Here is a 55,558-nt window from a genome sequence, read left to right on the forward strand (position 1 = left end):
TAACTAAATAAATAAATAAATAAATAAATAAATAAATAAATAAATAAATACATAATTAAATAATGAATAATTCAAGGGCTTGTATGAGGCCGGAAAATAAGCTTTTCAGACCCCTTTTTAGGCATGGGTGTGAGGGCAGGCATCGAGCACTGAAGCTTTTGTTCTTGCGTAACAATTATCTACAAGCTGCAGAGTCCCTTCGAGGTCTGTGACCTCAAACTCAAAGAGTGTAGAGAATTCCTTTACACAGGCATCAAAGTCTTTTTCATAGTCAAGGCCTGTATTTAACCTTGCAACCCTTTTATAGCCCGCATAGTCAAAGACAAACTTTGACATCTTAATATCATCCGGGTTCTGGCTCAGGCCTGCAGTCCGGATCATTTCCCTCCAGTTCACAGCCCACATGGGGGTCATGAAAAAGGTCCCTACTCCTCTGCAGTTTTTCAGGGCTTTGAGGTACTGTCCCCTGCCTCCGAGTACAGCCCCGATGCAGTCATCCACGATTTCTCCGTTTTCTTCTTTGAGGATGCAGACCTTGCAGTCCAGGGCTTTGAAGTCTTCTTCAATGTTTCCGAGCACGTTTCCGCAAAGCCCGTAAAAGAGCAGGACTCCATCCGAGCGGGGAGCCATAAGTTCTACTTTCGAATAAACGGTTTTTTTAAGGTTTTCAGGGATTGCGTGCAGGGCAAGCTCAAGCATGTATACAATCAGGGTTAAACCTCTATCTTCCCCTGCCGATTTTTCGGAAATTTCTTCAAGGGGGAGAGCAGTGTGTGCAATTCCTGCTTCGGCCATCTTTCTCGTGATACCGCTGCAGTCTTCGTTTTCCACTACGAGCACTTTTCCAATCTCAGGGTCGTTTTCAAGAAGGTGCATTATCTCGTCTTCGAACATCCTGCACCCTATTATGGTCATTACTGGCATGTTTAATTCCTCTGGCATGTGCAACTCATTGTATTCTCATTTTGAAAGCTGACAGGGCGGCCCCTGAGGGATTTCATGTAATATCCAGAATAATGTTCTTAAAATTTATATTCTTAAAAAAAATCATATAATCAGGTTTTCTACAAATCAGGTTTTCTACAAATCAGGTTTTCTACAAATCAGGTTTTCTACAAAGCTATATTTTTACTTTTAAAAATATCCAGTTATTATTTTCAGTGCATCCTTATATGCCTGAGCGTTATTAAAATGCACTAATTAATCATCTGGTATATTTCAATAACTTGACGTAATGCCTTCCAGATAATTTCAAATTTCAAAAAAGTTAATCGTTTTTGAGTCAATCCTCAGGTACTAAAACTCTTTAAGCTCTTTTTGAACAAAATATTTTCAGGCTTTAAGTGGGGCCTGAGCAGCATATTTTGCATTAGACTGTACGATTGTTGCGCTATTTCAGTGCTGCCTTCAAATTCTATGACTTCGAAACCGAAGTTAAGCGCAAATTCTTCAATTTTTTTCTCAAAATCAGGTTCATAGGAAAGCCCTGTGTCGACCCTTGCAACTTTTCGATACCCTAGTTCTTTCAGGTTTTCAGGGGTGAATTCAAAACCCGGAAGCAATTCATCATCCACCCCGAAAGCGTTTTTCCAGTTTAAGGCCCACATGGGAGTTAAGAACAATGTATCACTGTGGCTTTTCAGAATTTCCCGGTAGCGAGAACTGCCTCCAAGGGCTGCTGCAATGCAGTCTTCAAGGGGTCGGGCCGGTTCGCCTGTGCTTCTGTCCTGCAGTAGCTGTAGAGAGCATCCGGTATGCGCAAAATCTGTCTGCATCCGGGAAAACGCATGCCCGCAGAGCCCGTAAAAAAGGAGGATTCCATCTGCAAACCCGGACATCAGGCTCAGGTTTGTATATGTTTTACTTCTGAGCCTTGAAGGGTTCATATGGAGCCCGATCTCCTGAAGCTGAACAATGACGCTGAATTCCTCACTTTGCTCCAGGCAAGCCCTGATCTCGTAAACAGGCAGGACCACTGGCTCAAGCCCTTGAGCTTCAAGTTTGTTCAGGAGGCCTATGTTTTCTTCGTTTTTTACGAGGTAAATTCTTTCCACTTCAAGGTCATTTGAAAGCACATGAACAATTTCATCCTCGAAGATCCTGCAGCCTATTATGCCCATCACTGTCATGATATAGACTTTATCCGGGACTATTAAAGAATATCCTTATCGGGAGAGCTAATAACTCTTAGTGGAAAGCGTGGGTTTTTAAATTTTGAATCCTTTTCCTCTGTCCCGGTAAGCTCTGGAAAGGGTGGATTTTCAGGGCTGGAACCGGAATCTGCTTTTCTTCAGCTCCAGGTCTGGTAGTAACCTTCTTTTTCCAGGACTTTTACGGAGAGGGAAAAAAGTTCAGAGAGGTTTGCATCTGTCAGGACTTCCTCCTTTTTCCCATCCCTGAAGACTTTCCCTTCCTTTATGAGGACCACACGGCTGATTTCGGGAATGACATCCTGCAGGTTGTGGGTGACAAGAATCACACTTTTGCCTGAATGCGCAATTTTCCGGACACTTTCGCGGAAACTGTGAAGGGCTTTTAAGTCAAGGCTGTTTGCAGGTTCGTCCAGGAAGAGAGCCTGCGGGTCGTGCACAAGAGCCCTCCCTATCAGAACCTTTCTTGCTTCTCCTGTGGAAAGTTCGCACATCGACCTGTCTGCGAGGTGGGAAATCTCAAGGAACTCCAGAACTTCCTCTGCGCTGGCTTCCATTTCAGGGGTCACTTCGTGGTTGTAATATATGCCTATGCTGCTGAAAAACCCGGAGAGTACCACATCAAGGACCCGGATCTGGCGGCAGCAAGTCTGCTGGAGTTCCCCGGAGACTATCCCGAGTAGATTCCTTAGCTCAAAAACATTCCAGGTCTCCTTACCCATGATTTTCAGTACGAGCCCGTCGGCTCCTGCCAGTGGGTGGTACTCTTTTGTTAATGTCTTTATAAGGGAGGACTTGCCAGAGCCATTGGGCCCGATAATTGCAACATGTTCTCCGGGCTTGATGGAAAGGGATACAGAGTCAAGGATCTTTTTCCCGCCTCTGACCACCGTAACATTTTTCATTTCCAGCAGGGAGGGAAAGTTCTCCATCCCCGGGGTTTGTAATTGTTCAGCCAATTGTTCAGCCATTAGTATCATCTTTTAGTTTGAAATCAGATTTTCAGCTCGTACTTTAGCCACTTTCAGCCCGTACTTTAGCCACTTTCTGCCCGTACTTTAACCGTTATTTCCAGCAGGGCTCACTTCTGGATTTTGCGGGATCACTTTTTACTGGAATTATCTTTTCGTCGGAGTTTTCCTTTTAGTCGAAATTCTCCTTTTTATACCTTTTCCATACTTGCAACATAGTCCTTAACTTACCGACAACCCAGGCTAGAAAAATCCCTTCATGTCATATATTAGAAACACGGGGCATCTGTTCGAAACAACATCTAAACTTTATTTACAAACAATATCAGGAGCCTTTATTTTTTCTTTTTTCGTTTCAGTTCTAATAAATCCTGTTAAATAAATATTTGCCTGTTTATTTGCTTATTTAAGTTTGTTTAGACTTTCTTTCCATATTCGGTAGCCTGTAAACTCATCAAATATTCTTAAAACCAGTTACGTCCCCCTTCCTAAAATTTGTAAACCTCTATCTTAGTTTCTTACGTTTATATAATCTTATAATCTAAAGTCGCTTTAACCGAAAAACAGAGAAGTACTTGAGGGGGGTTTTTGTTGAAAGTTAACTATATTCGGAGTTCGTTCAGGTCTTTTCTGTACGATATCCGGTTTATCATCCTTTTCTATGTGATAGGAGACTGGGCTTCTACCTTTTACGCGCTGCCGTTCGGCGCAGAATATAACCCTGTTCCTGCAATGATCCTGGAAAAGTACGGAATTTATCATCTCCTGCTTATCAAAATTGCATTTGTCGTTTTGCTCTTTTACGTAGCACCGATAATAAAAACGTCAAAGGGACGCTGGGCTCTCACAAAACACATAATAGAATCCGTAGGTATCCTGGTAACGATAAACAACCTTATGGTAGTCTGGTACGGAGTCAGCCTTATAGAAACTGTGGGGCTGGTCTGAGTTTTTACAGACCCTCCGAATTCAGGCCTTGTTTCCTCCTTTTTTATTTTTTTCCCACTGGTCGATCCGAACTCTATTTTTACTGCTCACCTGTTGCTGCCCTGTTACTTGCCCGCTGCTTACCTGCTGCTTACCTGCTGCTCACCTGCTGCTCACCTGGTTTTGGCATATACGAAGCAGTCATAATACTCTTTCCTTATCCTGTGGATCTTTTTTGCGACCCCTTCTTTTTCGTATCCGCACTTCCGGGCAACCTGTTCACTTGCGAGGTTTCGAATATCCATCAGGATAACAATCCTCTGTAATTTCAGTTCGCCAAAACCAATTTTCTCAAGCTGCTTTACAGCTTCGGTTGCAACCCCTTTCCCCTGGTAAGCGTTATCCACAAGATAACCGATTTCCCCCGCCCACGGCCTGTGCTGGTCTATCCTGATCCCGCAGATTCCTGCCAGTTTTCCGTCAAAAAGAATTGAATAGTTGTGTTCAAAATTGGTTTTCCGTTTTACCTCGTTCAGATTCAGGAATCGCTTTTCATCCTCAAGGGTTTCGATCGGGATTTCTATAAACTCAAAGTCCGTGTGTGTGAGAATTTCAAAAAAACGCTCGGCATCGGAAAGTTCCTGAGGGCGAATCTTCACTTGAGGCATGATGGAAAATTGAGCTTTCCTCATGAAAAATGTTTTTAACGCCTTCCATTTTTCTTTCCGGATTTTTTTTCCAGATCTTATTTCAACATATCTCTTTTCAACATATCTCTTTTCAACATATCTCTTTTCAACATATCTCTTTTCAACATATCTCTTTTCAACATATCTCTTTTCAACATATCTCTTTTCAACATATCTCTTTTCAACATATCTCATCCGGATCAGTGTACCTTTCTCATCCGAGTCAGCGTGCCTTTCTCATCCGGATCAGCGTACCTTTCTCATATCTGACCATTTCTCGTGCCTGAAAAACAAGATATAAGTAAACCTTTGATTAAATACAAAACTGTGCAAACCGATGTCGTATCCAGGATCAGGAAGGACTTGGCCGGAAGCGTTGACGAAAAGACAAAAAATAGTTGTTCCCGTTTTTTTAAAGAGGAAGTGAAGTGCTATGGAGTTAAGTCTTCCGTTGTCGGAAAAATCGCAAAGGACTATTTTAAGGAACTGAAAAATGCAGGGCAGGCGGACAAAAAAAATATATTTTTCCTGTGTGAAGAACTCCTGCAGTCGGACTACTGCGAGGAAGCCTATATCGCCTTTGAATGGGCATACCAGGTAAGAGCCGAATACACCGAAGCCGACTTCTCTGTTTTTGAGCACTGGGTCGAAAACTACGTTAACAACTGGGCAAAGTGCGACACCCTCTGCAACCACGCGGTTGGCTCTTTTATCGAAAAATTCCCACCTTATATTGAAAACCTCAAGCTCTGGACCCAATCGGACAACCGCTGGATCAGGCGTGCGTCCGCAGTAACGCTTGTCCTGCCTGCAAGAAAAGGCCTTTTCCTGCCGGAGATCTTCGAAATCTCAGACCTGCTCCTCACAGATAAAGACGACCTCGTCCGGAAAGGCTACGGCTGGATGCTGAAAGAAGCCAGCAAACCCCACCTGCAGGAAGTCTTCGATTATGTCATGAAAAACAAAAAAGAAATGCCCAGGACCTCCCTCAGATACGCAATCGAAAAATTCCCTGAAGACCTCCGGGCCAAGGCTATGGAAAAATAAGCTGCGGAAAAATAAGCTGCGGAAAAATGAGTTGTGGAAAAATGAGTTGCGGAAAGTTAGGTTGTGGAAAGTTAGGCTGTGGAAAAATCAAAAACGAACACCGGAAAATTGCGATTGAATATTTTGTTAATGAACAGGCGATACAGGACAGAGTAGAAAGAGCAGACTGAGAGAAGGGCAGACTGAGAGAAGGGCAGACTGAGAGAAGGGCAGACTGAGAGAAGAGCAGATTGAAGGCTAAGAAAATTTAAGGGAGCAGGGAGTTTTTCTGATACAGTACCCCCATACTGCATCTTTGAACTCCTTTCTCCCCCATATTTCTTAGTTTTCTTGTTCCCATATATTTTGCCGGCAGTCTGGTCTGCAGGCGGATCCATTTGTGCAATCTTTGTCTGTCTGCCAATTAATTGAATGTCTTCACAAGTATTTTTTTCTATTTGCTCAGTAATAAGAACAGTTTAACACTACCTAAGTTTTAATGAGAAAGTTTACCCTCTCTCTTCTCTTTCTATGCTTCCCCCGAGAATGTAATGTGTCAGAGATTCTTTATTTTTATTTTTGGAGATAAAATGTGAATATTTGAGAATTGAGGGGAAGGAGTAGATGGAAAATGCTTTGTTTTCCTAAACTTCCAGGCTTTTTGATTTAATTCTTGTATTTTATCCAGGCGGTTAAATCGAGGCAATTTTTCCTGCATCGGTTATTATGTACCCATTATCCCCGTCTGCAATATACCCCATAGATTTGAGTTCCCTGAGGTGGTTGTAAGTCATTCCTTTAGAAATTCCGGCAGTTACCGCAATCTGAGAGACTGCAGAAACCCCTTTCTGGATCTCTTCAAGTATCAGTTTCTTTGTTTCCGAGAGGTTGAAGCTCAGCACCGGAAAGTCAATCATTAAACTGTCTTCCTCGGTCACATAAACGATTCTCTGTACCATATCATTTCTTGCATATGCCCCGAAAAGAGCCCCAAACGCCTGCGGCTTCCGGCCTCCAGAAACATTGACAATGACCTGGTTGCCTCTATCGTGTTCTTTTTCAATCAGTTCGGCAACATCTTTTGCGACCCGCACAGTATCGTAAACTGCAGTATATTTCTTCTCAACTTCGAGCGCATTTTTAAAGGTCTTCTCAATCATTTCCTCGGATTGCAACTTCTTATCACCGGCTCCTTCCTCTGATAACAGTATAATCTTCGAAGGGGAAAGCCGGGTCACACAGATAATTACAGGTTCAAGAGCGTAGATTGTGGAGATGAGTGTGAGTTTTGGCATTAAATGATTGTATTGTTTGGTTCGGTTATATGTTTTACTATGTGAGATATAGGTTAGTTAGTACTATTCATTCATTAATATAATTAAAATTAAAAACGTATATATATTATGTTAATAATGAATGTTTAGGGTTTACTAGTTTAATTTTAATTTGAAATAATTCTGATGATAATATGGACAACTCATGCAATAATTCAATATTTTATAATTGGGGAAAATCAGGCTCTATTGAAGAAGATGAGCATAATTATCACTTACTTGTATATCACTGTCTGGATGTTGCAGCGGCTGGAAAAGTACTCTTAGAAAAAGATACTTTACTCACTGAAAAGTTTATTCGGATAACGGGGCTCAACAAAAAAAGTGTTCTTTCCTTGGTTTCTTTTTTCCTGGCGATACACGATCTTGGTAAATTTTCGGAGAGATTCCAGAATCTCAAGCCCGAGTTATTGAGAACCCTTCGTGGTCACGATAGTGACAAAAATTATACCCTTCGTCACGACAGTATGGGATTTCATCTATGGGACAGAATATGGAATAAAGTATGGGACAAAAATAATCTTCGTTTAGATAAGATCGAATATGATGTTTCTGATTGGGCACTTGTAATTTACCCATGGATTAAAGCAGTCACAGGCCACCACGGTAAACCTCCTGAATATAGTATTCATGGTGTTCCCGTAAATCCCAGGGAACTTTTTACAGAAGAAGATACTGAAGTTGGATATTTTTTTGTGGAGACCGTTTCTGAATTATTTTTAAGTTCAGATTTCGATTTTACTGTATATTCTGACGAAGAAGGAGATCCCTTTGATAATTTGATCTCCGGGTTTAAGAAATCTTCATGGTTGCTAGCGGGCTTAACAGTATTAAGTGACTGGATTGGATCAAACAGCTATCACTTTAATTATATTTCAGAGCCGATGTCTCTCCATAAATACTGGGAACACGCCTTAATAAAAGCAGAGCAGGCACTTTACGATTTCTGGCTACTTCCTTCATGTGTTTCATTAGAAACTGGAATTGAATCTTTATTCACAAATATTCAAACTCCGAGTCCGCTTCAATCATATGTTTCAACGTGCGATATTGAGCAAAACCCTCAACTTTTCATTATTGAAGAAACAACTGGAAGCGGAAAGACAGAAGCAGCTTTAACTCTGGCTCATCGGATGATGTCAAGGGGGCTTGGAAATGGTGTATTTATAGCATTACCTACAATGGCGACATCCAATGCTATGTATGAAAGGCTTACAGGAGTATACAGGAAATTCTTTCTCCCAAATTCTTCGCCTTCCCTGGTTCTGGCTCACAGTAGCAGTTATCTTTCGGATAAATTCCGCAATTCCATTGGATTTTCTAACACGGGAGAGGATAGCGAATCATACTGCAATAATAAATCAATAAAAGATGAAACAATCTCTGCTCAATGCAGTCAGTGGATAGCTGACAATAGGAAAAAAGCCTTGTTAGCAGACGTAGGTGCCGGGACTGTAGACCAGGCAATAATGGCAGTTCTTCCTGCATATCACCAGTCATTGCGTATTTTGGGTTTGACCCGAAATGTTCTGGTAGTGGATGAAGTCCATGCTTACGACCCTTACATGCATGCTCTTTTATGTAATTTGTTGGAAATGCATTCTTCTCTTGGTGGAAGTGCCATTCTTCTTTCAGCAACCCTTCCCATGAGACAGCGGCAGGAGCTAGCCAATAGTTTTTGCAGAGGATTGGGGGTAGGATGTAAAGAACTCAAGAATACAGATTATCCTCTTCTAACTTTTGCAAGCAAAACCGATGCTATGGAAACTCCTGTAAACATACGTGAAGGAACAGATAGAACAATCGGAATTGAATTTTTCAATGAGCTAGAGGCAGTAGAAAATAAAATTGTTGATCTCTCTAGAAAAGGAAGCTGTGTTTGCTGGGTACGAAACACTGTTGATGATGCCATTGAAACTTATCAAAGGCTTGTGGCGATCCTGGGTGAAGAACAGGTTGATCTTTTTCATGCCCGTTTTGTTATGGGAAATCGTTTAAAAATCGAAAATCGTGTTATGAGTTACTTTGGGAAAAACTCCACTGAAGAAATACGCAGTGGTAGAGTTCTGATCTCAACGCAGGTAGTTGAGCAGTCATTAGATCTTGATTTTGATTATCTAATAAGTGACCTTGCTCCTATTGATCTGATTATCCAAAGGGCAGGTAGGCTTCAAAGGCATCCGGAACACGGTATAAATAGAGTGCCGATACTCGGAATTCTTGCTCCCGAATTGACTGAAAATCCTTCGAAAAACTGGTACTCAGATGTGTTTTCAAGAGCTGCTTTTGTGTATCCAAATCATGGGGAACTGTGGCTTACAGCTAGCTTACTAGCAGAAAAAGGAACAATTACTGTCCCAGATGATTTAAGATTATTAATTGAAGGAGTTTTCAGTGAAAAAGCCTCTGAGAATATTCCAGAGAACTTGAAATCTTCAGCTGAAGAATCAAAAGGGAATTCAATGGCCAGCAAATCACTGGCTAATTTAAATTCTCTTAACTTTGAAGCCGGATACCAAAAATCCCCTACGCAATGGGTTGACGAGGTCATAACCCCAACACGCCTTGGGAGAGAAACAGTAACTCTTCGACTCGCAAAATGGGATGGAAAATCTCTAACTCCTTTTTTTGAAAACGGGCGATATTCGTGGGAGTTGAGTCAAGTCAGAATAAGCAAGAATAAATTCAAGACAGTCAATTATTGCAATATACCAGAACTGAATGTCGAGAAAGTAATTGACTCTATGCCTGACAAAGGAAAGTGGTCTATTTTTGTTCCGTTATCAGAGGTAAATGGTGAATGGATGGGTTATGCCACAGATGAAAAGGGGAATCACATTACACTGATCTATAATCAAAAAACAGGTTTAAGCATTCAGAAAGAATGACGGAGGGATTCACGGCGTTTAATCTTATTTATGAAAAATGGATACCTGTTCAAAGAAAGGACGAAACTAAAGTAACGATTGCCCCCTGGCAAATTACAGAAGGTATCGGATCAGGAAATCCGATAAGCGAACTTGATGCACCCCGACCAGACTTCAATGGTGCATTGATACAGTTTCTCATAGGGCTGGTACAAACAACTATGTCACCAGCGAATGATAGGGCCTGGAAAAATGTGCTTAAAAATCCTCCATCTCCGGAAGATATGAAAAACACCTTTGAAAAAGTGGCTCATGCTTTTGAATTTGATGGAGATAATGCGCGGTTCATGCAGGATTATGACCTTTCTGAAGGCGCAGATAACCAGGTAGATAATTTGCTGGTAGAAATGCCAGGTGAAAACACGATTAAAAAGAACGCAGATCATTTCCTTAAAAGAGATTCTGTTAAAAAAATGTGTTTTCCTTGCTGCGCTACTGCTCTTTTCACACTTCAGACAAATGCTCCTGCCGGAGGTCAGGGAAACAGAACCTCTCTTCGGGGAGGCGGCCCTCTGACAACTATCGTAAAGGGAAATAATCTGTGGGAAACTATCTGGTTGAACATTTTGGAAGAAGAATCTTTCAAAAATTTGGGGGATACAGAGAAGGGTAATTTAGTGGACATATTCCCATGGCTTGGACCTGCACGTACTAGTGAGAAAAACCAAAAAGTAACTTCCTCAGATGTCAATCCTAAACAGATGTTCTGGGGAATGCCTCGCAGGATAAGAATAAATTTCGATACACTTGAAAGTGGAATCTGCGAGATCTGTGGAGGAGAATCTCATTATCTGGTAGCGGACTACATTTCTAAAAATTATGGAATTAACTATGAGGGAGGATGGCGACATGTCTTAACCCCACATACAGAGGATAAGAGGGGTATTCTACCAGTCCACCTAAATCCAGGGGGAATCAGTTATCGCCACTGGCTCGGCCTTATTCAAAATGATGGAGACGGAAATAAACAGCCGGCATTTATTGTTGACAAGTTTCGTGATAGACAGTATAATTTCAATTTATTAAGCGAAGTCTTCAATCACAGTCCCTCAATCTGGGCTTTTGGTTACGATTTTGATAACATGAAAGCTCGCTGCTGGTATGAAAGCCAGATGCCGCTGATAATAGTGAATGAAGATATCAGAGCAGAATACGAAAATGTAATTTCTCAGTTAATTAAGTCGGCAGAAATTATTGCAGGAAACACCAGAAGCTGCATAAAAGAGGCTCTTTTTAGATATTCCGGTAATGTGAAAGGTGATCTTTCATTCATAGATAGCAGATTCTGGAAAGATACTGAACCCGAATTTTATAAAACTCTGCATGAATTGCATGGTCTTCTGGATAAAGGAGAAAACACTGCCGAGTTAAAGCTCAACTGGTTGAAATCTCTGACAAAAACATCTTTCAAATTATTTGATGAGTATTCTCAGTTAGAGTTTATAGGCACCGCAGATCCCAAACGTATTTCACTTGCTCGTCGAGATCTCGGGAAGTACAACTCTCCAAAAGGACAAAAACTGAAAACGATTCTGGGTTTGCCTATAGAAAAATCTACTAAAACGATGAAGTGAGGTTGGAGTGATAATAATATGGAAGGTAAGAGAAATTTACTATTTTCTTCAGATCCAAAAGCTCGCCAGGTATTGTATGAATGGTGGAGTGGGCTGGATATGAGCAGAGGGGATCGAGCAGCATTGAGGCACTGTCATGACGTAAATGAAGTTGTTTTTACTCCTTCTTTCCACCGGCTCAGAAAAGATCTGCTGGGTGAGTTTTATGTAAATCCGGAGTCTCTGGCAGCAGTAGCCGGTGTACTTTCGCATGTGAAAAATAATGATGCCGGTTCAGATTTTGCAGTGCAAATGGCTACCCCTTCCTCGGGAAGTTCAAATGCGCGGGTAAGTGGTTTGAGATTCAGGAGATTGCTTATTATTGAAGACAGAAGAGAACTTTTTACATCAATGATACGTACTGTTCGGCTTCTTGATGGCACTGCAAATATCTTCGATCTTGCATACAGCATCTACTGGTGGAATGAATTTACAAAGAAACGATGGGCTTCTGATTATTACACCAAGTCACCTACTGAAAATTAATGATGGGTTCTTAAACAATAAATGGAGGAATAAATGATGACAAACTTTGTACAGCTACATATTCTCACCTCGTATCCCCCTTCGAATCTTAACAGGGACGACCTTGGAAGACCAAAAACAGCCGTAATGGGCGGAACCCAGAGATTGAGAATTTCATCTCAGAGCTTAAAGAGAGCCTGGAGAACTTCGGAACTCTTCCGGGAAGCTCTATCAGATCACATGGGAGTTAGAACAAAAGAAATGGGGAATTTTATTTATAAAGCTCTGATTACAGGATCAAAATTGACTGACATCCTTAACAATGGCTCTCAAGCTCCTGCAATATATCCAAAAATGGATGAAAAGAAAGCTGGAGAGGTCACAAAACAGATTGCAGGAGTTTTTGGTAAATTGAAAAAAGAAGGATTTGAGATCGAGCAGCTTGCTCATTTCAGTCCTGAAGAGACAAAAATTATTGAAAATCTGATCGCGGACATATCCCAAAATGGCAGAGAATTGACCAAGGAAGACCTTAACATTTTAAGGAAAGATCACGCGGCAGTTGACATCGCGATGTTTGGAAGAATGCTTGCAGCAAATACCCAGTATAATATGGAGGCTGCAGTTCAGGTTGCTCACGCAATAACTGTCCACAAAGTCTCAGTAGAAGATGATTTCTTTACGGCGGTTGATGACCTTAACAATGGAGAAGAGGATATGGGTTCCGGTCACCTTGGAGAAACGGAATTTGCAGCCGGGCTTTTTTACATCTATGTGTGTATAAACCGTGATCTGCTGGAGAAGAACCTGAATGGGGATATAGCCCTCACCCAAAAAGCGTTAAAAGCACTTACAGAATCAGCCTTGAAAGTTTCACCTACAGGCAAGCAGAACAGCTTTGCTTCAAGAGCCTATGCTTCGTACGTACTAGCAGAAAAAGGAAGTCAACAGCCCCGTTCACTATCAGTTGCATTCTTGAAATCCATGGAAGATAAGGATCTTTTAAGAAAATCCATTGAAGAACTCGGGACTACAAGGGAGAAGATCGAAAACGTCTATGGAGAATGCTGTGAAGATAAGGTTGAGATGAACACATACACTGGTGAAGGGTCCATTAAAGATATCCTCAGCTTTGTAGAAAATTGAAGCTGTGTGGAAGGGGAACAATATGAGAAACTACCTTCTTTTCCAGCTTTATGGGCCTATGGCTTCCTGGGGTGATATTGCAGTGGGAGTCAATAGACCTTCATATGATCATCCTTCGAAGTCGGCAATAATGGGCTTGCTTGCAGCAGCACTTGGAATACGGAGAGATGAAGAAGAGAAACATCGAGAGCTTTCAGAGTCATATAATTTTGCTGTAGCTGTGCATTCCTCAGGGACTTTTTTGAGGGACTACCATACAGTTCAGGTCCCTTCTGCAAGTTCACTAAAAAACCAGAAGTATATACTTACCAGAAAAGAAGAACTCGGAGTAGAAAAAGACGAATTGAATACGATTCTCTCTTCAAGGGATTACTACTGCGATTCGTGTTATACGGTGGTGGTATGGGCCAGAAACGCTGAAAACCCTTATTCTCTTGAGGTTCTCGTAAATAAATTAAAAGAACCTGAGTTTGTTCTTTACCTTGGAAGGAAATCCTGTCCTCCCTCTTTGCCTTTTGAAGCAAAGGTTGTGAGTGGAGATAATCTGGAAGAAGTAATCAAAAAAGCTGAGTTCAAATGTCAGGAATTTCTTTCGTTTTTAAAAACTCCGAGTCAGGTGAGGCTTTATTGGGAAGGTGACGAAAGCGGTATGGAACCCTCGCATACGATTTCCCGCAAAGATTCTGTTCTCAGCCGCAAAAGATGGCAATTTGCCGATAGAAAAGAACACTACATGATGATGGAACTGGGGGAATGAAAATTGTACATGAGCAGAGCAAGCTTGAAGCCTGAAGCTGCAGCAAATAAGGATTTCTGGAAGCTTGCTATGGATTTAGGGGACAATTACAGGATTCACCGTGCCATATGGTCGCTGTTTGAAAAAGATCCGGACAAAAAGAGGGATTTTTTGTACAGGCAGGATGAAAAAGACGGCTTTCCTTCGTTTTATATTGTCTCGGAGCATGCACCTGAAAATCATTCGGATTTATGGAGCATCGAATCAAAAAAATACACTCCTTCTCTTTTTCCAGGGCAGAAACTCGTTTTCTCATTGCGTGCCAATCCTATTGTTACAAGATGGGATGATAATGGAAAACACCAGCGGCATGATGTTGTGATGGACGCTAAGACCAGAATGGAAAAAGAAGGTATTCCAGAAAACAAGAGACCTCAAGTTCCTGATATTGTCCAGAAAGAGGGTGTTGAATGGCTCAGGAAAAAAGGAGACATCAATGGTTTTGAGGTTTCAGAAGGGCAGGTTATAGCCACAGGGTACTGTTGCAACAGGTTCTATAAGCCTAAAGGAAAGCACAGTGTAAATATAAGTACCATTGATTTTTCCGGAATATTAACTGTAACAGATCCTGAATCTTTAACCGATGCACTCTACAAGGGGATAGGTCCGGCAAAGAGCTTCGGATGCGGGTTGATGCTCGTCCGTTCTGCAAGATAAAAGTGGGTTGAAGGGGGATCACTGCCATGCTTCCGAAATTAAAACCGATTACGATAAAAGAGAGGTTTTCCTTACTGTTTCTGGAAAGGGGAGAACTTGATGTTATAGACGGAGCCTTTGTCCTGGTAGATAAAAACGGAGTACGAACCCAGATACCAGTTGGGGGAATTGCATGCCTGATGCTTGAACCGGGAAGCAGGGTCTCGCATGCAGCAGCAGTTCTTGCAGCTCAGGTCGGGTGCCTTCTGATCTGGGTTGGGGAAGCTGGGGTCAGACTTTATTCTGCCGGTCAGCCGGGTGGAGCAAGAGCAGATCGTTTGCTTTATCAGGCACAGCTTGCCCTGAATGATGAGGCACGAAGAAAAGTAGTCCGAAAAATGTATGAGATTCGCTTCAATGAAATACTGTCGGAGGACTACAGCGTAGAACAAATGAGGGGAATTGAGGGATCAAGGGTAAGAAAACTTTATGAGATTCTGGCGGAGAGAGCAGGATTAAAATGGAACGGCCGCTACTATGATTATACGGATTGGGATGTCGGTGACCTGCAAAACAAATGTTTGAGTTCTGCTACTTCCTGTCTTTACGGAGTTACCGAAGCGGCAGTCCTTGCAGCGGGCTATTCGCCTGCAATCGGATTCATCCATACCGGAAAGCCAAGGTCTTTTGTTTATGATGTTGCTGATCTTTTTAAGTTTGAGACCGTTGTGCCTTTAGCTTTTCAGGTGGCAGCTGGAAACCCTCCAAACCCTGAGAGAGCCGTAAGGATTGCTTGCAGGGATGTATTCAGGGAAACAAGGCTGCTGAAAAAAATAATCCCGGCTATAGAAGAGGTTTTAGCTGCTGGAGACATCCCTATTCCTGAAGAACCACCCGAATCACTCCCTCCTGCAATTCCAAATGAAAGGGGGCTTAATGATGCTGGTCATCGTCCTTGAAAACACAACTCCCAGACTGAGGGGGAGATTGACTCTCTGGCTTCTGGAAATCAGGGCTGGAGTATATGTAGGAGATTATTCTGTCAAGGTAAGGGATATGATCTGGGAAAATGTAGAAGCCGAGTTCAATGACGGGAATATTGAAGGAAGCGCGATTATGATCTGGTCCGCAAGAAACGAAATTGGATTTGATTTCAAAGTCCTCGGCGAAAGCCGCAGAATCCCAAGAGAAATGGATGGAATAAAGTTAATATCCTTCATTCCCGAAATTAAAACCGAAGAGTAGATAACTGGAGACATCATGTTTTTAAAATATCGTACATTTTATACAGGCATTAATATAAATCTATTTATATATGTCCCCGGAAAAACTATCCCTACTGATAATATAAAAGGTAAAGAGAGTTCCCCACAAGCGTGGGGATGAACCGTATGCATGTCCGGGATTCAATCCTTAACGACGGAGTTCCCCACAAGCGTGGGGATGAACCGTCGTATCCGATCAGTTTCATGAACTCATCGATGAGTTCCCCACAAGCGTGGGGATGAACCGCTTGTCATGTTTGTTATCCCCCCCGTATTGAAGAGTTCCCCACAAGCGTGGGGATGAACCGAAACGGTACAGAACCTTTCTCTTTTGTTCTTTGAGTTCCCCACAAGCGTGGGGATGAACCGGCCAATTCCTTTTATGTTTGCATCGATTGTTTGAGTTCCCCACAAGCGTGGGGATGAACCGGGTACCATCCCTAAAAAAGGCTTTTTCGTTTCGAGTTCCCCACAAGCGTGGGGATGAACCGGCATGTTCTAGATTATTCAATGATGAGAAAAAGAGTTCCCCACAAGCGTGGGGATGAACCGCACATCAGTTGACCATGTGGTTACGTGGTTTAGAGTTCCCCACAAGCGTGGGGATGAACCGTCGTATCCGATCAGTTTCATGAACTCGTCGATGAGTTCCCCACAAGCGTGGGGATGAACCGAACCCCTTCATTGTCGGGATACGTGGATCAGGGAGTTCCCCACAAGCGTGGGGATGAACCGCCACCTTCACCTTTGTAACCTTCTCCTCATCAGAGTTCCCCACAAGCGTGGGGATGAACCGGTTATGTAGACTGTTATCTGTCTTTATTCCGTGAGTTCCCCACAAGCGTGGGGATGAACCGCCACCATCGAGAACATCATTTCAGGAAATCACGAGTTCCCCACAAGCGTGGGGATGAACCGTTGTATATCAATGTGCTTAATTCATCGGTTATGAGTTCCCCACAAGCGTGGGGATGAACCGAACGCTATGGATGCAACCGCAGAGGAAATTGAGAGTTCCCCACAAGCGTGGGGATGAACCGGTTGTATTCGGTTAGTCCGGGTTCGATGTATTGAGTTCCCCACAAGCGTGGGGATGAACCGTAATTCCGGTACAGGCCCTTACTCACCCCGCAGAGTTCCCCACAAGCGTGGGGATGAACCGGACAGGAAGGTAACGTAACATTCCATTTATTGGAGTTCCCCACAAGCGTGGGGATGAACCGCCGCTAAAAAAGGAGGTGGTCCACCTTATGGAGAGTTCCCCACAAGCGTGGGGATGAACCGAAGATTTTTACCAAAGGTTAACCCCTCTTCTAGAGTTCCCCACAAGCGTGGGGATGAACCGTTCAGGACAGTAGAGCAGATCAAAAAAGAAAAGAGTTCCCCACAAGCGTGGGGATGAACCGGTATACAGAACCCCCACCGGAGACAGTCCCCCGAGTTCCCCACAAGCGTGGGGATGAACCGGCTGCGACGGAGAGCGCGAGAAATAGAGCGGAGAGTTCCCCACAAGCGTGGGGATGAACCGGCATCCCCGCCGAAGCTGCAGCTTTTGCAGCGGAGTTCCCCACAAGCGTGGGGATGAACCGTATCCTTGATTTCATTGTTTTCAATGATGATGGAGTTCCCCACAAGCGTGGGGATGAACCGACAACTACGTTGCTATACAGTACGATATGGATGAGTTCCCCACAAGCGTGGGGATGAACCGTTATTCTACCAAATTCATTGTCTTAAATTTTCGAGTTCCCCACAAGCGTGGGGATGAACCATATGTTAATAGAAGCACCTTGTGAAGTGTTTGGAGTTCCCCACAAGCGTGGGGATGAACCGGCAATGATTGATATGCTTGTTGCTGAAGAGTTGAGTTCCCCACAAGCGTGGGGATGAACCGGTCTGAAGGCCAGATGAACGTGTGTTTCATTCGAGTTCCCCACAAGCGTGGGGATGAACCGTTAAATCATCTTTCAGGAATTTTGTGCCTGTAGAGTTCCCCACAAGCGTGGGGATGAACCGGCAGAGGATCTTATACTTAAGCTTAATATCAAGAGTTCCCCACAAGCGTGGGGATGAACCGACATGAACCATGTACCAATGGGCGAAACAACCGAGTTCCCCACAAGCGTGGGGATGAACCGGTTTTGTAGTCTCAGGAAACACTTATCCACTAGAGTTCCCCACAAGCGTGGGGATGAACCGGTACCCACGAAACTCACTTCGAGGCTGATGGCGAGTTCCCCACAAGCGTGGGGATGAACCGCTACCATTTACCTTGTCTTCATTTCTCCAAATGAGTTCCCCACAAGCGTGGGGATGAACCGACACATGGGATTCTGCCTTGTATTCCTTACAAGAGTTCCCCACAAGCGTGGGGATGAACCGCTTTACAACATCTTCCTGGCTTACTTTTTTATGAGTTCCCCACAAGCGTGGGGATGAACCGGTGCAGCACTATGGCAACTAAAACACATGTTTGAGTTCCCCACAAGCGTGGGGATGAACCGGATTAAATACCTTTGCAGATACAGCACCTACTGAGTTCCCCACAAGCGTGGGGATGAACCGCCCTTATAACCCCTGATTATATAGGGGATTCCGAGTTCCCCACAAGCGTGGGGATGAACCGGTTTAAGTTTGCGTCTAAACCCTGTTTCCTGTGAGTTCCCCACAAGCGTGGGGATGAACCGCACCGAAAGCACGCTTACAAACTGTTTACGGTGAGTTCCCCACAAGCGTGGGGATGAACCGCCTCCTTCTATCATGTATTTTGTAGCCAATTAGAGTTCCCCACAAGCGTGGGGATGAACCGATTCGATACGAGGAAAGGACTACTGTGTAATTGAGTTCCCCACAAGCGTGGGGATGAACCGTCTCATCTCATCCGGTAATGTGGCCAAAAGTAGAGTTCCCCACAAGCGTGGGGATGAACCGGTTGAGAGAATAGTTAAAGTTAAGGTGTTTGTGAGTTCCCCACAAGCGTGGGGATGAACCGTTAATTTACTTTTTGCTACTGTAGTTTTTGAAGAGTTCCCCACAAGCGTGGGGATGAACCGTTACAATTGATAATTATTGGAGGCACTAAACGGAGTTCCCCACAAGCGTGGGGATGAACCGGTCAAAAAGCAAAGAATGACCGAGCATTTCAGGAGTTCCCCACAAGCGTGGGGATGAACCGGGTACATTCTGCAAAAATCAGAAAAACGCCGCGAGTTCCCCACAAGCGTGGGGATGAACCGATATGTTCGCATAGGGGTGTAAAAAATGTCTAGAGTTCCCCACAAGCGTGGGGATGAACCGCCCATAGGCTGCCGGAGCTGTGGGGGAAAATGGAGTTCCCCACACACGTGGGGATGAACCGCAACCCTCAATAGTGAATATAACAGGCTCAATGAGTTCCCCACACACGTGGGGATGAACCGTCACCAATCTAACACGGTATGATAAACATGCTGAGTTCCCCACACACGTGGGGATGAACCGTCAACCCCCTTCTAAAAATTATATGATGCTTGGAGTTCCCCACACACGTGGGGATGAACCGCGGGTGGGGGCCTGCTGCTCGGCAGTGTGGGCGAGTTCCCCACACACGTGGGGATGAACCGATAGCTGGAACATCCTATATTTCCCCCACCCTGAGTTCCCCACACACGTGGGGATGAACCGGATCTGTATAAAAAACTCTGAAAATACACAGGGAGTTCCCCACACACGTGGGGATGAACCGTTTGTTTAATGCGTTCCCGTTCTGCCTATGAGGAGTTCCCCACAAGCGTGGGGATGAACCGGTATATAATCACTGACGAAATTAATAAAATACGAGTTCCCCACAAGCGTGGGGATGAACCGACCTAGTCCCAAATACAAAACCCTCCACACTTGAGTTCCCCACAAGCGTGGGGATGAACCGGGGTTGCCGTTTGTGTATCGTCCATAGAATTCGAGTTCCCCACAAGCGTGGGGATGAACCGCCCAGGCTGATATACAAACTTCCGTATTTCCCGAGTTCCCCACAAGCGTGGGGATGAACCGGACCAGAGGATCAGACCCTGAGAGGACCAGACGAGTTCCCCACAAGCGTGGGGATGAACCGGCAGATCCTTGATTGTAAACTATTATTCGCGAGCAAGATCCACTAAAACAAGGATTGAAACTCTTTTTCTCCTGTGGTTGATTTGTGGTTTATGTGATTCGCGAGCAAGATCCACTAAAACAAGGATTGAAACAGTGCAGCAATCTCCTTTCCCCGAGTGCAGACAAGGTCAGGTTTGTTGTCTGACCCTGTCTTCATTTTTCTCAGGTTTGAACACCTTTTCTATTAGCTTTCCTATGATTTTTCCTATAACGATCAACATTATTTTCTCAGTTATTTCTTCGTAACTCATTGTTTATCATAAATCTGTCATGTTCATTGTATTAAAATCAAATGAATTGACCGTCTATGACACACCCACCAATCGTTCGATTTGTTATTACGTTTTCTTTTGGTCTGTAGCAATTTTCTAAAGTGCTATGCGTGAAGGTAATAATCTTCATTCGCGAGCAAGATCCCCTAAAACAAGGCTTGAAACAAAAAGAAAGGTTAATTGAAACCAAAATAAAGGTTAATTGAAACCAAAATAAAGGTTAATTGAAACAAAAAGAAAGGTTATTATGGATTCTTGCCTTTTGATTCGCGATCAAGATACATTAAAACAAGGTATATAAAAACAGTTCAATAATACACTTTAAGCGATATATATGGCCGGGAAGATCACCTACCTCGATGGGTTGCGAGGTATAGCTGCGGTTAATGTCATGATAATGCATTTCTTTGTCGCATTAGCCCCGGCGATGGTCTATGGTAATGAATTGCCTTCGCATTTCGGAAACCTTGACCAGCTTTTTTCGAGCACACCCTTAGGATTAATTGGCGCCGGTAACTTTTCAGTGTGCATCTTTTTCGTCCTGAGCGGCTACGTATTAACCCATAAATATTTTAAAACGAAGGAAAACGGTGTAATTATAAGCAGCGCAGTGCGCCGATATCTCAGATTGTTTATTCCGGTATTTGCAGTAGTAATGCTCTCGTACTTACTGGCATCAGCCGGATTATACCGTTATTATCTCGAAACGATGGTAATTTCCGCAGGCAGCAATTACCGCGACTACTGGAACTTTACGCCAGGCATCGTCGATGCGGTTAAACAGGCTGTGTGGGGGTCGTTTTTTGTAGGCGGCAAGACCTCCTACAACCCGGTTTTATGGACCATGAAAATTGAATTTTTTGGGTCGATGCTCGTTTTCGCAATGGCATTACTGTTCGGGTCGATACGCAACCGCTGGACATTCTATCTTGCCGCAGCCGTGCTTTACTTAAACTCTTATTATCTGGCTTTTATAATAGGAATGGTGTTCGCCGACACGTTCAACAATGAGACCCCGGTATTTAAAACAGGTAATACTATAATACTATCTATTATACTGGTTTCGGGGTTGTTTCTCGGGTCGTACCCTATAAGCCCTGTGACAACCGGTTCTTTATACGGTTTTCTCAATACCGGTTTCTTCCAAACCCCAAAGGTGACCTATCATATTCTAGGCGCCGGCATGATAATGTATGTCTTATTGAACAGCCGACGGTTGCAAAACTTTTTTTCGTCTCCCGTGCCGGTTTTCCTCGGAAAAATCTCCTACTCTCTGTACCTGGTACATTTCCTGGTGATAAGCAGTTTCACCTGTGCACTGTTCCTCATCCTGTACCCGGTATTGCCATATAGCGCAGCTGTTTTAATTTCATGCATCCTGTCGTTATTTTTAATAATTCCGTTGAGCTATCTATTTTATAAGTACGTCGACACGGCGGGTGTGGAATTATCGAAGCTCTTTTACAATTGGCTGGTTAATTCTTGCGGACGCGGCGGGGCCGGACACATAAAGCAGAAACATCTTTCAAGCGCTATTTTTACAATATATAATAAATTATTCAAATAATTCAAATTATTTTTTCTATTCGCGAGCAAGATCCACTAAATCCGGGATTGAAACGAAAATACCTATAAGTATTGATACTAATAACTAAATTTATTGACTAATAAACAAATCCATTATTCAAAAGCAAGATCCGCTAAAATAAGGATCTGAACTTCTTGTTATGGTATAAACGGTCTTTTTTATATTTCTGTAGGGAGGGGCAAAATTTGGATCAACTACTAATTACAAAGACAGTTCGAAGATTTAGTGATTTGATCGAGAGGAATAAAGATAGTCGGGCTTATTCAGATTTTAAAGAAGGAATAAATGAAGGTTTAGAGATAGCCAAAGATACTTTTGAGGAAAACGTGGGAGTATTTATTTCACTCGTTTCAGAGGAAGATCCAGCTGTAAAGATACAGAGGCTGCAGGAAAGATTTAACCTGATGATAGACACGATTGCAGTTAAAGAAAAACCAAATTATTCTCAGGACCATTTAGATGGAATCTATGAAGGGTTTGAAAGATCCAAAAAATTATTTGGAGGATGTGTAAAAGAATACTATAAACCCTGATCTACCCTTATTTCAAGCTATAAGGACTCTTATTTTTTATTAGCATTCAGTTTTGGTCCGGATTATTCTATTTTAATATACCTCTGACGGATAATTATATGTACTATTCGAAAACAAGAGGCATTAAAGCATAATTGAAACTTTTTGATCAGATATGTTGCTTTATTCCTCTAAATAAAACTGTAGCAAGACCCGCTAAAAAACGGATTGAAACTGTACTGCCGGAGGATAATGACGTTTTTCGGAGATTTTTATTCGACAGCCGGATCAATTAAGCAGGGATTTGGACTCTCGTTGCCTGCCCGGATGCATGGTGCGGAAATGTATTATCAAAATTGTAAACATACTTGTAAACTGAGTGTTTATGCAGAGCTTGGTTTACCTATTCTGGAGTCTTGAAAGACGGGGATATAGATGGCGCCAATTGAAACAACGGAAAGGCTGGGGCGCAGCCTGGGTTTTTTCTCAACTTTTGCAATAGCCACCGGAACAATGATAGGGGCAGGAATATTCATTCTTCCCGGAATAGCCGTAGCAAATGCAGGTTCAGGAGCAATTATCTCATTCTTGCTGGGCGGGCTCATTTCAATAGCTACAGCAATCAGCATGTCAGAGCTGGCAACAGGCATGCCTGTGGCAGGCGGCAGCTATTACTATATCAGCAGGACAATGGGAGCCGCATTTGGCGCAGTAATCGGGCTCGGCTCCTGGCTGGCACTGGTATTCAAAGGCACGTTTGCACTCATAGGGCTTGCAGAATATTCTCAGATCTTTTACCCTCTGCCGCTCTATTTAGTCGCAGCTGTTACAGGAGTGCTTCTGTTAGTAATTAATTACCGCGGTGCAAAAAGTAGTGGTTCCCTGCAGAACTTTATTGTTGTTATTTTACTGGTAATACTGGTTCTATTCATAGGAAAAGTATCTTTTCTGGTCAAGCCGGATAATTTTGTCCCGGTAGCCCCGCATGGGATAATGTCGATATTCACTACAACAGGGATTATTTTCATATCCTACCTGGGACTAGCAGAAGCCGCTGCGGTCTCCGAGGAAGTTAAAAACCCGTCAAAGAACTTACCGAGGGCGTTTATCGCTTCAGCGGTTGTAGTAACCCTCTTTTATGTCGGTATAATGGCAGTAACGGTTGGATTTTCAGGTCCTGAAGGAGCAGTAACAACGGTCACTCCGCTGGCAGATATCGCAGGCCTGATTGCAGGAAACACCGGGAAATTCTTCATTGCTTTTGCTGCCCTGCTTGCAACGCTTTCCACAGCCAACGGTGCCATACTGTCATCTTCCAGGTTTCCTTTTGCAATGAGCAGAGATGCGCTGATGCCAGAATGGTTTGTCATGATCCATAAAAAGTATGAGACTCCTCACAATGCTATACTGGTCACCGGAACTGTAATGGTTTCGCTCCTGTTTTTTTTCAACATAGAACAGCTGGCAAGACTTGGCGGGGCTTTTAACATTTTGATATTTATCCTGCTCAATATGGCAGTAATCATCCTCCGAAAACGGACTTTACCCGGATATGAACCAACATTCCGCGATCCCTTCTATCCTTTCACGCAAATATTCGGGGTTGTCGGGAGCATATTATTGCTGCCTCTTCTTGGTGGTTTACCTTTACTGTTTACCGTATTAATGATATTTGCCGGAGCCGGCTGGTACATGTTCTATGGAAAAGACAAAGCCATGCCAGCATATAACCTGTTTGACCTGCTGGAAAATAATGTAGAAAGAGTGAGCGTTGAACCGGTTTCTGTTGGCAGGGTACTTGTGCCAGTTTCCAATCCGGGGCATGAACGAGACCTTCTGAAGCTGGCAGATTTCCTGGGAAGTGAGATAATTTGCCTGCACATAATTGAAGTTCCACGCCAGACAACCTTAATGGTAGTTCAGGAAGCTTACCACGAGAAAAAGATAGAGATGGACTGTCGTTTCCAGGAAGATTTTGAGCAATATCCTGCAAAATTCGGAAACAAAAGAGAATTTATCATTGCATTTGATCACAAAATCTCAAATTCAATCATTGAACAGGCTGAAATAGAGCACGCAGACATAATTATTATGGGCTGGCACGAATCAAAGAGGTTCAAGTATTCACTCGGAGACGTAACAAATGATGTTCTCCTGTCCTCAAAAAGCCAGATCGCTCTATTAAAAGGACATCTGCCTGACAGCCTTAAGAAAATCCTTGTAGCATATAATGGAAAACAAAATTCTGTACACGGCCTTTATCTTGCAAAAAAACTCGCTGCAAATACCGGGGCTTCAATTAGAATAATCAGCATTATTAGCCCCGATGAAGATCCGGACAAGAAAGCAATAATTACTGAAGAACTTGATGGGCTGGTCAAAAAGATAACTTCGATACCTGTCAGCTTTAAACTGCTTGAAAGATACTCTATAGAAGATGCCATACTGGAAGTCTCAAACGGCTACGATCTAACAATTATTGGCGATTCGAGCGAGAGATTTAAGATCTCTTTGCTCGGGACCCTCTCGCAGAGGATTGCCAGACATTCCAGAAAGCCGGTAATGATAGTTAAAAAATCAAAGCCGATATCAAAAGAAAGTCTGAATTACCTGCTGAAAAAATCTGGTCGGAAGATATATGCAAGAATCAGAAAGGAAAAAGACCCGGAGTAAGAGCAGGATTAATGCCGGGATTAAGACCCGATAAAGAGAAGACACGATAATAAGAGAAAACACGATAATAAGAGAAGACACACTAAAATAAAGGAGTCCGGGTTCAAACAATAAAAATGAAATATCCATCAAAATAGGAATCAGGGCTGAAATTACAGGGAAGGAGCACAAGAGAACATGACTACCGGATACGTTGACCCTGGAGACGGGAAACTCTACTATGAAATTGAGGGAAAGGGTGAGGTGCTCGTGCTCATCCATGCGGGCTTTGTTGACAGCCGCATGTGGGATGCGCAGTGGGACGCTTTTATACAGCATTATAGGGTTCTTCGTTTTGATATGCGCGGGTTTGGGAAATCCGATCCTGCAATAGGGCCTGTTTCCCGCCGTAAGGATTTGTACCGCTTGCTTCAGGAACTCGGTATTGAACGTGCACATGTATTGGGATGCTCCATGGGGGGAGAAATAGCCATTGATTTTACTCTCGAACACCCTGATATGGTGCTGTCGCTGATCGTTGTCAGTGGGATTCCGGGAGGCTTTGAAATGAGGGGCGCTCCTCCATCTCAGCTTCTGGAGATGCTGCAGGCTCTCGAACAGGGAGATCTGAACCGCGTAAGTGACCTGCAGATCCGTCTCTGGGTTGATGGCAGTTTCCGTCAGCCGGAGCAGGTCGACTCTCGCGTCCGTCAGCGGGCAACTGAGATGAACCGGATTCCGGTCGAGAATGGAACCTGGGCCATAGCCGACGCCAACCCGCTTAATCCGCTCAATCCACCGGCCACCGGGCGGCTTGGGGATCTCGCCGTTCCTGCGTTAGTCATGGCTGGCTCTCTTGATAATCCTGAAATCCTGCGGGCTGCTGACCTACTTGCTAACGAGATCAAAGGGGCAAAAAAGGTTCTCATGTCCGATACCGCCCACGTGCCAAATATGGAAAAACCTGCTGAATTTAATCGGATTGTGCTGGATTTCCTGAGCCATCTGTGAAGCCGCAAAAAGGCATGCGGAATTTCCTGTTTAAGGGAGCCGTTAAGAGCACTCTCTAGCATAAATACTCCTATTCCTGATTCGGCTTATTCCCGAGCTGGATAGGAGTTGGATAAACTCAATTTAGGTTGAAACAACTCTCTGCTGAAAAATCTCTTTTTTAGTCTGCAAACTTATGATTTGAGCCCCTTGAGTCAGCAGTAAGTAGTTTCCTTTTAGATTATTCTGCGTTTCTTTTCCGGTTAATAATTTAAGGCTTTGAAAGGGGAAAAGTCGAATTACACCGGTGATATAAAGTTATAGGTAAAAACATATAAAAATACTTAGGCCCGAGTACTGATAATTTATTTTTTTGAGCAGCTGGCTCGACCGAATAACCATTTTTTAAGGGGAGAATACGGGAGAATACTAATGTCCGTGAAAATCGAATGGAAAATCTTTACCGCTGAAACACAGAGTGACGGGACATGGAAGTCGAACAGCCCCAACCTTGCGGAACTGCTCAACGTCATAGCCAGTCCTCTCAGGATTAAGGGACCAACTCCGGATATCGAGTACTCGATGGCCCAGCTAGCAATTCAGGGGCTGCCATACTTTAAAATAACCGAAATCACTTCAGGAAATGCAAAGGCATCAGGGAGTGAAATAATGCCGATTCGGGTTTGAAGAGGAAACAATGCAACAGTTAATATATATGGACCCATCTGATTATATATGGGCATATTTCGAATTGTGGGTGTAAAGGGGTCTGTATATGGGCATAATATCCATTATCTTACATACAAAATGTAAATATTGTTCATCATGTTCTCAATTCCAGCCTAAAGGAAAATACTGTGAGGGTCTCGACTATCCCAAATGCGGGATATTTTTGAGACGAAAAAGGGGAATATAAACTATGTATTGAAACCAGAGTCTAATGTTAGAATTTAAAGAGATTTACTTTATTATATTTCGGAGTGTAGAGGCTAATCTCCGTCATTTTTATGGCGGGATACAGCCGTAAACTCTCTCGATAATAGTTACCTGTAAACCTTAATTTATCTTCCAGTCCTATTCTATATTGGCTAGTTTTTGCTACCATCAGCATAATAGGCTCAAGTAGGTCAGCTAGACTTTGCTCTGAACTTAAAGTATGAGGTTATGTAGGGAAGTTCTACATGTAAAACTTTGAACGGTGTTGGCGAGACCAGAATAATATTCGCTACTGGGCAGAATAGCGTTGGTTGAAAGGCATAGATGCCTGCGAATTTATTCGCGGGGGCTGTCACAGAAATTTATTAACCTATATTACTTATACAGTACTTCCGGAGCTGATTTTGTGGTCCATGTGAAGGCTTTAAAATTTATAGTCCTCATTTTTCTCGTCTCCCTGACAGCCGGCTGTATGGATATCGGGAACCTTAAGGAGGGTCTTGTCGCCGATGGGATGAATAAATTGCTGCCTGAGGGTACTGTCCCGGAGGAAGAACTCGAAGCCGAAGAGGCTGATCTTGTCGGGAGTGTCGAAAGCGCTGAAAGTATCGCCTCTACGGGGATACCTGAGGTGCCCTCGTACTCCGAAGAGAAGTCAGGTGCTGTTTATCCAAAAGAATACAGGCTGCTGTCTCTGAACTTCCGGAGGGCTATAGGGGCAGGAGAGGAAAGGACAGGAGAAGAGGTCTACAATATCACAGGAAAGACTTCAGGATACAATATAGAAGATGCCTGCGCTGTTTATAATTACGTAAACCGGAACTGGCAGTACAGGTACGACAAAAACGCCGAGTTTTTCTTCGGGGCTTCACAGACCATTGACAGCGGATATATAGGGGACTGCGATGATTACTCAATTGTTATGTCTGCCCTTTTGAAAAATATGGGGTTCAATACGAGGGTAGTTACGGCATACAATGAGTCTTATGGGCACGCTTATCCCGAACTTTACATAGGGGATGACAGGGACGCAGCTTCCGGGATACTGGATTATATCGCAGAGAGATACCCCTCTGCCGAAAATGTCTGGTACTCGGAAAGGGTGCTTGAAGATGGGCAGGGAACGCAGTACTGGCTCAACTTTGACTGGAGCGGGTCAAACGGGTACAGACATCCCGGCGGTGTATACTTCCAGGGAGCATCTATTATATACTACCCGAACGGCCTGGTCGAGTTCTAAAGCAGGAATTAATGAATAAGTGAATAAATAAGTGAATAAATAAATGAATAAATAAATGAATTAATGAATTAATGAATTAATGAATTAATGAATTAATGAATTACTGAATTAATGAATTAATGAATTAATGAATTAATGAATGAAAATTTTGCCCTGTTTTAATACCCTTCCTGCGGATTGCTGGCTTTACGCATTTTTATCCTTATCCTCAGTTTCTTTCTCCGCTTCTCTCAAAACTTTCTTTCTCCGCTTCTCTCAAAACTTTCTTTCTCCGCTTCTCTCAAAACTTTCTCCCGTTGTCCCTTTTTCAAAAAGGTTATATCATATAAATTCTAACTATGTTAAACTCTGTGATGTTACAAATTAAACTAATTGTGTTAAACAAATTCTGATAATATTGTTAAGCTTAAACTTAAAATGAGGTCTTAAAAATGACAGAAAAAATCGGAATCCTGGCCATCGGCCACGGGAGCAAACTGCCTTACAATAAAGAAGTAGTCAGCCAGATCGCAGATTACATTGCACAGAAGTATTCTGATGTTGTTGTTAGAGCCGGCTTTATGGAAAACAGTGAGCCAACTCTGGAAGAAGCAATTGCAGGCTTTTCAGGTACAGGAGTAACAAAGATTTCAGCAGTACCTGTTTTCCTGGCTTCAGGCGTCCACATCACAAAGGATATCCCTAAAATCCTGAATCTGGACGAAAACGGCTGCGGAACCCTTGAAATCGATGGAAAAGCAGTTCCTCTTTGCTACGCAAAACCCCTCGGAGCCGACACACTGATCGCCGACCTCGTCTTTAAAAGGGTGCAGGAATCCCTGTAGATTTGAACATCTGGGTCCGGTTTTTATTATGGACCTGTTCCGGAAGAAGCTCGCCGTGCTCGACCTTACACACGGCGGCATTCCAATAGCAATAAAACTCGCAGCTCTGGGAAATGATGTATCCGGAGTAGACGTTTACGGGACCGTGGATCAGGTGCTGCTTGGGGAGCTTGAGGAAAAGTACGGCATCAGCTGTTCAAAAACTCCTCTCCCCTTATCCGAATTCGATCTGCTGGTAGCGCCTGTGCATCTGGACCCGGCTTATCCCATGCTTTCAAAAGCCAGGTCAGAAGGAAAAACAGTTCTCTCACACCACGAAGCCATAGGGAAAATCCTGCAGGACGACCCGGAGCTTTCGGATATAAGAATAGTTGAGATAACAGGCGTAAAAGCAAAGACAAGCACTGCGTCCCTGCTCGCTGACATGCTCTCCCGCAGGTTCGAAGTCGTGCTCCATACCTCGCGCGGGCTTGAAGCCTGGAAAGAGGGTGTCCCTTTTATTATTCACAGGGGCCTGAGCATTACTCCGGGAAGTATCCTGACAGCCATTGAAAAAAGCCTTGAGGCAGGAATCAGGCCGGAATTTTTCATCTTTGAAATCTCTATCGGAGGTACGGGTACCGCAGACCTCGGGATCCTGACAACCCTTTCCCCTGATTATGGGATTGCGAACAATAACTCCCTTGCAAGCGATGCAAAGCTCCAGCTTATCCTGAACGCAAAACCCGGAAGCACCCTTCTTCTCAATGCCGGGGCAGAAAAAGCCCTTGAAGCTGCAAAAGGGAGCCGGGCAAAGGTTCTCACCTTTAAGGACCCATTTTATGCAGAGTCCCATGTGAAGATGTCTGAAGTTCCGGATTTTGTTCTGGAAACTGAAGCCGGGACTGCAAAATTATCAGCTGCTCAAGACTCGTCAGCTACTCAAAAATCATCAATTACTCCGGAGTTATCCGCTGCTCGGGAACCGGCAACTCTCTCAGAACCTTCAACTCCCTCAGAACCGTCAATCACTCCCGGAGCTTCAGGCTCTACCCTGCATTTTCTCCGCAGAGGAGATGAACTTTTTTCAGCTTCCCTGCGCCCCGGATATAACAGTTCGGCATACATGACAGCCTTTGTTGCAGCCTCTGCAGCCGCTCTCGAACTTGGGGTTGAACAAAAAGCTGTTGTTTCTGTGCTTGAGGAGTTCAGGGGGCTTTCAGGCAGAATGCAGGAAAAAGAGCTTAATGGGGTTGCCCTGGTTGACAACTCCAACTCCGGAATGGACATCCTTTCTGCAGAAAAAGCCCTTGAGTACGCTCTCCTGAAGAAAAAGGACGAAAAAAAGGGAAGTATAATCCTTGTACTCGGAGAAGAAGCTTCTCAGGTATGTGAAGGGCTGCCTCCTGTCTCAGTGCAGGGGTTTGTAGAAAAGTTCGGTGCAAAGTGCAGGCACATTATACTTGTTGGAGAGAGAATGACAGCAGTAGCTGCTAAAAATGCCTCTTATGCAGGCAGCCTTCCGGAAGGGCTATTGAAAGCTTCGGAACTTGCAGGAACAGAAGATATAATTCTTTCCTCAGTGAAATGTTTCCGTTGAGCGCTGTCCCTCCGGGTAATCTCCCATGTAAATTGTCCATCCGAAAATTCTCCGGCCGGACCTGGAAAATTGGCAGGAATTCCGGGTCAGGCTGCGGGCTTTTCGCAGGAATTTTATGATACAATTTTATACAGGGTCTTCCAATCTGTATTCGTTTCCATTGCTTGTTTAACTTTCAACTGATCATGCTTCCGGATACCTTCTTCCCGTCCAGGCGGGGTTCACAGTCCTGCGGGATTCCGGAATCTCCCGGGTGAAACCCATATAAACATTCGTATAATCAGAATAAGAGGATTTGTCATGACTGCAAAAGAGATTTCAATCATTCATCCCCGCCCGAGTTCAATCGTTGCGGCTCTTTATACTCTCAGGGACTTAAATGTCGATGTTGCAATCCTGCACGGACCCCCTGGCTGCTCATTCAAGCATGCGAGGCTGCTCGAAGAAGACGGGATCCATGTAGTCACTACAGGGCTTGACGAGAACGGCTTTGTTTTCGGAGGGCATGACCGGCTTGTACAGCTCATCAACAAGTCCATCGAACTCTTCAACCCGAAAATTCTGGGCGTTGTCGGCACCTGTGCCAGCATGATCATAGGGGAGGAAATGCACGAAGCCGTGCTTGAAGCAAACCCGGATATCCCTGTTATTGAAGTAGAAGTGCACGCAGGCTATCACAACAACACAAAAGGTGTGATCTTTGCCCTTGAATCTGCCCTCGATGCCGGGATAATTGACCGTAAAGAATTCGAGCGCCAGGAGTACCTCCTTATAAAAGCCACAGAGGTTGAAAAGAGGTTCGGGGCTGCGAGCAGGGAATACCTTGCCCCCTCCAGGGGAGACCTCAAATATAAGGTTGCAAGGCGGGTTATTGAACTCCTCAAGGAAGGCAAGAAAGGTCTCATCATAATGAACGCCAAAAAAGAAACCGGCTACATGTTTGCAGACATCACTCTTGCAGTCAATGAGGTTGCAGCTGCGCTCGGGAAAAAGGAAAACCTGGTCAATATGGCAAATATCGACCCGGAACTCGGGCTTCCGCGGGTCAGGCAGCATGCCAAATACATTATGCGAGACTTCGTAGCCCATGGGATTGAGATTCACGAAGTCATCGGCGGCATGGATGAGTACCCGATTGCGGGGGAAAAGGTCAGCGAACTAATAAAGACAAAATACAGTGATTACGATTTTGCAGTTATCACAGGCGTTCCTCATGCAATCCCGATGGAGAACCTGCAGCACATGGAACTGATTTCGGTTACGAACGGCCCGAGGCAGGTCCTGCCCTTAAAAGAGATGGGGCATGAGCATGTTATGGTTGAGATCGACCTCCACCCAAAGACTCTCGGAGTCAGCGAAATAGTGGAATCCGAGTTCGGAGCCACATTAAGGGAAGTTGCAAAGGAAGTTGCAAAGGAAGCCTGAACAGAAAAGAGTCAGGATAAAAGCCAGTATAAAGTAAATCCAGTATAAAGTAAATCCAGTATAAAATCAAAGTAACGGGAGGAAGATCCTTTGAAAAAACAAAAGATCGTTGCAATTTACGGAAAAGGCGGCATAGGTAAGTCGAGCACAGCCTCAAACGTTGCAGCTGCCTGTGCGGAAGCAGGAAAGAAGGTCATGATCATAGGCTGCGACCCAAAAAGCGATTCGTCCATAACCCTTCTCGGAGGCAGGAGAATCCCAACCATACTTGACCTCATCCGCGAAGGTGTGGATGTAAAGGAAAAAGATATGGTCTTTGAAGGGTATGCAGGCGTAAAATGTATAGAAGCCGGAGGGCCCGAGCCCGGCATAGGCTGTGCAGGGCGTGGGATCATAGTTGCAATCCAGAAACTGAAAAGCATTTCAGAAGACCTCCTTAAAGCACAGGACCTTATAATCTACGATGTTCCGGGAGACATCGTCTGCGGCGGGTTTGTTGCCCCTATCCGGAAGGGCTATGTAAATGAGGCATACGTCCTGACCTCAGGAGAATATATGCCCCTCTATGCAGCAAACAACATCTGCAAAGGGCTTTCCAAAATCAGTATGCCGCTTAGTGGGATTATCTGCAATTCCAGAAACGCAATCCGGGAAGAAGAAATAGTCAGGAAGTTTTCGGAGGAAATCGGCAGTCAGCTTATGGCTTTTATCCCCAAGCGGGATATAGTCCAGGTTTGCGAGCGAGACGGCTATTCTGTTATGGAAAAAGCTCCTGAATCCGACATTGCTGAAATCTACCGCCAGCTTGGAAAAGCAATCCTGAATAACGAAAAGAAGGTTATGGCAGCCCACCTGAGCGATGAGCGGTTAAGGGAAATGACACAGTGAACTGCAAAAACTTACCTGTGCCGCAATAAATGGATATACCGAACTCAGGGGTTATTGAAAGCATGTCCCACAGCAAACAATCCGGAACAGATGCAGGGAACATTCCCAGAGTCCTTATTTCTGCAGACCGTTCCTCTTCAGGCAAGACCACAATTTCCATGGGCCTTATGGCTGCTCTTGTTTCAAGAGGGTATAAAGTCCAGTCCTTCAAGGTCGCTCTTGACTATATCGACCCCAGTTACCATACCGAAATCACGGGAAGGTTCTGCCGGAACCTTGACGGGTACCTGATGGACGAAGACGGGATTCTTGACGTCTACTCCCATGCCTGTGAAACCGGGGATGGGGCAGATATTGCAATTATCGAAGGAGTTCGGGGGCTTTACGAGGGCTTTGAAAGCTTGAGCGACCTTGGGAGTACCGCCCAGATCGCAAAGATCCTCAAATGCCCCGTGGTTTTCGTAATCAATGCCCGCAGCATTACCCGTTCCAGTGCAGCCCTTATAAGCGGCTATAAGAATTTCGATCCTGACGTGGAAATCGCAGGCGTTGTCCTCAATAATATAGGGGGCCGCCGCCACGCAGAAAAGGCAAAAGAGGCAATAGAATACTATACTGGCGTGCCGGTTATAGGCATTATTCCAAGGGACCCCGCCATGCAGATTTCCATGCGCCACCTCGGACTCATGCCTGCGCTTGAAGGCAGGCGGAGGCTTGGAGACGGAGGGTTTGAGGACAGGCTTCGGGGCATTGAAGAGATTATCACTAAAGGAATTGATGTGGATCGCTTCCTGGAAATCGCAAGGAGTGCAAAACCCCTGAAAAGTTCCGAAAATAGCATTTTTTCCCCTGCTGCCGGTGCAGGATCTCCCGGACCGAGGATAGGTATTGCCCTTGATGAGGCTTTCAACTTTTACTACCATGATAATATCGACCTGCTGGAACTTGCCGGGGCGGAGATTGTTTACTTCAGCCCGGTAAAAGATCCCGGGCTTCCTGATGTTGACGGGCTCTATATAGGAGGCGGCTACCCTGAACTTTTTGCAGCCGAACTCGAAGCCAACGAGTCCATGCGAATGAGCATCAAAGAAGCTTCTGCTGCAGGTATGCCCATATACGCCGAGTGCGGGGGGCTCATGTACCTTACGGAAAAAATCAGTACCGGAATCCCCGGAAAAGGCACATACCACGACGCTTCGATGCCCGAGTCCACCTATTCAATGGTCGGGGCGCTTCCTGGCCACACAATTATGGGGCAGACAAGGGTTGTCAGTTACAATATCGGGACTCTTGATAGGAACTGCCTTCTGGGAAAAGAAGGCAACAGCTTCAAGGGGCATGAGTTCCACCACTCCGAAATCCGGGAAATCCCTGATGATGCGGAATTTGCAATAACCCTCTCAAGGGGCACTGGAATAAAAGGAGATCAGGATGGGCTTATTGTCGGCAATACCCTCGGTTCTTACGCCCACCTGCACGGAGTCTCATACAGGGAACTTGCAGGTTCATTTGTTGAAGCTGCCCGTAAATTCAGGGCTTCCAGGGCTTCCCGATAAACATATAAATGCAGGTTTGATCCGGGTTTTCAACCGAAAGGCATTATTCTAAGTTATATATTCATGCTGCCGGTTGCGGGCCACTTGCCTTTGCAGGTCGAAAAAACAATATTATATTAAGCCAGATTATTACACACCAGGAATTACAGGCTGGATTATTAAAAGCCATAATAATCCAGACTGTTACAATTCAGATTGTTACAATTCAGATTATTACAAAAAAGATTCTTATAAAACTTATTTTCATTCTATTTTCTTTTCAGGTGAAACTATTGAAAACACAACTTAAAGGGGACCGGGTCCTTGCCGGAAAGGACGCGGTGGCCGAACTTTACAAAACAGGTTATTTCGGGCGTCCCAGGGGGGACGGGCTTGAACTCTCACTTGTTGAAGCCGCATACCTTCAGTTTAGAGGAAAACTCGAGATTGAGCTTGAAGGAAAACCGCTTGATTTCAGGGCCTTTTTCGAGCAGGCTTCTCTGAGGCAGCCGAATTTCGAGCTGAAGTATATCGTGTATAAAGACCTCAAAGAGCGGGGGTATTATGTCCAGCCTTCAGCTGTGGACTTCAGGGTATACCCCAGAGGCAGCCATCCCGGAAAAAGTGCGGCAAGAATTTTTGTCCATGTCCTGTCGGAAAGGCAGCTTCTTTCTGTAAAGCTTTTGCAGGATTCGGTCGTCTCGGCAGAAAACGTGCATAAGCAGTTTATCCTGGCTGTGGTGGATGAAGAAAGTGACCTCACTTTCTACGAGATTAAAACCGCTGCCCCTGAAGGGGAGATGCCTGAACCCTTCCCTGCCGTCAAAACCGATACAACTTTCCTTGAAGACAGGGTAATAGCCTGGGACGCTGAGGCTTCCGGGGCTCTTTATACCAGAGGTTTCTACGGGAAAATGCTTGACTCTGAAAGGCTGCAGCTCTCCCTTGTCGAGTCCCTCTACCTCTTTTCCAGAGGGATCATAGTTGTAAGGGACAGGAAAGGAAAGGTCTTTTCATTCGAAGAGTTTGTTGAAAAAGCCTCGGAAATCGAAGGTTCTTTCCTGCGGAAATACCTCGCATATAAGGCTCTGCGGGACTCAGGGCACGTGGTCAAGACAGGTTTTAAGTTCGGGACCCATTTCAGGGTCTACAGGAAAGTCGAGTTCATAGAAAAAATTCCCCATTCCGAGTATCTTGTGAATGCTATCCCTGCAGATTACGAGTTCAGGCTTCCGGTTATGTCCGGGGCTGTCCGGCTTGCAAACAGTGTGCGCAAGCGAATGCTCTTTGCAGTAGAGAAAGGGGAAGGAGTCGAGTACCTGGATATTGGCAGAGTCAAAATGTGATTCTGTATCAAAATGAGATTTTGTATCAAAATGAGATTTTGTATCAAAATTATATTTTATCTCAGGTTTCTTCGGGCAGACTTGAGTAAAGATTATTGACCTGAGTAGATTAGACCCGAGTAAATTAGACCTGAGTAAAACATTCGCCCTTCTCTTAAGGGTTCGTGAAAATCGGGTTTTCATCCCGGAAGGAGGGTGAAACATAAATGTGGGATATTATTGCAGTGGACATTTCGGGCAGGCACAGGATTAAAGGCGGCTACTACATGGTCTGTGCGGCAGCAGCCCTTACTGTTTCTGCTGACCATATCGAAAAAGTTAAGCAGGTGAAGATCCTTCCATTCTGGCTTAAAAGAGCACCCGGCTTGCTTGATGTCGTGCAGCTGATTGAGGATACGGCTAACCAGCTTTCCTTTGAGGGGACAATTGTGACAGAAAAAGGGGATATGTATAATCAGCCCCCGTGGGTGCCGGAAAGTATGTTTTCAAGGGCATTTAAGTACCAGGAGTCCATAGCTGAGAGAAGGGCTATCGAACTTGCTCACCATATCTCTTTGAGCGCTCGAAATTTACTTCTTAAAGAACTTAACATTGAGGCGTGAAAATTCCAGCAGAACAAAATATAGAAACCGAAAACAGGGTAATTCTCGTAAAAAGAACCAATCCGCGTGCTGACCCTGAACGCAGCGAATATCTCTTTGAGGAACTCAGGGAGCTTGCAAGGGCTGCAGGCTATGTTCCTGTTGGGGAACTTACGCAGACGAGGTTTCCGGATTCCAAGTACCAGCTGGGGAGAGGAAAGATAGAGGATCTTGCCGAACTTGTTAGAATTAAGAGGGCTGGAAAGGTCATCTTTTATAACAGGCTCTCTACAATTCAGCTTTTCAATATCTCGGAAACCTGTGGGTGTCAGGTAATAGACAAGTTCCAGCTTATCCTTGAGATCTTTGCAAAAAGAGCTACCACACGCAGGTCCAAGATGCAGGTTGAACTTGCGAGGCTGAGGTATGAGGTTCCGAGGGCAAGGGCTATTGTTTCCCTTCTGAAAAAGGAGGAAAGGGCAGGTTTCATGGGGCTTGGGGACTATGAAGACGCTTATGAACAGGACCTGAAGAAAAGGATAACAAAGATTGAAAATGAACTTGAGTCTGCAGAAAAAGATGATGAGTCTCTGCGGGCGTTTCGGCACAGGAAGGGTTTTTCCCTGGTCTCCCTTGCAGGTTATACAAATGCCGGAAAAAGCACTCTCTTCAATGCCATTGTTGATGAAAGCGTTGAAGCACAGAATATGCTCTTTACAACCCTTGTGCCGACTACCCGGGCACTTGACCTGGGCGGAAGAAAGGCTCTTTTGACAGATACCGTAGGGTTCATAGAGGAGCTCCCGCACTGGCTGGTTGATGCCTTCAAATCTACCCTCGATGAGATCTTTCTTTCCGACCTTATCCTGCTGGTAGTTGATGTAAGCGAAAAACCTGAGGTAATCCTGCAGAAGCTTTCCACAGCTCACGATACTCTCTGGGACAGCATCCAGGGAGTTCCGGTGATTACAGTGCTCAACAAGACCGATTTACTTGAAGCATCCGAACTTGAAGCTGTTATGGAAGAAATAGGCTATATGGCTCCCAATCCTGTGTTCGTTTCCGCAAAAGAACAGGTTGGCATGCAGGAGTTAAAAGCCGAGATAATCAAACACCTTCCTGCCTGGTTTTTCTACTCCTTTTCCCTTCCGAACTCGGAAAAAGGGATGTCAATTCTCTCCTGGCTGTACGAAGAGGGTATTGTACACAGGGTTGAGTACGGGGAGCGGATTTCAGTGGATTATGAAGCCAGAACAGAGGTAATCAACAGGATCAAATCTCTGGAACAGACTCTGGATGAACAACGTTGAATACCGTTTATGGTGCTTTTTCAAGCGGCATTGAAGAATAAAAAGCTTTTCCATTTATATAATAACCATTGGTATATTGTCCGTACATTTACCAATGTTTTTCTTTTCCGATATTTTTTTTTCATAACCCGAATATTGTTCGTGTGTATACGAAAGACATTTATACTCGAAAGTTGTTTGTTTATTTGCGAACGGGTGTCTACTGAATACATCAGACCCTCCTAATATCCTAAACTACCCCTACACCAGATTTTTTATATACACTTGCCCGTTCGCTATTCCTCTTTTCATTTTTTTTTCGGTTTGTTTATCCTGATTCAGTTCTCGTGATTCAGTTCTCGTGATTCAGTTCTCGTGATTCAGTTCTCCGGATTTTCTTTTCCGAATTAAATTCACAGAGCCCTGCTTTTTGATTTTACTTTCCTTAATTCTTTTCTTCCATTTTCTGAATTCCAATTCGTCAGGTGCCTGCTATCTTTCTTTTTCTCTTTCTTCGTCTCCGTTTCAAAATTTATATAACTTCATCGCTCATTTTTATATTAGCATGAAATTCGATCTTCACGTACATTCCGAGCATTCAAAAGATAGCGAGTCAAGCCATGAAGATATCCTTGAGGTTGCCCGCAAAAGGGGACTTGACGGATTTGCCATATGTGACCATGATACGGTTGAAGGTGGGCTTGCCTGTGCGAATAAAGCCCTGGAGCTTGGTCTTGAAATCACAGTTATTCCCGGCGTGGAGGTGAGTTCTTCAAAAGGACATATCCTGGTTCTGGGAATCAGAGAGAATATAGAGCCTCTGTTAAGTCCGGAAGAAACGATCCGCAGGGCTCGAAAACTTGGAGGTACGGTTATCATCCCCCACCCTTTCAAGAGCAGTTCCCACGGAATTGGAAGTTTTGAAGGGCTTGATATTGATGCAGTTGAGGTCTTCAATTCTCGCTGCCTTTTCAACGGAGCCAACAGGAAAGCTCTGGCTGAGGCAAAAAGACTCGGAATACCCGAAGTTGCAGGAAGTGATTCCCATATTCCTGAAATGGTAGGGCAGGCATATACTGAAATCGATGCTTCTGAAAACACAGTTGAAGCCGTGTTGAAAGCAATAAGAAAAGGTAAAGTTGCCCCTGCAGGAAAAAACACGCCCACTCCAATTATCCTGAAACAGATGGCAGGAAGCGTAAAGCGAAAATTGAAGAAAAAAATCTTCGGAAGGGCTTGAACTTATAGCTTGGATCTTCTTTTTTCGATTTTATCTTCCCTGCTTCCGGTCTAAATAAACAGGGTTAATAAGTTTGCCTTCGATAGACTAAGAAAAAACAGGAAAAGCGAAAGAGGAGTTGCAACCATCGGGTTCAAAAAAGAAATCAGCACAGAAATTGAAATCTTTGCTTCTGCGGACCGCATCTGGCAGATCCTTATGGATTTTGCAGCCTACCCCAACTGGAACCCATACATAAAGGAAATCAGCGGGGAGGCAAAGGTCGGGAGCAAAATTAAAGTCCATATGAAGCCGGATTGGGAAAAAAAAGGCGTGACCCTTCACCCGAGGATAATTCGCCTTGAGCCAAGAAAAGAGCTTACATGGAAAGGAAGTTTCTTTTTCCCCGGGCTGCTCGATGGGGAGCACAGCCTCATCCTTGAAGAAATTTCAGGTCGCAAGGTACGCTTTATCCAGAAAGAGATATTCAATGGCATTGCAATTCCTATTATCAGCACTTCATGGTCTATAGAGAAGGGTACGGTACGCAGCTTTGGGGATATGAACAATGCCCTCAAAAAAAGGGCTGAAAGGGTCAAATAAATTTATAAAATTTTTAATCTGTAATTAAAGAAAGCCATCTCGTTGAGATTTGCTTATTTAACTTCCGTAAATCTAGCTATAGATATTGTTTTCCCAGGGAGAATTAATTTCAAATCAGGTGTATACACAATTCCTGAATTGAGGTAAATTTATTCTAAATCAATAACCCTTGACAACATCTTAAGAAAATTATATATACCTTCACTTTTATCATTCTCTTATAACATATTTTAGGAGATATTCCTTATGTCTGACACAAGAAATTTTGTTTTACGGGATGTAGAAGGCAATGAGCACGGAGTTTTCTCTGGAAAACAGCCTCGACAAGCTGCCCTTAAAGCTGCAAACAGGGGCACCGGAACCAAATCAAAACCAGATATTATCCGACTCAGGGAACGCGGGACAAAGAAAGTTCATGTTTTCAAAGCATGGAAGCAAACTGTCGCAGCCCCAAAAAACAGGCCTGAATGGATGCCAGCGAAAATCAGTAAGCCCTTTGTCAAGAAAGAGAAAATAGAAACAATCGAGTAAAATCTAGTTTTCCTCATCTACCTTGAAATTCAAGGTTCTTTCTTTTTTTCTATGATTTTTACTGACTTCTTTTCTGTATTTCTATCTTGAATTCTATCTGTATTTGTTTTTTGGATTTCGATCTGTATTTGTTTTTTGGATTTCTATCTTGAATTATATCTTGAATTCTTAATTATTTGACCTGTTTTTATGTCCAGTCATTTATATTATGCCGTTCTTATAATTTATTGAACTTAATATCATGTGACCTTTGATTCTACAAAGGGGGGTTTTTATAGGAAAAATCGGGCTGAATATGAGCCGAGGAATCAGTGGGAGGGGTTACTATTGGAATGTATTGCTGTTGGAAAATGTATACACCTGTTGTCCCGAATAGAGGACAAAGCTCTTGACCGTTTCTGGAAGGATACTTCTTCAGGGAAATATCCGATAATTGATCTTCAGGGCAATATGAGTTATTCGCTTTCGGACCAGGACGGCCTGTTGTTTGTCAGAAACGATTTTACGGCTTCGATTTATGAAGAGTACGAGTTTGTCTTTGGGAGCCTTTTCCTGCCAGATACGGTTCAGGAACTCCTTTCCAAAGATAAAGTGCTGCTTTTGATGGTGTACAGGAAAAAGACACAGAACCTTTTATTATCCGAGCTTGATGCAGACACCAGGTACATGATTGATCTGCCCCATGGGTTGTATTTCTTTTTTGCGTTTATTCTGGATGCAGGAGCTGAAGACCTTTTAGATTCCAAAATCTATGCTGTGGGTCTCCCCTGCAAAGAAAATTTGAACCATCCTGAGCTTGAGATCTCTTATCTCGAATATCCGGTTGACATCCTGGAATTCGTCGACCTTGCTCCTGTAGACATTAAAGGCGGAGGTCCTTTCTACCTTAATCTGATTATGATAGATGCTGAAAAGATCCCGGACTGCCCCACGCTTTTTTCAGAATTTTTGCAGGAAGACGAAGTACTCCCATCTCTTTAAAATAAAAATAGTTATATAGTTGGCAGTTTCAGTAGTTCTGAATGCAGATAAAAACCGAATACAGCAAAGTCAAGCCCTACATTACAAAAGATGGCTCAATAATCCGCGAACTCATGCATCCCTCAGTCTACGGTAACTCAAACCAGAGCCTTGCCGAAGCCATCGTGCCTGCCGGAGGGAAAACGCTCCTTCACAAACACAGGGTAACCGAAGAAATCTATCACATCACCGAAGGCAGCGGGATAATGACTCTCGGCTCTGAAGAATTCGAGGTCAGAAAAGGAGACTCCATCTGTATTTCGCCTGGAACTCCGCACAGGGTCCGAAATCCCGGTGAAAAAGAGCTGAAAATTCTCTGCTGCTGTGCGCCGGCGTATTCGCATGAGGATACGGAATTGATGGGGTAATTAAAGAAGCAACAGATCAATAAATTCTTTATTAAGTGATTTCTTATTTTGTTTTCTACGTATTTGTCTCCTTAATAACATTTTTGGATTTTCTTTCGATGCCGGTGTCCCCTTCATTTCAAACTGCTTTCAGGTGCCGGCCCTCTCACCGCCCGGATTCGGGCGGTCTTCTCAAAATCTAAATAAAAAAAGACTTTGCTTCAAATTACCTAATTAAAATAGAAATGAAGACTTTGACTCAATTCAACTCCTTTTTCCTGAATAACTTGATCAAACTCTCGGAACAAGTGCCTCAAGATTACGTTTTATAATGGTTAGATAAGGTATTTCGGAAGCACATTTTGTTTGCTGCAGCCCCATAGCAGATGTTTTTGGTTTTTCTAGCCGGAAAAGTAATTACTGTGCTTTCCTGTGCCGCTACCTCCGGCGGAACAAATATTGGCGCCGGCATGAGCACCGCAAACAGCCACCTTATCAATTCCGGGGATTCCGAACACGCCTGGATGGTAATCCTGCTTACCGACGGTCAGGGCACCTACAGCAATACCTATACCCAGCAGGCAATAAACAATAATATTACCGTCTACACCGTCGGCCTTGGTAGCGATGTGGACACCGCTCTGCTCACAGGCATTGCAACGGCCACAGGTGGCCAGTATTTCCCCGTCTCAAGCGCTGAAGACCTGCCTGATGTCTTCCGGACGATTTCAGAAGAAATAGAGCCAACAGACACCGATGAGGATGGCATTCCCGACATCACCGAAACCACCGGTTTCAGGGACGGCTTTGGCAACTGGTACTACACCGACCCCAATAATTCGGATACTGATGGGGACGGGCTGCTTGACGGGGAAGAAGCCGGCGAACTCGTCGATTATGACGGCAAACAATACTTCCAACTATTCAGCGATCCGACAAAAGCAGATAGTGACGGCGACGGGGTCGACGACCTTAATGAAAACGAATATGGTATTGAGCCTTTGATTTCAGACACCGATGGTGATGGACTGTTTGATGGGGATGAATTTGGCATTGGGACTGATCCATTATTGGCGGATACAGACGGTGATGACTATAACGACTATGTTGAATACTATGATGCTGATCACGACCCGCTGATCTATGATATACGCTACAGTTACCTTGAAATCGGCCGCGAGGTTGCTCTGGGTGCGGTTCTTGGAGAATGGGGTGGTGACGACCATGATAGTTTATACTACATGGCAGGCTGGATGCTTAGTGGTTTTATTGCCGTTGGAGATGTTAGGGATATAGCTTCTTCCATAGCCCATGGTGACGGTCTTGGTACATTGTTGAATGCACTGTCTCTGATACCTGGATATGGTGATTCAGCAAAAGTGACTGCAACGATCGGTAAGTTTGTGACAAAACACCCTCACATGATCTTTGATGTTGCTGGTTTTGTTGTGAAGCATGTCGATGAATCAATAGACATTGTAAGAAAAACTTATGGTGATGTAATTGTCGATGGCTTGAGAGCAAAAGGATTGAATGATGATGAAATAACGCAATTGGTTAAGAAGGATGTGGATTTAGCTGAACTTCACATAGCCTATAGAATAGGCGATGATTTAGTATCTGTAACATTAAAACGGCAGAAACATGTTATTGATCGCCATGTTACAGGCGTCATAAAAGGGAAACCTAATAAACCTACTGATTTCTTCCCTACTGGTCATGAAGTCAGACCTGGGATAACAACGCCTAAAGTAATGGATGTCCAAGATGTTGAAAAAATGATTAAAGAAAGTATGCAATATGGAACACGTGAAGTGAAAGATGATGTATTTATTTTTACTTGGAATCCGCAAGAGTTTGGAATAACTGAAATTAGAACAATAGTAAATAAGGACGGATTGTTTATTACTTCTTACCCAACATCTGGGATAAATGTGATTAGAGTGGTGGATTGATGTCAGACATCAAAATTAATTTTTGTATAGATAATTCAGACTCTGATTCTTTTGAGAGTGGATGGGATATAGAAGGTGGATTATCTATCACAATAAATGGCCTAATTTTAACAAAAAGAATGGACGATCCGAATGATGATGGATTTAGGGGAGATTTTGTTTTTTTCAACCTAAAAGGATGGTTGCATTCGGTTCCAAAGTTGTGTTTTGGTGAGAGGTGTGAAGTTGAACTTATCGATAGTCAAGAAATATTTTTGTTTGCCCCAAAGGATGATTTCACTTATTTCAAGTACTTTATTGGAGGTATGGGGTCGGTATTTGATGTGGGTACAGGGAAGTCAATTAGAATTGAAGAGATAAATAAGCGCTATCCCAACCATGAAGACGGAACTCCCATCAAAACAGAAGAATTGGTTTTGGAAATAATCAGATTATCTGAATTGTTCATAGAGTCGTTGGGTCCAAAGATAGAAGATAAATCGGATGTAATTAGTTTTAAACAGGCTCTTGATGATGCATGGGAGGCCTATGAATCATACGTAAAGAGAAGCACTCAAAACTAAATCTTAGGATAATCGTTGGTTGAATCAGATTCTCCTCAATCCCGGATTCTGGTTTACTAACAAAAATTCTATTATATTCCAGATTTGAACAACCAGACTCGATTTCAATCGAAGTCGAATCTGTAATCTCTTTTTTATTCATTTACCCACCAGATAAGTAGGGCACCTACAGCAATACCTACACCCAGCAGGCAATAAACAATAATATTACCGTCTACACCGTCGGCCTCGGCAGCAATGTAGACACCACTCTGCTTACCAGTATAGCCACAGCCACCGGCGGCCAGTATTTCTCTGTCTCAACTGCCGAAGACCTTCCCGAAGTCTTCCGGACGATCTCAGAAGAAATCGAGCCAACAGATACAGATGAGGATGGCATTCCCGACATCACCGAAACCACCGGTTTCAGGGACGGCTTTGGCAACTGGTACTACACCGACCCCAATAATTCGGATACTGATGGGGACGGGCTGCTTGACGGGGAAGAAGCCGGTAAACTCGCCAATTGTGACGGCAAAAAATACTTTCAACTATTAAGCGACTCGACAAAAGCAGATAGTGACGGCGACTTTCTTTCTGACTTTGAAGAATATGAACTCGGAACGAACCCTCTATACGCAGATACCAACCGGGACGGCATTTCCGACTCCGAAGACGAGTACCCCCTTTCCCCTGCCAGCATAGACCCTGAACCCAGCACCCTTGAAATAGGTCGTTCCTTGCCGGATTTGTGGATAGTGAAATTGCTTCTTTCTATTTTTACGGGAAAGGCCGCTCTCCTGTGTCGAGCGTGACAAAAACGACTTTAAACAGCTAATTAAGTTGTACTGGCCAGAAATCTGTGTAATTCAGTCCTCTTGAGCGTAGCGAAAAGGACGCGTACTCCCGAGGCGCAATTCGGGCGTGACAAAAGCGGTTTTGTATAGCTAATACCGTTTTACTGGTCATAAATCTTATAAGTTAGTCCTTTTGATCTCAGCTCACTATTCTTCCCTTACTTTTTACCTGCCTCTCATACTTTTTTTCAATCCTTCTCCTCATACCACTCGTCCCTCGCTTCCACAAGCGCCCTTATATTTGCAAGCGGAGTCCTCGGGGCGATCCCGCAGCCAGGGGCAAGGATGTCCACGCCGGCTGAGATACATTGTTTTGCTTCTGCTTTCACGTCAGCAGGTGTCCCGAAGAGCAGGGTCCTTGAGGGGGAGACGTTTCCGATTAACCTTGCCCTGCCACCAATGGCTTCTTTTGCAGCTTTTATGCTGGCTTTTTCTTCGATGCTGATAGCTTCAAAGCCGCATTCTGAAAGGGTTTTCAGGGAATCTCCTACATCGCCGCAGATGTGCAGGATTACGGGGCCTTTTACTTTTTTGCAGAGGCGTTTATAGAAGGGTTTGACCGAATCTTCAAGGACCGAGGGGGGCATCATCCTTGAACCGATTATCCCGCCGTCGGGCATGCAGAGGGCATCTGCGCCGTGGTCAAAGAGGGCGTTTGCGTATTCTATGCAGATTTCGGTGCAGGTTTCCATGAAGGCATTGACGTATTCGGGTTTTCTGATGGTCCAGATCAGGTAGTTTTTAACTTCCGCAAGGTGGGTAAAAACAGTAAGGGGGCCTTCCATACCTGCGATGAGAGGGACTTCTTCCTTCCCGTTTTCTCCTCCGGTCCGGGCTGCAAGGATTTCCGTTGCTTTGAGGACGGTGGGGATTCTTCCCTTTTCGAGCAGGGCTTCAGGAACTTTCAGTTTATCCGGGCCTTCGGAAAAGGGGTGGGACAGGACCGAGGGTTGGATATCTTTTGTACCCATCCGCACATTGCAGCCCATGGTTTCGGCAAGCACGGTCAGGCAGTAGGGGTAGCGGACAGCTTCAAGGCCCGCAATTTCGTGGCCTGCAAGGGCAAGGGCTGCCATCTTTTCCGGGTCGGAATGGGCGGCTGGCCAGGCGGCGCCGGTCAGGTCCATAAGTTCCACGGTTCCGGTCTGGGTCACGGAGCAAACGGGGGTTCTGTCAACTGGCTTGCCCTGAAGCGCGTTAAGAAAGTTTTTCCTGAGATTCTGTACCATTTTTTTCGGCTCCGATTTGTTGATTATTCAGTTTTTTTAATTTTTCAGTTTTTTAATTTTTCAGTTTTTTAATTTTTCAGTTTTCCAACATCCTGTTTGCCTTTTTCAGTTTTCCAATAATCCTGTTTGCCTTTTCAGGTTTGCCTTTTTATATTACGAAGCGTAAAACCCCTGAGTCTTTAGCTCAGGGGATATAAGCGTCAACCTAAACTGTTAACCGTTATTGATTCTGTCAATTGTTAAATATTTTCAAAACCTTTGTAATATTAGATTTTGCTGTCACCACAACCTCACAGTTCACCAAGAATGTTGCTGATTCTCAAAGCGAAAACCAAGCGAGGTAACGTTTGAACATCGGGGAGTTGGATAACAGGGCAAGAATCATCCTGAAGGGATCAGGATTAAGGCGGGGAAAGCCGTTAGCCGTATGGTATCTCTAGTATCACACTCATATTTTCACCTGCGGGACGCAGGGTTGAGCTCGCGTGACTTGTCCTCAATAGAGGAAGGGATGACCCGAGAAGCCAGTCAGTCTTTAGCTGAGTGGTAGTTCACCAAACCTGATACATGTGAACCTGTCTTTGCTCCTTGAACAATATGACTTTTGATTTTTCCTCAGTTTCAAAGCTTTCCAGGATCTCAAAAGCGAGATTTGCTGCAAATTTATTTTCCGAGGCAAGTAAAGCCTGCAGCTGTGCTTTATCGGATTTTGTACAGATTTCACTGAGTGCGCATGCAGCCTCTGCTTTTACGAAGCGGTTCCAGTCATAGAGCGAGTTGATGAGGGGCTCGATTGCTTTTTTCGGTTTTATCCTGCCTAAAGCCCTTGCCGCTGCCCACCTTGTGAAATCGTCAATGTCGGCAAGAGCATTGATTAGAGGGTCGACTGCTTTTTCGGCTTTAATCCGCCCCAGGGCTTCAGCAGCACCCCATCTTCCGTCATTGTTTTCATCAATCAGTGCCTCAATAAGCGGGTCAATGGTCTTTTCTGCTTTTATTTTCCCAAGGGCTCTTGCAGCTTCACTTCGCACAAAGCCAGCTTCATCGCAAAGGAGGACGTCTATCAGGGGTTTGATGGCTTTTTTTGATTTTATCCGGCCAAGTGCCTCTACCGCAAGCCTTCGCACCATTTCGTCTTCGGACTTGAGGGCAGAGATCAGGGGCTCAATGGATTTTCTTGGATCCAGGCTCACAAGGGCTTCGGCTGCAAATCTCCTAACTTCCCCCTCTTTATCTTCAAGGGCATTTATCAGGGGTTTAAGGGCTCTTTCGGCTTCTTTTTCGGAAAAGTTCCCGAGAGCTTTTGCGGCTTCTCTTCGCACAAACTCGTCCTCGTCTTCAAGAGCATTAATCAGCATGTCGAGAGCCCGGTCTGAGCTATCCTGCATCTGGTCCGACGCCCGGCCTGAGTTATCCGACATCCGGTCCAACACCCCGTCTGATTTTATCAGGCCGAGGGCCCTTATTGCCTCTTGCCTCACAAAGCTGTTTCCTGATTCAAATGTGCAGATGAGCGGTTCGAGGGTTTTTTCGAGTTTCAGCTGTCCAAGGGCCTTTGCCGCTCCTCTCCGGACGAAGCGGTTTTCATCTCCAAGTGCGAGGAGGAGTGGGGATACGGCTTTTCCGGATTCTATCATCCCAAGTGCCCTTGCTGCTTCTATTCGGACCGAATGGCTCTCGTCCCCGAGTAAGCTGATCAGGGGGTCAACTGCTCTTTTTGTCCCTATCTCTCCAAGGGCTTCAGCGGCTGCCTTTCTTACAAGCTCATCCTCATCAGAGAGCGCGGAAATCAGGGGGACGATTGCTTTCTCAGCTCCTGTCATTCCGAGGGCTTTTGCTGCTTCCCTGCGGACAAAGCGGCTTTTATCTCCAAGTGAAACGATGAACATATCAGGACTTTTGTCCAGTTTTATTTTTCCAAGTTCTTTTGCCGCTATCCACCGCACAAACTCCTCTTCGTCTTCCAGGGCTTCTACGAGTATTCCGGCAGCTTTTTCTGATCTCATCTGGCCCAGGGTTTCTGCGGCTCCCAATCGAACAAAGTTATCCCCTTCCCGGAATGCCTTTATGAGAAGGTCAGCTGCGTTTTCGGGGTTTGCCCTTCCAAGAGCCCCTATGGCACCCCAGCGCACAAAATCATCTTTAGCCTTAAGGGCACCGACCAGGATTTCGAGCGCTCTTTCCGATTTTATCTGTGCCAGCGCTTCCGTAGCTTCCAGGCGGACAGCCCTTTCCTGATCCGCAAATGCGTTTGTGAGCAGTTCGGTTGCTCTCTCGGACCCGATAACTCCGAGAGCCTTTACAGATTCCCTCCTTACCGAATAATCTCCGTCTCCAAGTGCGGCCGTGAGCGGGACAAGAGCCGCCTCTGATTTTGTTTCCCCAAGAATCCTCACCGCTTCTCTTCTCACACTTATCTCTTCATCGTGAAACGCTTCCGAAACCGCCTCAATCCCGCAGACTCCCAGGCTTCCGAGGCTCTGAATTGCCCTCAGTTTTTCCACTGTAAATTTACTATCAAGTTTCCTGGCAAGTAATGCACATAATTTTTCCTTTGTTTCGGGCCCGGCTTTCCCTGCACATTTTGAAGCAAGGCATAAATTTCCGCTTAAAATAATGGAATTTACCAGTTCTTCCCCGGACTCAACCAGCTCTGAGGTGAATATGATCACGTCTTCCCATTCAGGATGCCCAAATGTATCGGAGATCTCCATCCCGTTTTCAAAATATGTTTTCAACTTTAAGGCAGCAAAGTATTCCTGAAAAGATTGGTGTGATTGGTGTATTCCTAATCTTATTTCGGAACCTTTTCTTCTCAGGATCCCCAGCCCAAAACACGTTTGAAGAAGTTTTCTTGCCTCTTTTTTGAAGGATGAACCGTATCTGCCGGATGAATCATATTTTACATATTTCCCTGCCACTTCAAGGGCGTATTTGTATTTGCATGAAACCTTATTCACGCACTGGAGTTTGAAGGATAGGTCAGTAAGGATATTTTCAATTATTATCCTTTCCGAGTTCTCTTTTCCAGTTTTCTCTTTTGCCGAGTTCTCTTTTGCCGAGTTCTCTTTTGCCGAGTTCTCTTTTGCCGAGTTCTCTTTTACCGAGTTCTCTTTTACCGAGTATACATTCTCGGCGCTGAGAATAGCTTCTTCCTCCGTAATATCTCTAACAAGCTCTGAAATGAAAGCCTTATAAATCTCCGTCCGGCTGGAAGGAAAAGAAGCCTCAACATTTTTTTCATTTCCTTTTATTCCCCTGCTGGTCCCTGCAATTTCGAGCCAGAGGGAAAGCATCAGGGGATTTCGAAGAACCGTATTTGAATGGTTTCCTTTCAGGACAGCGGCTTTCAGGAAGTTTGCCTGTTCCTCATCCGGGATATGTTTCTCTATAAAGTCCCTGATCTTTTCATCAGTCAGTTTTTCAATTTCGCAAACCGCAAATCTGTTTCTTATGCTGCCGGAAATCCGGGGTCTTGAGGCGAAAACATATCGGCAGTCTTCGTATTCCGAGATAAAATCGGAAATTTCCTCGAAGGGGGAAAAATTGTCGGAAGGCGTAAGCGTGTCTAGCCCGTCCAGAAGCAGCAGGGCTTTTCCTTCCAGCAGTTTCCTGAAATCAGGTCCTGAAATGCCTTTTTTCCCTGCTTTCCCTCTTAAATAATCGTAAAAAGAGCCTTTAACGTAGGAATCAAGTGCTGCGTAAATAGGAACAAAGCCTTCTTTTTTCTCGAGGCATTTTCTGGCACAGGCAGTACCCAGCCATCTAAGGGTCCATGTCTTTCCCGAGCCCGCTTCTCCGTAAACTATTAAATGTTTTTCTTTTTTTACAAATTGAAGGACTTCAAATTCGCGGGTCAGGCATACCTTTTCTTCAAAAAGTTGGCGGGTGATCGGTAATATTTCCCTTACCGAAAGTTCCGTGTAAAAATTACTGATTTCTTCTGTACTGTCTTCCAGAATTACGCCTTTCAGGTATTTTTCCAGTTCACCTTTTGAGATACTCTCTGTTACAGGCATAAGGTCCCCACAATTTTAGTACGAATAGCTTCCAGTTTTCCGGTTCTATTCTTTTTGTCAGGGGACCTTTTTTAGTTTACTGCTTTTAGTCTGTATCCCGGACTTTTTCTACGACTTTCTTGTTGTACGAGTTTACGATGTCACTCCGGGTGATGAGGCCAAGGAGTTTTGTTTTGTCCTGGCGGTCCACAACGGGGAGCCTGCCTATTTGCTTTGAGGCAAGGCGTTTGAGGACCGCTTCAAGGGTTTCGTCGGGATAGGCGACTTCCACGTCCCTGGCGGAGATATCCCCTATCTTTTTGTCGACTTCTCCGTACTTTACCTTGCTCCGGAGGTCTGAGAGTGTTACTATCCCTGAAAGTTTGCCTTTTGAATCAAGGACTGGAAAACCGGCGTGGCGGCTTGCCTGCATGAGGGCAATAAGGGTGCCTACATTCTTTTCTTCGGAGACGGTCTGGACATGTGTGACCATGGCATCTTTTACAAGCATGGAAACCATGATATCCACTTCCCGGCCTTTTCGGATCTTGAATCCTTTCCTGCGGAGCCCCTCCGTGAAAATGGACTCCGGATACAGGGCATTGGACATCACGTTGCTAAGCACACAGGCAAACATGAGAGGGAGGATGAGACTGTAATCCCTGGTGATCTCAAAAAGGATCAGGATGGCAGTAAGGGGAGCCCGTGCAGTCCCGGCAAAGACCGCGCCCATCCCAACCATAGCATAGGCCCCTGACTCTGCCGTCATCCCCGGGAAAAACAGGTTTGCGGCTGTCCCGAAGGCTCCCCCTAACATTGCACCTGTGAAAAGGGAGGGGACAATCGTCCCACCCGACCCTCCGGAGCCCAGGCTCAGGGAAAAGGCGAGGATCTTCAGGAAGAGCAGGATCAGCAGGATTTTGAAAGTAAACTGGTTGTTCAGGGCGTCCATAATCACATCATAGCCCATCCCCAGGACACGGGGGTAAAAAAGGCCGATTACACCTACTGCAAGCCCTCCCAGGGCAGGCTTGAAGACGGGATGGAGGGGGATTCCCGAGAAAAGATCTTTTGTGTAGTAAAGCGTCCGGATCAGGATTGTAGAGACGAGCCCTGCAAGGAGTCCGAGGACAAGGTAGAGCCCTAATTCTTTGTAGGGGCTGACCAGCTGGTAGGGAGATATCTGGATAGGTTTTATCCCGAAAACCGTGCTCGAGACAAGGGTTGCAAAGACTGAGGAGATAACTATCGGAATAAAGGTCTTGGTTTCAAGTTCCCCGTAAATTACCTCTACTACAAAGACCACACCTGCAAGCGGGGCGCTGAATGCAGCTGCAATCCCGCCGGCAGCCCCGCAGCCGAGAAGGATCTGGAGCTGCCTTTCCGGGCTTTTCAGGATTCTCCCCACAAGAGCGCCTGTTCCGGCTCCGGCAAGGACTCCAGGGGCTTCCTTTCCCAGGGCACCTCCCGAACTGATAGTGATTATTGAGGTAAAGACCTCCAGAAAAGCATCCTTGAGCTTTATCCTTGCTCCGCGGAGGGTTACGGTTTCTATAAGCCCTTCAACACCGTATTTCTGTTTTATCAGGAAGTGGGTGATTAACCCCACCAGCAGCCCTCCAAGGGCAGGCGTGAATATTACATAATAGAATGGAAGCTCGTGTAATGAGTATCCCTGCTGCATTCCAAAAAAAACGTTACTGTATTGGAGGGTGCGGTCATAAACTCCTATTACGAGCCCTGTCAGGAGCCCGATTATAATGGCAATTGAGTTGACCCTGGTAGTTTCGGTGTCAAACCGGCTGATGTACTCCGTTAGCCTGGGGTATTCTTTGATGCTATGGAATCTGAATCTGGATTCTGGATCAACTTCCAAATGTTCGCGCCTCTTGGGGACTTTTTTTACGTGTCAAATATTTCCCTGAAATCTTCTTAAGCATAAAATAAATATTCGGATCTTCGGGTTTTATTCTGTTTGAAAGACCTTTGTTGTCCAAAGATTTCGAGCATTTATTTAAATGTATGTTTTCAAAATATTGCCCCAAGAGAGATCCAATCTTTTATTCAGGGAAATTTCATACTTTTCTTTTTATCTAACTTATTTTTTTAAATATGTTGCGGTTATTTCGTTTATTTTTTATAGATAAGTTCCAGGACATCACAGAGCTTTTTTGCAGTTTCGGAAACGGTTTGCATCCCGATGGTGTCCTCTTCTGCCGGGTTCCACGTAATTCCGCCGAAGTGGGCATTATCGCCGACCACAATCATCCCGTGAATATGCATCCAGTCGTGGATGGCCTGAATGGTCTTTTCCTGTCCTCCGTTTCTTGAGCCTCCAACTGAGAGAGCTGCCCCGACTTTATTTTTGAGTGCAAAGTTTTTGCGGCGAAGCAGGACACTCCTGTCAAAAAGGGCTTTGAGCTGAGCAGGATAATTTCCCATATATACGGGAGCTGCAACAATTATACCGTCTGCAACTCTCATTTTTTCATAAATTTCTTCCATACTGTCATCAATCACACAGAAATCATTTTCTCTGCAAGCTCCGCACGCTTTGCAGGGGGCAACCTCCTCGTTTGAGATAAAAACGGTATCGGTTTCAAAACCCCTTTCTTTTGCAACTTCGAGAGCAGCTACAATCATTTTCTCACAGTTCTGGCCCTTTCGAGGGCTGCCTGAAATTCCTATAATTTTCATTGTAATCATTCCGGAATTCTTTTATATTAATTTGTCACTTATATTCAGTACTAATTGTTTTAAGTTACCTTACCTTTGCCGTAAAAATTATTTATATCTTCATATATTTTCGGGATAAATATTTACGTACTGATATATGTCTGCAACCCAAAATATATATTTTTGATTTTTATATATCTCTCTATGCATTTTACGTAAATTTATATATCAAGACCCAGCTAATTTAAACTACTCCAATTATATAGGAGGTTGGTCGATTGGTAACATTTTTAGAAAAGATTAGTGAAAGAGCAAAGAAACTTAACAAGACAATCGCTTTACCCGAAACTGAAGATATCAGAACCCTCCAGGCAGCTGCCAAGATCCTTGAAAGAGGTATTGCAAAAGTTGTCCTTGTTGGTAATGAGGCCGATATTAAGGCGCTCGCAGGAGATTTGGATCTCTCAAATGCAAGAATTGTAGATCCTAAAACCTATGAGAAAAGAGATGAATACATTAATACTTTCTACGAGTTAAGAAAGCACAAAGGCATCACACTCGAAAGTGCAGCCGAAATTATGAGCGATTACGTTTACTTCGCTGTTATGATGGCCAAACTCGGGGAAGTAGACGGAGTAGTATCAGGCGCTGCCCACTCTTCTTCAGACACCCTCAGACCTGCGGTCCAGATCGTGAAAACAGCAAAGGGCGCAGCTCTTGCATCCGCTTTCTTCATAATTTCTGTGCCTGACTGTGAATATGGGTCCGACGGTACATTCCTTTTCGCTGACTCGGGCATGGTTGAAATGCCGAGTGTAGAAGACGTTGCAAACATTGCAGTTATTTCCGCAAAGACCTTCGAATTGCTGGTCCAGGACGTTCCAAAGGTTGCAATGCTCTCCTACTCCACCAAGGGAAGCGCCAAGAGCCCGCTGACTGAGGCAACAATAGCCGCTACAAAGCGTGCACAGGAACTTGCTCCTGACATCGCAATCGATGGTGAACTCCAAGTAGACGCAGCAATTGTTCCGAAAGTTGCCGCTTCAAAGGCTCCCGGAAGCCCTGTTGCAGGAAAGGCTAATGTCTTTATCTTCCCTGACCTGAACTGCGGAAACATAGCATACAAGATTGCTCAGAGACTTGCCAAAGCTGAAGCCTATGGCCCTATCACCCAGGGACTGGCAAAGCCAATTAATGACCTTTCCAGGGGCTGCAGTGACGAAGATATTGTCGGTGCCGTTGCAATTACCTGTGTCCAGGCTGCAGCGCAGGACAAATAATCGGAAACGTTTCGGAAACGTTTCGGAAGCGTTTTATTAACTTTCATATATAGTATTATTCTATCCGGAAACTCTAAATGTGATTGGAAATCAATGGATTGAACTGGGGTTTACACATGAAAGTACTGGTTATAAACGCAGGGAGTTCGTCTCTCAAATATCAATTAATTGATATGAAGAATGAGTCCGCTCTTGCAGTAGGTCTTTGCGAGAGGATAGGCATTGACAACTCGATCATCACCCAGAAGAGGTTTGACGGCAAGAAGCTGGAAAAACAAACCGACCTCCCTACCCACAAGACTGCCCTTGAGGAAGTAGTCAAGGCTCTTACCGACTCTGAATTCGGTGTCATCAAAGGCATGGACGAAATCAATGCAGTCGGGCACAGGGTTGTTCACGGTGGGGAAAAGTTCACAACTTCGGCTTTGATCGACGAGGGTGTAGAAAAGGCAATCAAGGACTGCTTTGAACTGGCGCCTCTCCACAACCCTCCAAACATGATGGGAATTTCTGCCTGTCAGGAGATCATGCCCAGCACCCCGATGGTTGCCGTCTTTGATACAGCATTCCACCAGACAATGCCGGCATATGCCTACATGTATGCTCTCCCGTACGAACTGTACGAGAAGCATGGGGTCAGGAAATATGGCTTCCACGGTACCTCCCACAAGTACGTTGCCGAAAGAGCTGCCCTTATGCTCGGAAAGCCTGCAGAAGAAACCAAGATCATCACCTGCCACCTTGGAAACGGCTCAAGCATTGCGGCTGTAGAAGGAGGAAAATCTGTTGAAACCAGCATGGGCTTTACTCCTCTCGAAGGGCTCGCAATGGGTACCAGATGCGGTTCGATTGACCCGGCAGTAGTTCCCTTCGTTATGGAAAAAGAAGGCCTGACAACCAGGGAAATCGATACTCTTATGAACAAGAAGTCAGGTGTGCTTGGAGTTTCCGGGCTCAGCAACGACTTCAGAGACCTCGATGAAGCAGCTTCCCAGGGTAACAGGAGAGCTGAACTTGCCCTTGAAATTTTTGCATACAAGGTCAAGAAGTTCATAGGTGAATATTCAGCTGTGCTCAACGGTGCAGATGCAGTTGTCTTCACAGCAGGCATAGGAGAAAACAGCGCAAGCATCAGGAAGAGAATCCTCTCCGGCCTGGATGGTATTGGCATAACGCTCGATGAGGAAAAGAACAAAATCAGAGGCCAGGAAATCGATATCAGCACTCCGGATGCAACAGTAAGGGTCTTTGTTATCCCGACCAATGAAGAACTTGCAATTGCAAGGGAAACAAAGGAAATCTGTGAGACCGAAGTGAAGTTACGCAGCTCAGTACCTATCTGATTGTAAAGGGAAACTTTCCTTTACCTTTTTCCTTTTTTTATTCTGAGTTCCCACCGCACTTTCTTAATATAACTCCACAGTCATTCACCTGCCTTTTTTAGCATCTCTGTTTTTATATATAGCAGCATCCTGAGGGGTTTATGGGAAGGAGCGTAAAACCCCGAAGTCTTCAGCTTCGTGGGATATAAGCGTCAACTTCCTCACGTTCTGCTGTTATTGATTCTG

Annotated in this window: 45 protein-coding genes and 1 CRISPR repeat array; of the genes, 35 read left to right on the top strand and 10 right to left on the bottom strand. The window is 44.5% G+C overall.

What is annotated here, in order from left to right; translation table 11 throughout:
* Nucleotides 1-117 precede the first annotated feature (117 nt).
* The 3 genes from EO93_RS13630 to EO93_RS13640 form a co-directional block, all read right to left on the bottom strand.
* Nucleotides 118-924 carry a DUF1638 domain-containing protein gene (locus EO93_RS13630; protein ID WP_048163078.1) on the bottom strand — a complete coding sequence of 269 codons (807 nt, stop codon included), beginning with the start codon at nt 922-924 and terminating at the stop codon, nt 118-120.
* Nucleotides 925-1,289: 365 nt separating this feature from the next.
* Nucleotides 1,290-2,129 (bottom strand): DUF1638 domain-containing protein, encoded by an 840-nt coding sequence (locus EO93_RS13635; protein ID WP_048163080.1) that lies wholly within the window; start codon nt 2,127-2,129, stop codon nt 1,290-1,292.
* Nucleotides 2,130-2,290: 161 nt separating this feature from the next.
* Nucleotides 2,291-3,121 (bottom strand): ABC transporter ATP-binding protein, encoded by an 831-nt coding sequence (locus EO93_RS13640; protein WP_048163082.1) that lies wholly within the window; start codon nt 3,119-3,121, stop codon nt 2,291-2,293.
* 591 nt (nt 3,122-3,712) lie between these two features.
* Between EO93_RS13640 and EO93_RS13645 the strand changes: the two genes are divergently transcribed.
* On the top strand, nt 3,713-4,069 hold the full coding sequence (locus tag EO93_RS13645) for a hypothetical protein (protein WP_048132168.1): 357 nt from the start codon (nt 3,713-3,715) through the stop codon (nt 4,067-4,069).
* 152 nt (nt 4,070-4,221) lie between these two features.
* On the opposite strand, the gene EO93_RS13650 is transcribed toward EO93_RS13645, so the two are convergent.
* Nucleotides 4,222-4,716 carry a GNAT family N-acetyltransferase gene (locus EO93_RS13650; protein ID WP_048163153.1) on the bottom strand — a complete coding sequence of 165 codons (495 nt, stop codon included), beginning with the start codon at nt 4,714-4,716 and terminating at the stop codon, nt 4,222-4,224.
* 29 nt (nt 4,717-4,745) lie between these two features.
* Between EO93_RS13650 and EO93_RS18690 the strand changes: the two genes are divergently transcribed.
* From EO93_RS18690 to EO93_RS18525, 3 genes are read left to right on the top strand one after another with little or no spacing between them, the layout of a single operon-like run.
* The gene (locus EO93_RS18690) at nt 4,746-5,024 is read left to right on the top strand and encodes a pentapeptide repeat-containing protein (protein WP_156161332.1); all 279 of its coding nucleotides are present in this window, start codon (nt 4,746-4,748) and stop codon (nt 5,022-5,024) included.
* A gap of 22 nt (nt 5,025-5,046) precedes the next feature.
* Nucleotides 5,047-5,784, top strand: coding sequence for a DNA alkylation repair protein (locus tag EO93_RS13655; protein WP_235284274.1), 738 nt, complete (start codon nt 5,047-5,049; stop codon nt 5,782-5,784).
* A 41-nt stretch (nt 5,785-5,825) separates the two neighbouring features.
* Nucleotides 5,826-5,954: a hypothetical protein gene (locus tag EO93_RS18525; RefSeq protein ID WP_255350231.1), complete on the top strand. Its 129-nt coding sequence runs from the start codon at nt 5,826-5,828 to the stop codon at nt 5,952-5,954.
* 501 nt (nt 5,955-6,455) lie between these two features.
* Here EO93_RS18525 and csa3 read toward each other — a convergent pair.
* A complete protein-coding gene (csa3, locus tag EO93_RS13665) occupies nt 6,456-7,058 on the bottom strand; it encodes a CRISPR-associated CARF protein Csa3 (RefSeq protein ID WP_048132162.1) in 603 nt (200 codons plus the stop codon).
* Nucleotides 7,059-7,231: 173 nt separating this feature from the next.
* Between csa3 and EO93_RS13670 the strand changes: the two genes are divergently transcribed.
* The 8 genes from EO93_RS13670 to cas2e are packed head-to-tail and all read left to right on the top strand — an operon-like array spanning nt 7,232 to nt 15,925.
* Nucleotides 7,232-9,985, top strand: a complete 2,754-nt coding sequence (locus EO93_RS13670; protein WP_048163086.1) for a CRISPR-associated helicase/endonuclease Cas3 — start codon at nt 7,232-7,234, stop codon at nt 9,983-9,985.
* Nucleotides 9,982-11,598 carry a type I-E CRISPR-associated protein Cse1/CasA gene (gene casA, locus EO93_RS13675; protein WP_048163088.1) on the top strand — a complete coding sequence of 539 codons (1,617 nt, stop codon included), beginning with the start codon at nt 9,982-9,984 and terminating at the stop codon, nt 11,596-11,598. The genes EO93_RS13670 and casA overlap by 4 nt, the downstream gene beginning before the upstream one ends.
* 18 nt (nt 11,599-11,616) lie before the next feature.
* Nucleotides 11,617-12,123 (top strand): type I-E CRISPR-associated protein Cse2/CasB, encoded by a 507-nt coding sequence (casB, locus tag EO93_RS13680; protein ID WP_048163089.1) that lies wholly within the window; start codon nt 11,617-11,619, stop codon nt 12,121-12,123.
* 36 nt (nt 12,124-12,159) lie between these two features.
* Nucleotides 12,160-13,248 carry a type I-E CRISPR-associated protein Cas7/Cse4/CasC gene (gene cas7e / locus EO93_RS13685; protein WP_048163156.1) on the top strand — a complete coding sequence of 363 codons (1,089 nt, stop codon included), beginning with the start codon at nt 12,160-12,162 and terminating at the stop codon, nt 13,246-13,248.
* 22 nt (nt 13,249-13,270) lie between these two features.
* Entirely contained in the window at nt 13,271-14,005 is a 735-nt protein-coding gene (cas5e, locus tag EO93_RS13690; protein WP_048163091.1) for a type I-E CRISPR-associated protein Cas5/CasD, read from the top strand.
* A gap of 9 nt (nt 14,006-14,014) precedes the next feature.
* The gene (cas6e, locus tag EO93_RS13695; protein WP_048163092.1) at nt 14,015-14,701 is read left to right on the top strand and encodes a type I-E CRISPR-associated protein Cas6/Cse3/CasE; all 687 of its coding nucleotides are present in this window, start codon (nt 14,015-14,017) and stop codon (nt 14,699-14,701) included.
* Between the two features lie 26 nt (nt 14,702-14,727).
* Entirely contained in the window at nt 14,728-15,639 is a 912-nt protein-coding gene (gene cas1e, locus EO93_RS13700) for a type I-E CRISPR-associated endonuclease Cas1e (protein ID WP_048133647.1), read from the top strand.
* Nucleotides 15,617-15,925, top strand: a complete 309-nt coding sequence (cas2e, locus tag EO93_RS13705; protein ID WP_235284275.1) for a type I-E CRISPR-associated endoribonuclease Cas2e — start codon at nt 15,617-15,619, stop codon at nt 15,923-15,925. The genes cas1e and cas2e overlap by 23 nt, the downstream gene beginning before the upstream one ends.
* Before the next feature lie 116 nt (nt 15,926-16,041).
* Nucleotides 16,042-20,037: direct repeats of the CRISPR family, unit length 29 nt; unit sequence GAGTTCCCCACAAGCGTGGGGATGAACCG.
* Between the two features lie 167 nt (nt 20,038-20,204).
* On the opposite strand, the gene EO93_RS18530 is transcribed toward cas2e, so the two are convergent.
* Nucleotides 20,205-20,327: a hypothetical protein gene (locus EO93_RS18530; RefSeq protein ID WP_255350232.1), complete on the bottom strand. Its 123-nt coding sequence runs from the start codon at nt 20,325-20,327 to the stop codon at nt 20,205-20,207.
* A 355-nt stretch (nt 20,328-20,682) separates the two neighbouring features.
* On the opposite strand from EO93_RS18530, the gene EO93_RS13710 reads away from it, so the two are divergent.
* From EO93_RS13710 to EO93_RS13810, 21 genes are all read left to right on the top strand, one after another.
* Nucleotides 20,683-21,915 (top strand): acyltransferase, encoded by a 1,233-nt coding sequence (locus EO93_RS13710; protein WP_048163095.1) that lies wholly within the window; start codon nt 20,683-20,685, stop codon nt 21,913-21,915.
* Nucleotides 21,916-22,121: 206 nt separating this feature from the next.
* Nucleotides 22,122-22,469 (top strand): hypothetical protein, encoded by a 348-nt coding sequence (locus tag EO93_RS13715; protein ID WP_048133642.1) that lies wholly within the window; start codon nt 22,122-22,124, stop codon nt 22,467-22,469.
* 414 nt (nt 22,470-22,883) lie between these two features.
* Nucleotides 22,884-25,121: an amino acid permease gene (locus EO93_RS13720; RefSeq protein ID WP_048163097.1), complete on the top strand. Its 2,238-nt coding sequence runs from the start codon at nt 22,884-22,886 to the stop codon at nt 25,119-25,121.
* Between the two features lie 177 nt (nt 25,122-25,298).
* Nucleotides 25,299-26,111: an alpha/beta fold hydrolase gene (locus tag EO93_RS13725; RefSeq protein WP_048163098.1), complete on the top strand. Its 813-nt coding sequence runs from the start codon at nt 25,299-25,301 to the stop codon at nt 26,109-26,111.
* A 411-nt stretch (nt 26,112-26,522) separates the two neighbouring features.
* The gene (locus tag EO93_RS13730) at nt 26,523-26,777 is read left to right on the top strand and encodes a hypothetical protein (RefSeq protein WP_048163100.1); all 255 of its coding nucleotides are present in this window, start codon (nt 26,523-26,525) and stop codon (nt 26,775-26,777) included.
* Nucleotides 26,778-27,432: 655 nt separating this feature from the next.
* Nucleotides 27,433-28,266 (top strand): transglutaminase-like domain-containing protein, encoded by an 834-nt coding sequence (locus tag EO93_RS13735; RefSeq protein WP_048163102.1) that lies wholly within the window; start codon nt 27,433-27,435, stop codon nt 28,264-28,266.
* 431 nt (nt 28,267-28,697) lie between these two features.
* Entirely contained in the window at nt 28,698-29,090 is a 393-nt protein-coding gene (cfbA, locus tag EO93_RS13740; protein ID WP_048142914.1) for a sirohydrochlorin nickelochelatase, read from the top strand.
* A gap of 28 nt (nt 29,091-29,118) precedes the next feature.
* Complete coding sequence (cfbE, locus tag EO93_RS13745; RefSeq protein ID WP_048163104.1) at nt 29,119-30,669, top strand: coenzyme F430 synthase; 1,551 nt, start codon at nt 29,119-29,121, stop codon at nt 30,667-30,669.
* Nucleotides 30,670-30,969: 300 nt separating this feature from the next.
* A complete protein-coding gene (cfbD, locus tag EO93_RS13750; protein WP_048163106.1) occupies nt 30,970-32,094 on the top strand; it encodes a Ni-sirohydrochlorin a,c-diamide reductive cyclase catalytic subunit in 1,125 nt (374 codons plus the stop codon).
* A gap of 90 nt (nt 32,095-32,184) precedes the next feature.
* Entirely contained in the window at nt 32,185-32,982 is a 798-nt protein-coding gene (gene cfbC / locus EO93_RS13755; RefSeq protein ID WP_048163108.1) for a Ni-sirohydrochlorin a,c-diamide reductive cyclase ATP-dependent reductase subunit, read from the top strand.
* Between the two features lie 62 nt (nt 32,983-33,044).
* Nucleotides 33,045-34,538, top strand: coding sequence for a Ni-sirohydrochlorin a,c-diamide synthase (gene cfbB, locus EO93_RS13760; RefSeq protein ID WP_048163109.1), 1,494 nt, complete (start codon nt 33,045-33,047; stop codon nt 34,536-34,538).
* A 272-nt stretch (nt 34,539-34,810) separates the two neighbouring features.
* Nucleotides 34,811-35,863 carry a tRNA-intron lyase gene (gene endA, locus EO93_RS13765; RefSeq protein ID WP_048163111.1) on the top strand — a complete coding sequence of 351 codons (1,053 nt, stop codon included), beginning with the start codon at nt 34,811-34,813 and terminating at the stop codon, nt 35,861-35,863.
* Nucleotides 35,864-36,069: 206 nt separating this feature from the next.
* Nucleotides 36,070-36,465 (top strand): DUF2209 domain-containing protein, encoded by a 396-nt coding sequence (locus EO93_RS13770; protein WP_048163112.1) that lies wholly within the window; start codon nt 36,070-36,072, stop codon nt 36,463-36,465.
* The gene (gene hflX, locus EO93_RS13775; RefSeq protein ID WP_235283206.1) at nt 36,462-37,754 is read left to right on the top strand and encodes a GTPase HflX; all 1,293 of its coding nucleotides are present in this window, start codon (nt 36,462-36,464) and stop codon (nt 37,752-37,754) included. Before EO93_RS13770 ends, hflX begins: the two co-directional genes overlap by 4 nt.
* Nucleotides 37,755-38,298: 544 nt before the next feature.
* Nucleotides 38,299-38,973, top strand: coding sequence for a PHP domain-containing protein (locus EO93_RS13780; protein ID WP_048163114.1), 675 nt, complete (start codon nt 38,299-38,301; stop codon nt 38,971-38,973).
* 144 nt (nt 38,974-39,117) lie between these two features.
* A complete protein-coding gene (locus EO93_RS13785) occupies nt 39,118-39,555 on the top strand; it encodes an SRPBCC domain-containing protein (RefSeq protein ID WP_255350233.1) in 438 nt (145 codons plus the stop codon).
* Between the two features lie 246 nt (nt 39,556-39,801).
* Entirely contained in the window at nt 39,802-40,086 is a 285-nt protein-coding gene (locus EO93_RS13790) for a non-histone chromosomal MC1 family protein (protein ID WP_048132491.1), read from the top strand.
* A 327-nt stretch (nt 40,087-40,413) separates the two neighbouring features.
* On the top strand, nt 40,414-41,067 hold the full coding sequence (locus EO93_RS13795) for a hypothetical protein (RefSeq protein ID WP_048163117.1): 654 nt from the start codon (nt 40,414-40,416) through the stop codon (nt 41,065-41,067).
* Nucleotides 41,068-41,108: 41 nt separating this feature from the next.
* A complete protein-coding gene (locus EO93_RS13800; protein ID WP_048163118.1) occupies nt 41,109-41,474 on the top strand; it encodes a cupin domain-containing protein in 366 nt (121 codons plus the stop codon).
* 371 nt (nt 41,475-41,845) lie between these two features.
* On the top strand, nt 41,846-43,408 hold the full coding sequence (locus EO93_RS13805) for a VWA domain-containing protein (protein WP_162198711.1): 1,563 nt from the start codon (nt 41,846-41,848) through the stop codon (nt 43,406-43,408).
* Nucleotides 43,408-43,971: a hypothetical protein gene (locus tag EO93_RS13810; RefSeq protein WP_048163121.1), complete on the top strand. Its 564-nt coding sequence runs from the start codon at nt 43,408-43,410 to the stop codon at nt 43,969-43,971. The genes EO93_RS13805 and EO93_RS13810 overlap by 1 nt, the downstream gene beginning before the upstream one ends.
* Nucleotides 43,972-44,995: 1,024 nt before the next feature.
* On the opposite strand, the gene mtaA is transcribed toward EO93_RS13810, so the two are convergent.
* The 4 genes from mtaA to EO93_RS13835 form a co-directional block, all read right to left on the bottom strand.
* The gene (gene mtaA / locus EO93_RS13820) at nt 44,996-46,036 is read right to left on the bottom strand and encodes a methylcobamide:CoM methyltransferase MtaA (protein WP_048163123.1); all 1,041 of its coding nucleotides are present in this window, start codon (nt 46,034-46,036) and stop codon (nt 44,996-44,998) included.
* Between the two features lie 551 nt (nt 46,037-46,587).
* The gene (locus EO93_RS13825) at nt 46,588-50,055 is read right to left on the bottom strand and encodes a HEAT repeat domain-containing protein (RefSeq protein ID WP_048163125.1); all 3,468 of its coding nucleotides are present in this window, start codon (nt 50,053-50,055) and stop codon (nt 46,588-46,590) included.
* A gap of 85 nt (nt 50,056-50,140) precedes the next feature.
* Nucleotides 50,141-51,910, bottom strand: a complete 1,770-nt coding sequence (locus EO93_RS13830; RefSeq protein WP_048163126.1) for a chloride channel protein — start codon at nt 51,908-51,910, stop codon at nt 50,141-50,143.
* Between the two features lie 254 nt (nt 51,911-52,164).
* Nucleotides 52,165-52,731 (bottom strand): flavodoxin family protein, encoded by a 567-nt coding sequence (locus EO93_RS13835; RefSeq protein ID WP_048132478.1) that lies wholly within the window; start codon nt 52,729-52,731, stop codon nt 52,165-52,167.
* A 257-nt stretch (nt 52,732-52,988) separates the two neighbouring features.
* On the opposite strand from EO93_RS13835, the gene pta reads away from it, so the two are divergent.
* Together pta and EO93_RS13845 are read left to right on the top strand one after the other, a co-directional pair.
* A complete protein-coding gene (pta, locus tag EO93_RS13840; protein ID WP_048132476.1) occupies nt 52,989-53,990 on the top strand; it encodes a phosphate acetyltransferase in 1,002 nt (333 codons plus the stop codon).
* Between the two features lie 116 nt (nt 53,991-54,106).
* Nucleotides 54,107-55,333 carry an acetate kinase gene (locus EO93_RS13845; protein WP_048132474.1) on the top strand — a complete coding sequence of 409 codons (1,227 nt, stop codon included), beginning with the start codon at nt 54,107-54,109 and terminating at the stop codon, nt 55,331-55,333.
* Nucleotides 55,334-55,558: the final 225 nt, after the last annotated feature.

Origin of the sequence: Methanosarcina sp. 1.H.A.2.2 (assembly GCF_000979975.1) — an archaeon.
GTDB lineage: Archaea > Halobacteriota > Methanosarcinia > Methanosarcinales > Methanosarcinaceae > Methanosarcina.

What these genes read in the sequence shown, in the direction of transcription:
- casB (WP_048163089.1), top strand. Translation starts at nt 11,617, where the DNA reads ATGGAAGGTAAGAGAAATTTACTATTTTCTTCAGATCCAAAAGCTCGC.
- cas6e (WP_048163092.1), top strand. Translation starts at nt 14,015, where the DNA reads ATGAGCAGAGCAAGCTTGAAGCCTGAAGCTGCAGCAAATAAGGATTTC.
- cfbB (WP_048163109.1), top strand. Translation starts at nt 33,045, where the DNA reads ATGTCCCACAGCAAACAATCCGGAACAGATGCAGGGAACATTCCCAGA.
- EO93_RS18525 (WP_255350231.1), top strand. Translation starts at nt 5,826, where the DNA reads ATGAGTTGCGGAAAGTTAGGTTGTGGAAAGTTAGGCTGTGGAAAAATC.
- cas2e (WP_235284275.1), top strand. Translation starts at nt 15,617, where the DNA reads ATGATGCTGGTCATCGTCCTTGAAAACACAACTCCCAGACTGAGGGGG.
- EO93_RS13845 (WP_048132474.1), top strand. Translation starts at nt 54,107, where the DNA reads ATGAAAGTACTGGTTATAAACGCAGGGAGTTCGTCTCTCAAATATCAA.
- EO93_RS13780 (WP_048163114.1), top strand. Translation starts at nt 38,299, where the DNA reads ATGAAATTCGATCTTCACGTACATTCCGAGCATTCAAAAGATAGCGAG.
- csa3 (WP_048132162.1), bottom strand. Translation starts at nt 7,058, where the DNA reads ATGCCAAAACTCACACTCATCTCCACAATCTACGCTCTTGAACCTGTA.
- EO93_RS13770 (WP_048163112.1), top strand. Translation starts at nt 36,070, where the DNA reads ATGTGGGATATTATTGCAGTGGACATTTCGGGCAGGCACAGGATTAAA.
- EO93_RS13650 (WP_048163153.1), bottom strand. Translation starts at nt 4,716, where the DNA reads ATGCCTCAAGTGAAGATTCGCCCTCAGGAACTTTCCGATGCCGAGCGT.
- EO93_RS13670 (WP_048163086.1), top strand. Translation starts at nt 7,232, where the DNA reads ATGGACAACTCATGCAATAATTCAATATTTTATAATTGGGGAAAATCA.
- EO93_RS13630 (WP_048163078.1), bottom strand. Translation starts at nt 924, where the DNA reads ATGCCAGTAATGACCATAATAGGGTGCAGGATGTTCGAAGACGAGATA.
- cas1e (WP_048133647.1), top strand. Translation starts at nt 14,728, where the DNA reads ATGCTTCCGAAATTAAAACCGATTACGATAAAAGAGAGGTTTTCCTTA.
- EO93_RS13790 (WP_048132491.1), top strand. Translation starts at nt 39,802, where the DNA reads ATGTCTGACACAAGAAATTTTGTTTTACGGGATGTAGAAGGCAATGAG.
- casA (WP_048163088.1), top strand. Translation starts at nt 9,982, where the DNA reads ATGACGGAGGGATTCACGGCGTTTAATCTTATTTATGAAAAATGGATA.
- EO93_RS13635 (WP_048163080.1), bottom strand. Translation starts at nt 2,129, where the DNA reads ATGACAGTGATGGGCATAATAGGCTGCAGGATCTTCGAGGATGAAATT.
- EO93_RS13730 (WP_048163100.1), top strand. Translation starts at nt 26,523, where the DNA reads ATGTCCGTGAAAATCGAATGGAAAATCTTTACCGCTGAAACACAGAGT.
- cfbD (WP_048163106.1), top strand. Translation starts at nt 30,970, where the DNA reads ATGACTGCAAAAGAGATTTCAATCATTCATCCCCGCCCGAGTTCAATC.
- EO93_RS13720 (WP_048163097.1), top strand. Translation starts at nt 22,884, where the DNA reads ATGGCGCCAATTGAAACAACGGAAAGGCTGGGGCGCAGCCTGGGTTTT.
- EO93_RS13710 (WP_048163095.1), top strand. Translation starts at nt 20,683, where the DNA reads ATGGCCGGGAAGATCACCTACCTCGATGGGTTGCGAGGTATAGCTGCG.
- cfbE (WP_048163104.1), top strand. Translation starts at nt 29,119, where the DNA reads ATGGACCTGTTCCGGAAGAAGCTCGCCGTGCTCGACCTTACACACGGC.
- cas7e (WP_048163156.1), top strand. Translation starts at nt 12,160, where the DNA reads ATGACAAACTTTGTACAGCTACATATTCTCACCTCGTATCCCCCTTCG.
- cas5e (WP_048163091.1), top strand. Translation starts at nt 13,271, where the DNA reads ATGAGAAACTACCTTCTTTTCCAGCTTTATGGGCCTATGGCTTCCTGG.
- EO93_RS13640 (WP_048163082.1), bottom strand. Translation starts at nt 3,121, where the DNA reads ATGGCTGAACAATTGGCTGAACAATTACAAACCCCGGGGATGGAGAAC.
- EO93_RS13835 (WP_048132478.1), bottom strand. Translation starts at nt 52,731, where the DNA reads ATGAAAATTATAGGAATTTCAGGCAGCCCTCGAAAGGGCCAGAACTGT.
- EO93_RS13810 (WP_048163121.1), top strand. Translation starts at nt 43,408, where the DNA reads ATGTCAGACATCAAAATTAATTTTTGTATAGATAATTCAGACTCTGAT.
- EO93_RS13800 (WP_048163118.1), top strand. Translation starts at nt 41,109, where the DNA reads ATGCAGATAAAAACCGAATACAGCAAAGTCAAGCCCTACATTACAAAA.
- EO93_RS18530 (WP_255350232.1), bottom strand. Translation starts at nt 20,327, where the DNA reads ATGAGTTACGAAGAAATAACTGAGAAAATAATGTTGATCGTTATAGGA.
- EO93_RS18690 (WP_156161332.1), top strand. Translation starts at nt 4,746, where the DNA reads ATGTTTTTAACGCCTTCCATTTTTCTTTCCGGATTTTTTTTCCAGATC.
- mtaA (WP_048163123.1), bottom strand. Translation starts at nt 46,036, where the DNA reads ATGGTACAGAATCTCAGGAAAAACTTTCTTAACGCGCTTCAGGGCAAG.
- cfbA (WP_048142914.1), top strand. Translation starts at nt 28,698, where the DNA reads ATGACAGAAAAAATCGGAATCCTGGCCATCGGCCACGGGAGCAAACTG.
- EO93_RS13825 (WP_048163125.1), bottom strand. Translation starts at nt 50,055, where the DNA reads ATGCCTGTAACAGAGAGTATCTCAAAAGGTGAACTGGAAAAATACCTG.
- EO93_RS13725 (WP_048163098.1), top strand. Translation starts at nt 25,299, where the DNA reads ATGACTACCGGATACGTTGACCCTGGAGACGGGAAACTCTACTATGAA.